The organism is Micromonospora sp. PRAS1 (assembly GCF_059553435.1).
In genome coordinates, this window is sequence record NZ_JCANNB010000025.1 from 1 (window position 1) to 57,254 (window position 57,254).

48 protein-coding genes, 5 tRNA genes and 2 pseudogenes are annotated in these 57,254 nt (G+C 71.8%); 33 read left to right on the forward strand and 22 right to left on the reverse strand.

Annotated elements, in window-relative coordinates; genetic code table 11:
* Positions 1-103: 103 nt before the first annotated feature.
* On the reverse strand, positions 104-1,396 hold the full coding sequence (locus AC507J_RS21800) for an extracellular solute-binding protein (RefSeq protein ID WP_496291029.1): 1,293 nt from the start codon (positions 1,394-1,396) through the stop codon (positions 104-106).
* A 254-nt stretch (positions 1,397-1,650) separates the two neighbouring features.
* On the opposite strand from AC507J_RS21800, the gene AC507J_RS21805 reads away from it, so the two are divergent.
* The 4 genes from AC507J_RS21805 to AC507J_RS21820 all read left to right on the forward strand — a co-directional run bounded on the left by AC507J_RS21805 (position 1,651) and on the right by AC507J_RS21820 (position 6,118).
* Positions 1,651-3,273 (forward strand): glycoside hydrolase family 43 protein, encoded by a 1,623-nt coding sequence (locus AC507J_RS21805; protein WP_496291030.1) that lies wholly within the window; start codon positions 1,651-1,653, stop codon positions 3,271-3,273.
* Positions 3,274-3,620: 347 nt separating this feature from the next.
* Positions 3,621-4,571, forward strand: a complete 951-nt coding sequence (locus AC507J_RS21810) for an endo-1,4-beta-xylanase (RefSeq protein WP_496291031.1) — start codon at positions 3,621-3,623, stop codon at positions 4,569-4,571.
* Positions 4,572-4,597: 26 nt separating this feature from the next.
* Positions 4,598-5,251 (forward strand): polysaccharide deacetylase family protein, encoded by a 654-nt coding sequence (locus AC507J_RS21815; protein WP_496291032.1) that lies wholly within the window; start codon positions 4,598-4,600, stop codon positions 5,249-5,251.
* A 138-nt stretch (positions 5,252-5,389) separates the two neighbouring features.
* Entirely contained in the window at positions 5,390-6,118 is a 729-nt protein-coding gene (locus AC507J_RS21820) for a phosphatase PAP2 family protein (protein ID WP_496291033.1), read from the forward strand.
* Here AC507J_RS21820 and AC507J_RS21825 read toward each other — a convergent pair.
* Together AC507J_RS21825 and AC507J_RS21830 are read right to left on the reverse strand one after the other, a co-directional pair.
* Positions 6,097-6,171, reverse strand: a tRNA-Val gene (locus AC507J_RS21825). The genes AC507J_RS21820 and AC507J_RS21825 overlap by 22 nt on opposite strands.
* A gap of 34 nt (positions 6,172-6,205) precedes the next feature.
* Positions 6,206-6,278, reverse strand: a tRNA-Gly gene (locus tag AC507J_RS21830).
* Positions 6,279-6,434: 156 nt separating this feature from the next.
* Here AC507J_RS21830 and AC507J_RS21835 point away from each other — a divergent pair.
* Positions 6,435-6,704, forward strand: coding sequence for a DUF6458 family protein (locus AC507J_RS21835; RefSeq protein WP_496291034.1), 270 nt, complete (start codon positions 6,435-6,437; stop codon positions 6,702-6,704).
* Between the two features lie 97 nt (positions 6,705-6,801).
* Here the strand turns inward: AC507J_RS21835 and AC507J_RS21840 are convergent.
* The 3 genes from AC507J_RS21840 to AC507J_RS21850 all read right to left on the reverse strand — a co-directional run bounded on the left by AC507J_RS21840 (position 6,802) and on the right by AC507J_RS21850 (position 7,067).
* Positions 6,802-6,876 (reverse strand) — tRNA-Val (locus AC507J_RS21840).
* A gap of 13 nt (positions 6,877-6,889) precedes the next feature.
* Positions 6,890-6,960, reverse strand: a tRNA-Cys gene (locus AC507J_RS21845).
* A 34-nt stretch (positions 6,961-6,994) separates the two neighbouring features.
* Positions 6,995-7,067 (reverse strand) — tRNA-Gly (locus AC507J_RS21850).
* Positions 7,068-7,362: 295 nt separating this feature from the next.
* On the opposite strand from AC507J_RS21850, the gene AC507J_RS21855 reads away from it, so the two are divergent.
* The gene (locus tag AC507J_RS21855; protein WP_496291035.1) at positions 7,363-7,965 is read left to right on the forward strand and encodes a TetR/AcrR family transcriptional regulator; all 603 of its coding nucleotides are present in this window, start codon (positions 7,363-7,365) and stop codon (positions 7,963-7,965) included.
* A 188-nt stretch (positions 7,966-8,153) separates the two neighbouring features.
* On the opposite strand, the gene AC507J_RS21860 is transcribed toward AC507J_RS21855, so the two are convergent.
* Positions 8,154-9,089 (reverse strand): hypothetical protein, encoded by a 936-nt coding sequence (locus tag AC507J_RS21860; RefSeq protein WP_496291036.1) that lies wholly within the window; start codon positions 9,087-9,089, stop codon positions 8,154-8,156.
* A 177-nt stretch (positions 9,090-9,266) separates the two neighbouring features.
* On the opposite strand from AC507J_RS21860, the gene AC507J_RS21865 reads away from it, so the two are divergent.
* The 4 genes from AC507J_RS21865 to AC507J_RS21880 all read left to right on the forward strand — a co-directional run bounded on the left by AC507J_RS21865 (position 9,267) and on the right by AC507J_RS21880 (position 12,939).
* Positions 9,267-9,935, forward strand: a complete 669-nt coding sequence (locus AC507J_RS21865) for a class I SAM-dependent methyltransferase (RefSeq protein ID WP_496291037.1) — start codon at positions 9,267-9,269, stop codon at positions 9,933-9,935.
* Positions 9,936-9,944: 9 nt separating this feature from the next.
* Entirely contained in the window at positions 9,945-11,138 is a 1,194-nt protein-coding gene (locus tag AC507J_RS21870; RefSeq protein ID WP_496291038.1) for a cytochrome P450, read from the forward strand.
* 107 nt (positions 11,139-11,245) lie between these two features.
* Complete coding sequence (locus tag AC507J_RS21875) at positions 11,246-12,190, forward strand: ATP-binding cassette domain-containing protein (RefSeq protein WP_496291039.1); 945 nt, start codon at positions 11,246-11,248, stop codon at positions 12,188-12,190.
* Positions 12,187-12,939 carry an ABC transporter permease gene (locus tag AC507J_RS21880; protein ID WP_496291040.1) on the forward strand — a complete coding sequence of 251 codons (753 nt, stop codon included), beginning with the start codon at positions 12,187-12,189 and terminating at the stop codon, positions 12,937-12,939. The genes AC507J_RS21875 and AC507J_RS21880 overlap by 4 nt, the downstream gene beginning before the upstream one ends.
* 19 nt (positions 12,940-12,958) lie before the next feature.
* Here the strand turns inward: AC507J_RS21880 and AC507J_RS21885 are convergent, their stop codons facing one another.
* The 4 genes from AC507J_RS21885 to AC507J_RS21900 are packed head-to-tail and all read right to left on the reverse strand — an operon-like array spanning position 12,959 to position 17,188.
* Entirely contained in the window at positions 12,959-13,636 is a 678-nt protein-coding gene (locus AC507J_RS21885) for a response regulator (protein WP_496291041.1), read from the reverse strand.
* Positions 13,633-15,288 (reverse strand): sensor histidine kinase, encoded by a 1,656-nt coding sequence (locus tag AC507J_RS21890; protein ID WP_496291042.1) that lies wholly within the window; start codon positions 15,286-15,288, stop codon positions 13,633-13,635. The genes AC507J_RS21885 and AC507J_RS21890 overlap by 4 nt, the downstream gene beginning before the upstream one ends.
* A gap of 38 nt (positions 15,289-15,326) precedes the next feature.
* Positions 15,327-16,064, reverse strand: a complete 738-nt coding sequence (gene bioD / locus AC507J_RS21895) for a dethiobiotin synthase (protein WP_496291043.1) — start codon at positions 16,062-16,064, stop codon at positions 15,327-15,329.
* Positions 16,052-17,188 (reverse strand): 8-amino-7-oxononanoate synthase, encoded by a 1,137-nt coding sequence (locus AC507J_RS21900; RefSeq protein WP_496291044.1) that lies wholly within the window; start codon positions 17,186-17,188, stop codon positions 16,052-16,054. The genes bioD and AC507J_RS21900 overlap by 13 nt, the downstream gene beginning before the upstream one ends.
* A 175-nt stretch (positions 17,189-17,363) precedes the next feature.
* Here AC507J_RS21900 and bioB point away from each other — a divergent pair, with 175 nt between their 5' ends.
* From bioB to AC507J_RS21915, 3 genes are read left to right on the forward strand one after another with little or no spacing between them, the layout of a single operon-like run.
* A complete protein-coding gene (gene bioB, locus AC507J_RS21905; protein WP_496291045.1) occupies positions 17,364-18,359 on the forward strand; it encodes a biotin synthase BioB in 996 nt (331 codons plus the stop codon).
* 5 nt (positions 18,360-18,364) lie between these two features.
* The gene (gene bsaP, locus AC507J_RS21910) at positions 18,365-18,595 is read left to right on the forward strand and encodes a biotin synthase auxiliary protein BsaP (RefSeq protein ID WP_496291046.1); all 231 of its coding nucleotides are present in this window, start codon (positions 18,365-18,367) and stop codon (positions 18,593-18,595) included.
* A 1-nt stretch (position 18,596) separates the two neighbouring features.
* On the forward strand, positions 18,597-19,103 hold the full coding sequence (locus AC507J_RS21915) for a GNAT family N-acetyltransferase (protein WP_496291047.1): 507 nt from the start codon (positions 18,597-18,599) through the stop codon (positions 19,101-19,103).
* A gap of 119 nt (positions 19,104-19,222) precedes the next feature.
* Here the strand turns inward: AC507J_RS21915 and AC507J_RS21920 are convergent, their stop codons facing one another.
* A complete protein-coding gene (locus tag AC507J_RS21920) occupies positions 19,223-22,216 on the reverse strand; it encodes a glycoside hydrolase family 9 protein (protein WP_496291048.1) in 2,994 nt (997 codons plus the stop codon).
* A gap of 428 nt (positions 22,217-22,644) precedes the next feature.
* Here AC507J_RS21920 and AC507J_RS21925 point away from each other — a divergent pair, with 428 nt between their 5' ends.
* The 3 genes from AC507J_RS21925 to AC507J_RS21935 all read left to right on the forward strand — a co-directional run bounded on the left by AC507J_RS21925 (position 22,645) and on the right by AC507J_RS21935 (position 24,704).
* The gene (locus tag AC507J_RS21925; protein ID WP_496291049.1) at positions 22,645-23,391 is read left to right on the forward strand and encodes a DUF5753 domain-containing protein; all 747 of its coding nucleotides are present in this window, start codon (positions 22,645-22,647) and stop codon (positions 23,389-23,391) included.
* On the forward strand, positions 23,379-23,573 hold the full coding sequence (locus AC507J_RS21930; protein ID WP_496291050.1) for a DUF397 domain-containing protein: 195 nt from the start codon (positions 23,379-23,381) through the stop codon (positions 23,571-23,573). The genes AC507J_RS21925 and AC507J_RS21930 overlap by 13 nt, the downstream gene beginning before the upstream one ends.
* A gap of 306 nt (positions 23,574-23,879) precedes the next feature.
* Positions 23,880-24,704 (forward strand): LPXTG cell wall anchor domain-containing protein, encoded by an 825-nt coding sequence (locus tag AC507J_RS21935; protein WP_496291051.1) that lies wholly within the window; start codon positions 23,880-23,882, stop codon positions 24,702-24,704.
* A 294-nt stretch (positions 24,705-24,998) separates the two neighbouring features.
* On the opposite strand, the gene AC507J_RS21940 is transcribed toward AC507J_RS21935, so the two are convergent.
* Together AC507J_RS21940 and AC507J_RS21945 are read right to left on the reverse strand one after the other, a co-directional pair.
* Entirely contained in the window at positions 24,999-26,216 is a 1,218-nt protein-coding gene (locus tag AC507J_RS21940) for a GNAT family N-acetyltransferase (RefSeq protein WP_496291052.1), read from the reverse strand.
* A gap of 111 nt (positions 26,217-26,327) precedes the next feature.
* A complete protein-coding gene (locus AC507J_RS21945; RefSeq protein ID WP_496291053.1) occupies positions 26,328-27,029 on the reverse strand; it encodes an ACT domain-containing protein in 702 nt (233 codons plus the stop codon).
* 373 nt (positions 27,030-27,402) lie between these two features.
* Between AC507J_RS21945 and AC507J_RS21950 the strand changes: the two are divergent.
* A pseudogene (locus AC507J_RS21950) lies at positions 27,403-28,524 on the forward strand (phosphotransferase family protein); the annotation flags it as partial.
* The gene (locus AC507J_RS21955; RefSeq protein WP_496291054.1) at positions 28,524-29,759 is read left to right on the forward strand and encodes an acyl-CoA dehydrogenase family protein; all 1,236 of its coding nucleotides are present in this window, start codon (positions 28,524-28,526) and stop codon (positions 29,757-29,759) included. The pseudogene AC507J_RS21950 and the gene AC507J_RS21955, both read left to right, overlap by 1 nt.
* Positions 29,760-29,811: 52 nt before the next feature.
* On the opposite strand, the gene AC507J_RS21960 is transcribed toward AC507J_RS21955, so the two are convergent.
* From AC507J_RS21960 to AC507J_RS21985, 6 genes are all read right to left on the reverse strand, one after another.
* Positions 29,812-30,858, reverse strand: coding sequence for a LacI family DNA-binding transcriptional regulator (locus tag AC507J_RS21960; RefSeq protein WP_496291055.1), 1,047 nt, complete (start codon positions 30,856-30,858; stop codon positions 29,812-29,814).
* A gap of 81 nt (positions 30,859-30,939) precedes the next feature.
* Positions 30,940-32,373, reverse strand: coding sequence for a GH1 family beta-glucosidase (locus tag AC507J_RS21965; protein WP_496291056.1), 1,434 nt, complete (start codon positions 32,371-32,373; stop codon positions 30,940-30,942).
* A complete protein-coding gene (locus AC507J_RS21970) occupies positions 32,370-33,212 on the reverse strand; it encodes a carbohydrate ABC transporter permease (RefSeq protein WP_496291057.1) in 843 nt (280 codons plus the stop codon). Before AC507J_RS21970 ends, AC507J_RS21965 begins: the two co-directional genes overlap by 4 nt.
* Positions 33,213-33,223: 11 nt before the next feature.
* Positions 33,224-34,189, reverse strand: a complete 966-nt coding sequence (locus tag AC507J_RS21975) for a carbohydrate ABC transporter permease (protein WP_496291058.1) — start codon at positions 34,187-34,189, stop codon at positions 33,224-33,226.
* A gap of 117 nt (positions 34,190-34,306) precedes the next feature.
* Positions 34,307-35,593, reverse strand: coding sequence for an ABC transporter substrate-binding protein (locus tag AC507J_RS21980; protein WP_496291059.1), 1,287 nt, complete (start codon positions 35,591-35,593; stop codon positions 34,307-34,309).
* Positions 35,594-35,867: 274 nt separating this feature from the next.
* Entirely contained in the window at positions 35,868-36,413 is a 546-nt protein-coding gene (locus AC507J_RS21985; RefSeq protein ID WP_496291060.1) for a plasmid pRiA4b ORF-3 family protein, read from the reverse strand.
* A gap of 150 nt (positions 36,414-36,563) precedes the next feature.
* Between AC507J_RS21985 and AC507J_RS21990 the strand changes: the two genes are divergently transcribed.
* The 3 genes from AC507J_RS21990 to AC507J_RS22000 all read left to right on the forward strand — a co-directional run bounded on the left by AC507J_RS21990 (position 36,564) and on the right by AC507J_RS22000 (position 40,129).
* Positions 36,564-37,310, forward strand: coding sequence for a pyrimidine reductase family protein (locus tag AC507J_RS21990; protein WP_496291107.1), 747 nt, complete (start codon positions 36,564-36,566; stop codon positions 37,308-37,310).
* Positions 37,311-37,416: 106 nt separating this feature from the next.
* Complete coding sequence (locus AC507J_RS21995) at positions 37,417-39,699, forward strand: hypothetical protein (protein WP_496291061.1); 2,283 nt, start codon at positions 37,417-37,419, stop codon at positions 39,697-39,699.
* Position 39,700: 1 nt separating this feature from the next.
* On the forward strand, positions 39,701-40,129 hold the full coding sequence (locus AC507J_RS22000) for a DUF7144 family membrane protein (protein ID WP_496291062.1): 429 nt from the start codon (positions 39,701-39,703) through the stop codon (positions 40,127-40,129).
* Positions 40,130-40,134: 5 nt separating this feature from the next.
* Here the strand turns inward: AC507J_RS22000 and AC507J_RS22005 are convergent, their stop codons facing one another.
* Positions 40,135-41,769, reverse strand: a complete 1,635-nt coding sequence (locus AC507J_RS22005) for a lipase family protein (protein WP_496291063.1) — start codon at positions 41,767-41,769, stop codon at positions 40,135-40,137.
* Between the two features lie 221 nt (positions 41,770-41,990).
* Between AC507J_RS22005 and AC507J_RS22010 the strand changes: the two genes are divergently transcribed.
* The 9 genes from AC507J_RS22010 to AC507J_RS22050 all read left to right on the forward strand — a co-directional run bounded on the left by AC507J_RS22010 (position 41,991) and on the right by AC507J_RS22050 (position 52,768).
* Positions 41,991-43,739: an ATP-binding protein gene (locus AC507J_RS22010; protein WP_496291064.1), complete on the forward strand. Its 1,749-nt coding sequence runs from the start codon at positions 41,991-41,993 to the stop codon at positions 43,737-43,739.
* Positions 43,740-43,856: 117 nt separating this feature from the next.
* The gene (locus AC507J_RS22015) at positions 43,857-45,005 is read left to right on the forward strand and encodes an exonuclease SbcCD subunit D (RefSeq protein WP_496291065.1); all 1,149 of its coding nucleotides are present in this window, start codon (positions 43,857-43,859) and stop codon (positions 45,003-45,005) included.
* Positions 45,005-47,479 (forward strand): AAA family ATPase, encoded by a 2,475-nt coding sequence (locus tag AC507J_RS22020; protein ID WP_496291066.1) that lies wholly within the window; start codon positions 45,005-45,007, stop codon positions 47,477-47,479. Before AC507J_RS22015 ends, AC507J_RS22020 begins: the two co-directional genes overlap by 1 nt.
* 7 nt (positions 47,480-47,486) lie before the next feature.
* Entirely contained in the window at positions 47,487-48,455 is a 969-nt protein-coding gene (locus tag AC507J_RS22025; protein WP_496291067.1) for a hypothetical protein, read from the forward strand.
* A complete protein-coding gene (locus AC507J_RS22030; RefSeq protein ID WP_496291068.1) occupies positions 48,455-49,312 on the forward strand; it encodes a spermidine synthase in 858 nt (285 codons plus the stop codon). Before AC507J_RS22025 ends, AC507J_RS22030 begins: the two co-directional genes overlap by 1 nt.
* 83 nt (positions 49,313-49,395) lie before the next feature.
* On the forward strand, positions 49,396-50,088 hold the full coding sequence (locus tag AC507J_RS22035) for a sigma-70 family RNA polymerase sigma factor (protein WP_341719754.1): 693 nt from the start codon (positions 49,396-49,398) through the stop codon (positions 50,086-50,088).
* The gene (locus AC507J_RS22040; protein ID WP_496291069.1) at positions 50,085-50,864 is read left to right on the forward strand and encodes an anti-sigma factor family protein; all 780 of its coding nucleotides are present in this window, start codon (positions 50,085-50,087) and stop codon (positions 50,862-50,864) included. The genes AC507J_RS22035 and AC507J_RS22040 overlap by 4 nt, the downstream gene beginning before the upstream one ends.
* A gap of 209 nt (positions 50,865-51,073) precedes the next feature.
* A complete protein-coding gene (locus AC507J_RS22045) occupies positions 51,074-51,745 on the forward strand; it encodes a COG4315 family predicted lipoprotein (RefSeq protein ID WP_496291070.1) in 672 nt (223 codons plus the stop codon).
* Positions 51,746-51,850: 105 nt separating this feature from the next.
* Positions 51,851-52,768, forward strand: coding sequence for a DNA-3-methyladenine glycosylase family protein (locus AC507J_RS22050; RefSeq protein WP_496291071.1), 918 nt, complete (start codon positions 51,851-51,853; stop codon positions 52,766-52,768).
* Between the two features lie 128 nt (positions 52,769-52,896).
* Here AC507J_RS22050 and AC507J_RS22055 read toward each other — a convergent pair whose 3' ends face one another.
* On the reverse strand, positions 52,897-53,109 hold the full coding sequence (locus AC507J_RS22055) for a hypothetical protein (protein WP_496291072.1): 213 nt from the start codon (positions 53,107-53,109) through the stop codon (positions 52,897-52,899).
* Between the two features lie 135 nt (positions 53,110-53,244).
* Here AC507J_RS22055 and AC507J_RS22060 point away from each other — a divergent pair, with 135 nt between their 5' ends.
* The 3 genes and pseudogenes from AC507J_RS22060 to AC507J_RS22070 all read left to right on the forward strand — a co-directional run.
* Complete coding sequence (locus AC507J_RS22060; protein WP_496291108.1) at positions 53,245-54,357, forward strand: ATP-dependent DNA ligase; 1,113 nt, start codon at positions 53,245-53,247, stop codon at positions 54,355-54,357.
* Between the two features lie 54 nt (positions 54,358-54,411).
* On the forward strand, positions 54,412-55,977 hold the full coding sequence (locus tag AC507J_RS22065) for an alpha/beta hydrolase (RefSeq protein WP_496291109.1): 1,566 nt from the start codon (positions 54,412-54,414) through the stop codon (positions 55,975-55,977).
* Between the two features lie 874 nt (positions 55,978-56,851).
* A pseudogene (locus AC507J_RS22070) lies at positions 56,852-57,052 on the forward strand (hypothetical protein); the annotation flags it as partial.
* Positions 57,053-57,254 lie beyond the last annotated feature (202 nt).

Sequence of the window (57,254 nt, forward strand, 5' to 3'; positions counted from 1 at the left end):
CGGGCGATCGCCGCGATGGTCACGGTGCGGTTGTCGTTGGCAGCCACGCGGCGCCCTCCCTCTCCTCGCGCTTGCCCTGACGCCGGCCGCGGACCGCTCATCGCTACTGGCTCCTCGCCACTGCGGTGATGTCCTTGACGATCTGGTCCGGCCGCTTCGTGCCGGCGACCAACTCCGCGACGCTGTCGTTGATCTGTTGACCGACCTTCGGCGGGAAGGCCTGGTCGAGGTAGAGCTGGAACCCGGTCGCGACGGCCAGGTTGGCCGCCACAACCTGGTTGTTCGGATCCTTGATCTGACCGACGGCAGCCAGGTTGGTGGGCAGCACGGCACCGGTCTGGGCGGCCCGGCGCTGGTTCTCGGCCCGCAACAGGGAGCGCAGGAAGTCCACTGTGGCGCTCGGCGCGCCCCGGCCCACCGCGAAGCCGTTTCCGCCACCGAGCACATCGGTGCCCTGGCCCTTGCCACCATCCACGGTCGGGAAGGTGAAGAAGCCGAGCCGGCTGCCGATGCCCCGCTTGCTTGTCGACGACGACGCCTGGATCGAGGGCGCCCACTGTCCCATCAGCTCCATGGCCGCGTCGCCGTTGCCGATCGCCGCCGCCTGCCCGTCCGGCGAGCCGTACTCCGCACCCCGGTAGCCCGGCTGGAACGGCTTGAGCTTGATCAGATCCAGGAACCGTTCACCGGCGGCCACGAAGTCCGGGGTGTCGAAGTTGCCGTCCAGGGCCGCGCGCTCCAGCGGCCCCAGGCCACCGACGCGCATGGCCAGGTAGGCCCAGTAGAAGTGCGCCGGCCACTTGTCCTTGCCCGCGAGTGCGATGGGTACGATCCCGGCGTCCTTGAGCTTGTCGACCGTGTCCAGCAGCTGCGTCCAGGTGGTCGGCGGCGAGGTGATGCCGGCGTCGGCGAAGAGGTCCCGGTTGTACCAGAAGCCGACCATGCCCAGGTCGAACGGGACACCGTAGAGACGGTCGTCCACCGTGTACGGCTGAAGCGCCGTCGGCAGCAGCTGGCCTATCCACGGCGCCACCTCGTCGGTGATGTCCCGGACCAGGCCCGCCTCCACCTGCTGGCGCAGCAGGCCGCCGCCCCAGGACTGGAACAGGTCCGGCGGCGAACCGGCCTGACTCACCTTGGCCAGCTCGGCCTTGAACGCCTCGTTCTCCCGCGGCTCGATCTCGATCGTGACGTGTTCGTGCCGGACCTCGTACAGCCGCGCCATCTCGGCCCACACCGGCAACATGGGCTCGGTGTCCTGGATGTGCCACCACTTGATCGTCTGTGGGTCGGCCGCGCCGCTGGACTCCCCACTCCCACAACCTCCCAGCAGGACGGTGCCCGCGCCGATGCCGGCCAGGCCGAGTAACGACCTGCGAGAGATGTGCGCTGTCATGGGTCATCCCTTCACAACGTTATGTACGCGGGCGGCACCGCGATCGAAGACAGACCAAGGAAAGGCGGGCCGAAACTTTCAGTTCAATGCCGGTATTTTCGATGTGATGGCCGGCACGTTACGACGCGTCGACACACGCGGTCAAGAGGGCTGTCGCAAGCGGACCGTAGCCGATAACGTGAGCGAACTTTCTCGGTGTATCGGTCGGGAGACTTCCGGAATTCCACCGGGATCAAAGCTTGAAGGAGTCGAACATGTCGACCGAGATCGCGGACGTGGCCACGACCCCGTCCATCCGCAACCCCGTGCTCACCGGCTTCCACCCGGATCCGTCCATCCTGCGCGTCGGCGACGACTACTACCTGGCCACCTCGACGTTCGAGTGGTACCCGGGCGTACGGGTGCACCATTCGAGGGACCTCGTGCACTGGCGCGCCCTGGGCGGCATCATCACCGAACGTCGCCTGCTCGACCTGCGCGGATGCGGTGACTCCAACGGGATCTGGGCCCCGGACCTCACCTGGCACGACGGGCTGTTCCACCTCGTCTACAGCGACGTGGCGAGCTTCGCCAGCGGCTACTGGGACGCGCAGAACTTCCTCACCACCGCCCCGGCCATCACCGGCCCCTGGTCGGACCCGGTACGGCTGCACTCGCATGGCTTCGACGCGGCGCTCTTCCACGACGAGGACGGCACCACCTGGCTGTTGGCGATGAGCGCCGACTGGCGACCGGGACGCAACCGCTTCGGCGGCATCGAGATCCAGCAGTACGATCCGGCCCGCCGGCAACTGGTCGGCGAGGCCCGGATCATCTTCGCCGGCACCGAGGTCGGGTTGACCGAGGCGCCGCACCTCTACCGGCACGACGGCTGGTACTGGCTGGTCACCGCCGAGGGCGGCACCAGCTGGGAGCACCAGGTCACGGTGGCCCGCTCACGGGAGCTGTTCGGACCGTACGAGGTCGACCCGGCCGGGCCGCTGCTCACCTCGGTCGGCCGACCGGACCTCTCCCTTCAGAAGGCCGGCCACGGCAGCCTGGTCCGCACCCAGAGCGGCGACTGGTACCTGGCCCACCTGGTCGGCCGTCCCTACACCCCGCTGGGCAACTGTGTGCTGGGTCGGGAGACCGCGATACAGAAGGTCGAGTGGCCGGCGGGCGACTGGCCCAGCATCCCGGGCGGCGTTCCGGCCGACCAGATCCCCGCCCCGGACCTGCCGCCGCACCCGTGGCCCGCCGAGCCGACCACCGACCACTTCGACGTACCCGAGCTGGCGGCCTGCTGGTCGACGTTGCGCCGCCCGGCCACGGACGACTGGATCGACCTGCGGTCCCGCCCGTCGCACCTGCGGATCCACGGTGGCCAGTCGCCGGTGGGCAGGCAGACGCCGAGCCTGGTGGCGCGGCGGGTCGGCGCGACGCACTGCACGCTGGAGACGGTCGTCGAGTTCACCCCCGGCAACCATCGGCACCTGGCCGGGGTGACCGGCTACTACAACACCCAGAACTGGCACTATCTCTACCTGACCCGGGCCGACGACGGTCGGGTGGTGCTGGAGCTGCTCAGCTGCGACAGTGGCCGCCGTAAGGCGTACCCCGAACTCACTGTCGACACCGGCGGTGCCGGCCGGGTGGGTCTGCGGGTGACCTTCGACGGCCCGGCGCTGCGCTTCGGGTACGACCTGGGCGAGGGCTGGCGGCAGCTACCCGTCGAGCTGGACGCCACCATCCTCTCCGACGAGCACGCGGCGATGATCGTCGACGGTGAGCCGGCCGCCTGGGGCTTCACCGGCTCGCTGCTCGGGTTGTGGGTGCAGGACATCGGCGGCGACGGCCGGTACGCCGACTTCGACCACGCCAGCTATCTCGAACACTGACGCCGGCCCGTCGGCCGGGCCGGGGCGGCCCCTGGCCGGCCCGGCCGGCCCCGGTACCGAGGCCGTCGGCAGCGCCCGGCGAAGCCGATAGTTCCGATATCGCCGCGATCGTCTTCAGCAGCGGATACAGCCGGTTGCCGAAACTCTCGATGGTTGACGGCGGAAATAGATGGTCTTAACGTTTCGGAGAAGTTACCGGCTGTCATCCGGAAACTATCGACGTCACCTCCGATCGAGCTGATCACCGTCACCCCCGGCATCGAGCCCCTCTCCCGACTCACCGGCACCTGGTCCGAACTCCGCCCGCAATGATCGACATTCCTCGATCAAACTCGGAAGGTAGGCAGATGAAGCTGAGCAGGTGGGTGTCGCTCGCCACGGTCGCCGTCGCGACCGCGGCGGCGCTGAACACCGTGCCGGCCACCGCCGGCAAGCCGTACGACCCGACCAGGCAGACCCTGGGCGCCCTCGGCCTGCGGCACGGCCTCCAGATCGGCACCGCGGTCGACCTGGCCGCCCTCAACGACGCCGGTGACCCGCAGTACCGCCGGATCACCGCTGCCGAGTTCACCTCGGTCACCGCCGAGAACGCGATGAAGTGGGAGAACCTGGAGCCCACCCGCGGCAACTACAACAGTCCGCCCACCCTGCACTACAAGGGCTTCTGGGCCCAGCACCTCGGGCCCGGCTACCTTGCCGACGCGTTCCGCTGGGCACGCGCCGCCGACCCGAAGGCGCTGCTGTTCTACAACGACTACAACATCGAGGCGTTCGGCTCGGGCAACCCGGCCGACGACAAGACGCAGTTCGTCTACGACATGGTGAAGCAGCTGCGCGCGCAGGGCGTCCCGATCGACGGCGTCGGTGCCCAGGGCCACCTCGGCACCCAGTACGGCAACTTCAGCACCTTCCAGGTGACCGAGGCGCTGAAGAAGTTCACCGCCCTCGGGCTGGCCACCGCGTTCACCGAGGTCGACGTCCGTAGCCAGTTGACCGACGGCGTCCAGGCCGGCGACCCGGAGGAGATCAACCCGAGGTTGCAGGCGTCGGCGGCGAACTTCAGCGTCCTGATGAAAGCCTGTCTCGCCGTACGCAGTTGCCTGTCGTACACCGTCTGGGGCTTCAGCGACCGGCACTCCTGGGTACCGGGCTGGTTCGACGACCCGCCCGAGGGCCTGGCCACCATCTACGACGAGAATTACCAGCCCAAGCTCGCGTACCACGAGATCAAGTCCGATCTGATCTTCGCCGGTCCGCCATACGTACTCCCCCGCGTCGCCCCCAAACCCCGCCGCTGACCAACCCCGCAACGGAAGGTACGACGATGCCGCCCAGCACCTATCCCCTGCGCGCCCAGCACTACACCGCGCCGGGGATAGGTGCGGCGGTACGCCCCGTCGAGGCGATCGGCACCGACCACGTCGTCTGCCTCACCTTCGACGACGGGCCGCACCCGGTGCACACCCCGCGCCTGCTCGACGTGCTGGCCGCGCACGATGTCCGGGCGGTCTTCTTCCTCCAGGGCGACCAGGCCGCGAGCCATCCCGCTCTGGTCCGCCGGATCGTGGCCGCCGGGCACGCGTTGGGCAACCACAGCATGCACCACGACGACATGAGCGGCTGGAGCGCCGGCCGGATCGCCTCGGATCTGCTGGAGACCAACGCGGTCATCCGGCAGGCCGTGCCGTACACCCCGGTGCCCTGGTTTCGGGCCCCGTACGGCGCCTGGGGGCAGAGCCCGACGGTGGCCACCGCCCTGGGAATGCGGCCGATGGGCTGGCGACTGGCGGTCGCCGACTGGGAGCCGCCCGGCACCGACGAGCTGGTCCGTCGCCTCACCGAGGGCGTGGCACCCGGGGCGGTGGTGCTGCTGCACGACGGCGGCGGCGACCGCAGCCAGACCGTCGACGCCGTCGACCGCGCGATCCCGGCCCTGCGGGCGTACGGCTGGCGTTTCGTCCTGCCCGACGTTTCCTGAGCCGCCAGCGGCGGCGGTACCGGGCCGGCTCGGACCGCGCCCGTCCGCCGGCGGATGGCGACTCTGACGAAGGTCGAGGGCCGGATATGACCTTCGGTTCCGGCCGGACGGATGCCACCGTAACTACCATCAGTCACCATGACATGGGTACGACGTGTGGCGGTGTCGGGTCTGACCCTCACCGCCGGAGCCGCAGCGGTGCTGCTGCTGGCGCCTGACGGGTGGGATGACCCAGCCGCGACGGTGGTGACCGAGGGCCGTTCCGCCCGCGCCTACCAGCAGATCGTCACCGCCGGGGCGGACGCGCCCGGTTGGCTGAGCGGTCTCGGCGAACATCTACCGGCCGTGGGCCTGGCAGTCCTCGCCCTGCTGCTCGCCTGGACGGGCTGGACCGGATGGCGACGACGGACGGCGACCGGTGCCGGATCGCTGCTCATCCTGCTCGGCACCGTGCTGGCCTACCTCGTCAGCGAAGCGACGAAGCTCCTCCTCGACCAGGAACGGCCCTGTCGGGCGTTCAGCCACCTCACCACCTGGGAGCAGTGCCCACCGGCCGGCGACTGGTCGTTCCCGAGCAACCACGCGACAGTCGCGGGCGCGATGGCTGCGGGGATGGTCCTGCTCGTGCCGCGTCTCGCCATGGTGGCCGTACCGGCAGCCGGTGCGGTGGCGGCGATGCGGGTGGTGGCCGGCGTGCACTACCCGCACGACGTCGTCGCGGGGCTTCTGCTCGGTACGACGGTCACCGCCGCACTGCTCGTGGCGCTGTTGCCGAGGCGGATCGATGTCGAGCGCGGTGAACTGCCGGAGAAAAGCGACGGACCTGCTTCTCCGCCGCGCCGGCCTGGTGGGCGATACTGGGTTTGAACCAGTGACCTCTTCCGTGTCAAGGAAGCGCGCTCCCACTGCGCCAATCGCCCGTGGTGGCTGCCACACCCGTGCGGGCGGGCTGCGAGCGGACGACGGGACTCGAACCCGCGACCCTCACCTTGGCAAGGTGATGCGCTACCAACTGCGCTACGTCCGCATGCCCCCCGGTGGTGCCCTGGGGACGGCCCAACTCTACCCGATGACAAGATCGCCCGATCGGCGGCCCCACGCCCGAGGGTGATTGCGCCGGTCACCGCCGGGGTACAGACCCTCCTCGACAGCACACCGCACCCCCTGCGAAAAGGAGGCTGTCATGGGTATCGGCACCAGTGTTTTCCTGCTCGCGCTCGGGGCGATCCTCGCCTTCGCCGTCAACGCGAGCATCGGTGGTCTCGACCTGGACGTGGTTGGTTGGATCCTGATGGCCGCCGGCCTGCTCGGCCTGATCATGACCACCCTCGTCTGGGGACGCCGCCGCCAGGTGGTCGCCACCACCGAGGAGCCGGTGGAGTACCGCCGGGTCGAGGAACCGGTGGAGTACCGCCGGGTCGAGGAGCGTCGGGACGTCGCGCCGCCGCTGTGAGCGGTCGCGCCCGAGCGAGCGGCGGGACAGCAACCCGCCAACATGACGCGAGAGCCCGCACCTGATCCGGTGCGGGCTCTCGCGTCCTTCATTCACCTGGTGGGCGATACTGGGTTTGAACCAGTGACCTCTTCCGTGTCAAGGAAGCGCGCTCCCACTGCGCCAATCGCCCTTGCTGTTTTACGAGGTGGGGACGGGATTTGAACCCGCGTACACGGCTTTGCAGGCCGTTGCCTCGCCTCTCGGCCACCCCACCGAGGTTGCCCCCGTCACGCGTGGCGGCAGCTCCGAGCGGACGACGGGACTCGAACCCGCGACCCTCACCTTGGCAAGGTGATGCGCTACCAACTGCGCTACGTCCGCATGCCCCCGGCTGTTCCCGGTGACGGATGAGAACTCTAGCCGAGCGACGGAAGGTTGCCAAATCGACTCCTGCCCCGGCGCGTCCGAAACGCCCTGCAGAGCTTCCTAGGAGCCTGGCCCGAAAGCCCGCGACCCTCAGTTGACCCGCCCCGACCTCGGAAACCCGCCACCCGTGGGCGATCTGTACCCCGGAAGAGCCGACTGAGGCAAGTGTCCGGCTTCTGACTGATGGTGAGCAAGGATCACCGAGTTTGGTGACGCACTGTGTCCAAAAGGATGGGCTACGGTGACGGGCGTGACGAGACGTGCGGCCGAGATCCGCCTGGATGCCCTGCTGCGCACCGCATGTGACGTGATCGTGCAGCGCGGGCTGGCCAACACCCGCACGGCGGACGTGGCGCAGGCCGCCGGCGTGAGCCAGGCCCTGGTCTTCTACCACTTCGCCACCAAGGAACGGCTGCTCGCCCAGGCGTTCGCCTACGCCGTCGAGCAGGACCTGGCCCGGCTGGACGCGGTGACCCGGTCCAGCGCCCCACCGCTCACCAAACTCCGGCGCATCCTGCGGCTATACACCCCGGCCGGACGCCCGATGTCCTGGTCGATGTGGATCGACGGCTGGGCGGAGTCGCTGCGTACGCCGGAGTTGGAGAAGGTCTCCCGCAAACTCGACCTGCGCTGGCGGCAGGACCTCACCACAGTGATCACCGACGGCGTCCGCGAGGGTGTCTTCGAGTGCCCGGACCCGGCCGGTGCCGCCTGGCGGATCAACGCCGTGATGGACGGCCTGGCGGTGCAGCTCGCGGTGCACGACCGCGTCATCTCCCGCCGCCAGCTAGCCGAATGGGTACGCCTGGTAACCGCCCGCGAACTAGCCCTAGACCCCACCCAACTCGACTAACCCCTCCCGCCCTCCCCCTCCCCTCCCTCCCCACCCTCCCCGCCGCGCCGATCTTGCACTTGTGGTCGCCTATATGTCCGCTTTCGCGGCAGATAGCCCGACCAAAAGTCCATGATCGACGGGGCGAGGGGGTGGGGTGAGGGGCGAGGGGTGAGGGGCGAGGGGGGGTGAGGGGCGAGGGTGGGGGGTTAGGGGGTTAGGTTGTCGCGGGGGATGGTGCGCCAGCGGGAGCGGCGGCCGGGTTGGCGTTCGCGGCCGGGCTGGCGTTCCCAGCGGCTGGCGGGGCCGACCACGGCGGGCGCGGTGGTGGCGCCGGCGGCGGCTGGCTCCGGGTCGCGGGTCAACTGCCGCAGCCGCAGCAGTAGCCCGACCCCGAGGAAGAGCAGCAGCCCACCGAGGAGGAAGGCGGCCTCGGTCAGGCCGATCCCGGCGCCGGTCTGCGAAACCTGGTTGCCCGCCGCACCCGCGGCCGGCGGCTCCTCCGCCCCGCCCGCGTAGCCGGCGTCGTCGGCGAGGTCGCTCTCCTCGTCCGGGTCGACCGTCGGCTCCTCGGTGGGATCCACAGTCGGCTCCTCGGTCGGCGTGGGGCTCGGCGGTGCGGTGGTCGGCCGCGCCGCCCCACCCCGGCCGACGACGTCGCGCGTCGCGGTCTGCCGGGACAGCAGTTGCAGATTCTGGTCGTACGCCTCAGCGGCCAGGCTGACCCGCCCCTGGTCGACGTCCCCGGTGAACGCGATCCGGTACTGCGCGGTCACCGTACGTCCCGGGCAGAGCGTGCCCGGGTCGAGCTGGCGGTCGGTCAACCGGGCCACGTCACCGTCGATCTGGACCTCAACCGGGAACGAACCGGTCTCCTCGATCCGGTCCACCCGCACCTGGTCCAGCCGCAGCCCCTGCACACCGAGCACCATCGACCAGCGGACCTTGATGCAGTCGGCCTGGTCGGTTCGGGCCACCACAGCGGAAATCGTCTCCACCCGCCCGCCGGCGGTGAACTGGTTCGGCAGCCCGCTGAGTTCCGTGACGAACGCCGCGTGCGCCGGTGCGGCCATGGCGACGTCCACCCCGGTGAGACATGCCAGTGCCAACCCGATCCGTAGCGTGTACCGCCACAGCCTCTTCACGATCCGCCCCTCCCGTTGGTTGCCTCCATTGGCAACGCTATGAGCGGTCTGAGCTAGCCGGTAGAGGGGCGTGTTCGCACGGACCGTGAAGCAGGATGCCCGATTTCACGCACGGTATTGAACCGCTCACGATGGACCCGCGACACGCCGAAACGGGTCACGGTGCACAATCGGCCGGTGTCCGAACTTTCCGCCGCCTTCGTCCGGCTGCACGCCCGACTAGCGCCCGTCGCCTTCGTACCCGAGGTGCGGCTGCACCAGGCCGACGAGCCGATCGGCCTCTGGGAGCTGACCGAGGGCGAGTTCCGCAGCGACCGGCCACCGCCGTTCTGGGCCTTCGCCTGGGCCGGCGGCCAGGGCCTCGCCCGGTACGTGACCGACCACCCGCAGCTGGTCGCCGGGCGTCGGGTGCTCGACCTGGCCGCCGGCTCCGGCCTGGTGGCCATCGCCGCCGCCCGGGCCGGTGCCGCCGCCGTGCGCGCGGTGGAGATCGACGAGCTGGCCGTCGCGGCGGTCGCGCTCAACGCAGAGGCCAACGGGGTACGCGTCGACGCCGAGCTCGGTGACGTGCTCGACGGCGACGCGGGCGACGCCGAGGTGGTCCTCGCCGGGGACGTCTTCTACAGCGAGGCGATGACCAACCGGGTCCTGCGCTTCCTGCTGCGCGCCGCACGCGGCGGGGCGCGGGTGCTGGTCGGCGATCCCGGACGGGCCTTCCTGCCCCGGGAGCGCTTCGACGAACTGACCGCCTACGACGTGCCGGTCACCGAGGCGCTGGAGAGCGTGCGGGTGAAGCGCACCACCGTCTGGCAGCTGCGCGTGGGTGGTGCGAAACCGGCCGACTAGCGTGACGCCGTGCTGTTCCGCAGCTGGGAGCGGGCCCCGACGGCGATCGCCGACGCCGGGGCCGGTGCCGGCGTGGCCCGGTGGCCGGATGTGGCCCGCGTCGCCGACCACGTGGGCGTCGAACACCTGCTGGTGACCCGGCACGCGCTGGTCCGCCAGGTGCTCACCGACCCGGCGACGTACCGGCCGGACAACGCCCTGGACGCGGTGACCCCGTTGCCGGTGGCCGCGCTGCGGGTACTCGCCGCGCACCGGTTCCGGCTGCCGCCGACCCTGGCCAACAACGGCGGCACCAGTCACCCGGGGATCCGGGCGCTGGTCACCGAGGCGCTGCATCCGACCCGGGTGGCCGCCCAGCGGGACTGGCTGGCCACGCTCGTCCGGCACCGGGTGGCCGACCTGGCCGCCACCCTGGACACCGGCGCACCGGTGGACCTGCACGCCGGCCTCGCCGCCGACCTGCCGCTGCTGGTCCTGGCCCGGCTGGTCGAGCTGCCGGACGCCCCGGTCGCGGCGGTGAAGGATTTCGCCCGCGCGGCCCTGGAGCTGTTCTGGGCGCCCCTGGACGCCGACCGGCAGCAGGTCCTCGCCGACGAGGTGGGTCGCTTCCACCGGGTGCTGCGGGAGTTCGCGGCCACCGGCGGTGGGCTGGCCGCGTCCCTGCGCGCCGCCGGGCATCCGCCCGACGTGGTGGTCGGCGCCCTCTTCTTCCTGCTGGTCGCCGGCCAGGAGACCACCTCGCAGTTCCTCACCCTGCTGCTGCACCGGCTCACCGGAGAGCCGGCGGTGCTCGCCGGGCTGCGCGACGGCTCGGTCGCGGTCGCCGACGTGGTGGAGGAGGGGCTGCGGCTGGAGCCGCCGATCGTCACCTGGCGGCGGGTGGCCGCCGTGGACACCACGCTGGGCGGGACGCCGGTGTCGGCGGGCACCAGCATGGTGTTGTGGCTGGCCGGGGCCGGACGGGACCCGGCCACCGTGGCGGCGCCCGACGAGTTCCGGCCGGGCCAGCGCGGGTCACGCCGGCACCTGGCCTTCGGGGCGGGCGTGCACCGCTGCGTCGGCGACCAACTCGCCCGGATGGAGGCGGCGACGGTGGTGGCCGAGGCCGCCCCGCTACTGGCCGGGGTACGCGTGCTGCGCCCACCCCGGTTCCCGGACAACCTCACCTTCCGGATGCCCGACAGCTTCCTCGTCGCCCGCTGAGCCGAGCGACCGGACGAAGGCGACGGCGGGCGGGCTGACGAAGGTAAGTGTCGGGTGGTGCCTTTCGGGCACGGCGGGACGGGCCGTCGCCGACCTACCGTCCGGACATGATTACGTTACGTGCGTTGACCAAGCGGTTCGGGGAGACCACCGCAGTCGATGAGCTGAGCGTCGACATCGCTCCCGGCCGGGTCACCGGATTCCTCGGTCCCAACGGCGCCGGCAAGTCGACCACCATGCGGCTGATCCTGGGACTGGACCGGCCCACCGCCGGTCAGGCGCTGATCGGCGGGCGCCCGTACCGCAGGCTGCGCCGGCCGCTGCACGAGATCGGCGCGCTGCTGGACGCGCGGGCCATGCATCCCGCCCGGTCCGGCCGGGCCCACCTGGCGGCGATGGCGGCCAGCAACGGCATCGGCGAACGCCGGGTCGACGAGGTGCTCGCCACCGTCGGGCTGGACGATCGGGCCGCGGCCAAACCCGCTCGCGCGCTCTCCCTCGGCATGGGCCAGCGGCTCGGCATCGCCGGTGCCCTGCTCGGCGACCCGCCGGTGCTGATGTTCGACGAACCGGTAAACGGCCTCGACCCGGACGGGGTGCGCTGGATCCGGCAACTGACCCGGTCCCTGGCCGCCGAGGGCAGGACGGTGCTGGTCTCCAGCCACCTGATGAGCGAGATGCAGCAGACCGCGGACTGGCTGGTGGTGATCGGGCGGGGCCGGCTGCTCGCCGACGCGCCGACCGCCCAGGTGATCGCCGACAGCGCGGTCGCCGTGCGGGTCCGCAGCCCGCAGCCGGCCGGGCTGGCCGCCGTCGCCGACCGGCTGGCCGTCACCGGCGCGGTGGTCGAGTCCACCGGCGCGGGCGAGCTGACCGTCACCGGCGCCAGCGCCGAACGCATCGGCGAGTTGGCGTACGAACTCGGGGTGCCGCTGCACGAGTTGGCGTCGCACGAGGCGTCCCTGGAGCGGGCCTTCATGGCGCTGACCGCCGACCGGATCGAGTACGCGGCCCAGCCGGCCGCCGCAGCGAAGGGGGGTGCGGCGGCATGACCGCGATCCGCGCCGAGTGGACGAAGCTGCGGTCGGTACGCAGCACCTGGTGGACGGTGTTCGCGGCGGTGCTGGTCATGGCCGCCACCGCTGGCCAGTTGGCGATCTACGTCGCCAACGGCAACACGAACGACGATCCGAGTGACGACGCCGGGGTGGTTCCGCTCGGCAGCGTCCTGATCGACTCGCTGGAGCTGGTCCAGTATGCCGTGCTCGCCCTCGGCCTACTGATGATCACGAGTGAGTTCACCACCGGCACCATCCGTACCACCTTGCAGTGCACGCCGTCGCGGGGCCGCGTACTGCTGGCCAAGGCGGCGGTGACCGCGACCGTGACCTTCGGTCTCGGGCTGCTGCTGGGCGCGGTCGGCGCGCTGGTCGCGAAGCCGGTGCTCGGCGAGTGGGGAGCCGCACCGGCGGCCGCCACGGTCCGCGACGTGGTCGCGCTGGCCGGCTACCTGGCGTTGATCGGGGTCCTCGCGCTCGGGCTCGGTGCCGTGCTGCGCAGCGCGGTGCTCACCCTGACGGTGCTCCTCGCGGTGCTGATGATCGTTCCGCTGTCGTTGCGTGAGCCGGACATCACCGCGCTGAACCGGGTCGCCGACGCCTTCCCGGGCGAGGCCGGACTGCACTTCCTGGCCGGCGACGGGCAACCGTATCCGGCGGCCGTCGGGCTGCTGCTGCTCGCCGGCTGGGCCGCCGTGGCGCTGCTGGCGGGTCGGGCGGCGCTGCGCAGACGCGACGCGTGAGGGCGGGGTGGGGCTGGCGCTACTCGACCGCGTCGACCAGCCCCGCCTCGTACGCGAGGATCGCCGCCTGCACCCGGTTGCGCACTTCGAGCCGGGTGAAGATGCTTGTCAGATAGGTCTTCACGGTGCCCTCGACCAGGTGCAACCGGCGGGCGATCTCGGCGTTGGACAGTCCCGCCCCGACCAGCGCCAACACCTCCCGCTCGCGGTTGGTCAGCCCGGCCAGCCGGTCCCGGGCCAGCGGCCGGCGGGCGACCCGGTCGCCGCCCAGCTCGATCACCCGGCGGGCCACCGTCGGGGAGAGGTACGCGCCGCCGTCGGCCACCGCGTGCACCCCGGCGATCAGTTCCCGCGGATCGCCGGACTTGAGCAGGAAGCCGCTGGCGCCGTGGCCGAGCGCGCGGGCCACGTGGTCGTCCTCGCCAAACGTGGTGAGCATGACGGTGGCCGTCTGCGGCACCAGCCGGCGGATCTCGGCAGCGGCGGCGAGCCCGTCCAGTTTCGGCATCCGGATGTCCAGCAGCGCCAGCCGGGGCCGGTGGGCGCGGACCAACTCGACGGCGCTCCGGCCGTCGCCGGCCTCGGCGACGACCTCGATGCGCGGATCGGTGGCCAGGATGGCCCGGACCCCGGCCCGGATCATCGCCTCGTCGTCGGCCAGCAGCACCCGGACCGGTTCCGGCGATTCGGTAGTCATTGCGTGAGCCGCTCCTTGCTGACCAGCTGCCCGTCGGTGAAGCACAGCCGCCAGGTCGGCTGCGCCAGGGGAAAGTTGCCGTCGGTGTAGTACTCGCAGTCCGGCCGCGCCCCCGCAGGGCGGTCGACCTGGCGGGGCGGCAGGCCGGTCAGCTCCTCGCGGGCCGCCCCCACCGGCAACTCTTCGAAGCTGCCCCGGTCCAGTACCGCGCCGACGGTGGCCACCGGGTAGTAGATCAGCGACAGCACCAGCGCGAGACCAGCCGGTGCCCCGAGCGCCACCAGCAGGCTGCGCCGCACCTGCCGCCGCGCCTCGCGCAGCCGCCGCTCCGCCTGCGCCGGCCGGGTCGGCCCGTCCGGATCCGAGCCGAGCGCGGGCGGGGCGACGACCGCCGGCTGGGTCACGGGCGGCTCGGTGGCAGCAGCCCAGTCACCGGCCTCGGCCACCTGACCGACAGCGGCCGAGTCACCGGCGGGAGCCGGGCGGTCGGCACCGGCCGAGTCATCGGCGGGTAGCCGGGCCTCGACGGCGAAGCCGCCCTGCGGGCGTACTCCGGTGCGCAGCGAGCCACCGGCGAGCCGGACCCGCTCGGCCAGGGCGAGCAGGCCAGAGCCGCTGGCGGGCGGTCCGGGCAACGGCCCGGCCGGCGGTGCCTCGTTCACCACCCCGATCTCCACCCGGTCCCCCCGTCGGGCCAGGCTGACGGTCACCTCGGCGCCGGGGGCGTACCGGGCGGCGTTTGTCAGCGCCTCACGGACCAGCCCGTACGCGGCGTGCGCCGGCAACTCCGGCAGTTGCGGCGGCGGGTCCGGCAACTCCAGCCGCACCGCCATGCCGGCCTCCCGGGCCCCGTCGACGAGGTCGGCGATGCTCTCCCCGGCGGGCCGGACGGCGACCGGATCGTCCTCCTCGCGGAGCACCCCGATGATCTGGTGCAGTCGCTCGGTGGCCGCCGCGACGCTGGCCCGCAACTCCCCGGCGGCGTTGCGGTGCCGGGGATCGAGGTCACCGGCGAGTTCCAACGCGGCAGCGCGCAAAGCGACCAGGCTCAACGCGTGTCCGAGCGAGTCGTGCATCTCCTGCGCGATGCGGGCCCGTTCCCGCAGCCGGATCCGTTCCGCCGCGCCGCGCCGCTCGTGCTCCCGCGCCTGCTCGTAGCGGTGGCTGGCAGCGGTCAGGGCGGCCTGCTGCCGCCGGTACCGGCCGATCAGCCAGGGGAACACCCCGGCGAAGAGGAGCACCGTGACGAGCAGGAACCAGGCCGCCATGCCGGTGCCGAGCAGCCCGATGTTGAGCAGGGTGCCGCCGGCCGCGATCACCGCGAAGGCCACGGCGACCGGCGTCGCGCTGGCGCTGCGCCGCCCGGCCAGGTAACTGAACACCGGAATGGCGAAGACGAAATTGCCGTCGAGGAGCGTACCGAGCACCACCAGGAGCAGGGCGGCCAGCGGCAGCCGCCGGCTGAGCGCGACCGCGACGCCGGTTCCGCCCAGGCCGACGAGCAGCGACACCACCCCGTCGAGGGAGGACGGCGGCATGCCGGCATACCCCAACGGCGCGGCCACCACCGCCCAGAGCAGCAGGTCACGCCACCCCTCGAAGGGTCCGCCCGGATTCGGGCGGCTCCGCCACCGGCTCCGCACGGCGGTCACGCTACCCACCCCTGGCCGGGGTCGGACACTGACGAAAGTCAGCTGATCTCGTCGGCCCAGGCGCGCCAGTCGTCGAGCACCCCGTACAGCGCCGGGGTCAGCCAGCCCGGTGCGGACCGCCGGAACACCCCCGGATCCATCGCCCCGGCACCGTCCGGCAGGGCGCCGAGCAGGTTCGGCAACAGATCGCTCAGGTTGGCCCAGTGCACCAGTTCCGGCTCGGCCGGCCAGGCGCCGATCACCACGCCGGCCGGCACCGCGCGCCGCTCCAGGGCCTCCAGGGTGAGCGCGGTGTGGTTGAGGGTGCCGAGCCCGGCGCGGGCCACCACCACCGCCGGTGCACCAAGCGACACCGCCAGGTCGGCCACCGTCCAGGGCTGGCCCGAGGGCCGCAGCCCCATCGGTACGAGCAGCCCGCCGGCCCCCTCGACCAGCACCAGATCGTGCTTGTCGGCCTCCTCCCGGATGGCGTCGACGGCGTTGTACAACTCAAGCGGCGGCAACTCGGCCACCCGGGCGGCGGCCAGCGGGGCGAGCGGATCGGGGAAGCTGGCCAGCGTACGGCCGGTCATCGGGGCGGCCAGCCGGGTGACCGCCTCGACGTCACCGGGCACCCCGGCGGCCGTACCGGTCTGGCCGGGTTTGACCACCGCCACCCGCAGCCCGGCCGCCTGCGCCACGGCCGTGATCGCCGCGGTCACCACCGTCTTGCCGACCTCGGTGTCGGTCCCGGTGACCAGCACCGGTCCGCGCCACTGATCCGTCATGGTGCGCATCCCACGATGACCTCCAGGGCATCTTCGAAGTCCGCCCGGGGCACCCCCGCGCCGATTGTCAGTCGCAGCCGCGAGCGGCTGTCCGGGGTGGAGGGCGGACGGAAGCAGCCGACCGCGACCCCCTGCTCCCGGCAGGCGGCGGCCCAGGCGGTGGCCGCCTCGGGGCCGGGCGCGGTCACCGAGACGACGGCGGCGTCGGGAACGGAGACCTCCAGCCCGGCCGCGCGTAGCCGGCCGGCCGCGAGGGCGGCCCGCTCGGCCAACTCGGCGCGCAGATCGTCGCCGGTCCGGGCCAGTCCGAGGGCGGCGTGCACCCCGGCCGCCACCGCCGGCGGCAGGGCGGTGTCGTAGATGAAGGTCCGGGCGGTCTCCACCAGGTGCCGGACGTACCCGGCCGGGCCGGCCACCACGCCGCCCGCCCCGCCGAGCGCCTTGGACAGGGTGGCGGTGACCAGCACGTCCGGCTCGCCGGCCAGCCCGGCGGCGGCCACCGCGCCGGCGCCCGCCGGGCCGGTCACGCCGAGCGCGTGCGCCTCGTCGACCAGCAGCAACGCGCCGTGCTCCCGGGCAGCGGCGTGCAGCCGGGCCAGCGGCGCCAGATCACCGTCGACGGAGAAGATCGACTCGGTCACCACCACCGCCGGGCGGCCGGGCGCGCCGGCCAGCGCCGAGGCGACCGCGTCGACGTCGGCGTGCGGGGTGACCACGGTTTCCGCACCGGAGACCCGGCAGCCGTCGATGAGCGAGGCGTGGTTGTGCGCGTCGGAGACCAGCAGCGTGCGGGGTCGGACCAGGGCGCGGACCGCCCCGAGGTTGGCCAGGTAACCGGAGGAGAAGAGCAGCGCCCGCTCCGCGCCGAGCCAGTCGGCAAGATCGTCTTCCAGTGCGTGGTGGGCGTGCGTGGAACCGCGTATCAGCCGCGACCCGGTCGCGCCCAGCCCGTACTCGGACAGAGCCTTCGTCGCGGTGGCGATCACCTCGGGATGCCCGGCCAGGCCCAGGTAGTCGTTGCCGGCCAGGTCGATCACGGCGTCGGCGGCGCCGCGCGGGTGCAGCCGGCGGGTCAGCCCCGCCTTCGCCCGCAGCTCGGCGCGGCGGTCCAGCGCCGCCAGCCAGTCCGCCACCCTCGCCTCCCGCCGTCGACGCCGCTCGCGGGGGCGAAGTTACCATCCGCCGGGCGGGCCCCGGCGGCTCCACACCGGCTCGACCGCGACTCGCCGTAACGCTGTCCCGCTGCCCGGCCCCGCGGCGGCGAGCAGGCCGTTTGTCGCCGCCCGGCGGCCTTGTAGGGTACGACCCATGCCAGAGATCCTCGACCAGGCCCGGACCCGGGTCCTGGAGAACGGCGTCGGCCTCGACGAGGCCGGTGTCCTCGCCGTGCTGAACCTGCCCGACGAGCACCTGCCCGCCGCGCTCCAACTCGCCCACGAGGTGCGGATGCGCTGGTGCGGCCCGGAGGTCGAGGTCGAGGGCATCGTCTCGCTGAAGACCGGCGGCTGCCCAGAGGACTGCCACTTCTGTTCGCAGTCCGGCCTCTTCGCCTCGCCGGTGCGCTCGGTCTGGCTGGACATCCCGTCGCTCGTCGAGGCGGCGAAGCAGACCGCCGCCACGGGCGCGACCGAGTTCTGCATCGTGGCCGCCGTACGCGGTCCGGACGCCCGGCTGATGAAGCAGCTGCGCGAGGGCGTGGCGGCGATCAAGGCCGAGGTCGACATCCAGGTCGCCGCCTCGCTGGGCATGCTCACCCAGGAGCAGGTCGACGAGCTGGTCGCCATCGGTGTGCACCGGTACAACCACAACCTGGAGACCTGCCGCTCCTACTTCCCGAACGTGGTCACCACGCACACCTGGGAGGAGCGCTGGGAGACCCTGCGGATGGTCCGCGAATCGGGCATGGAGGTCTGCTGTGGCGGCATCCTCGGCCTCGGCGAGACGGTGGAGCAGCGGGCCGAGTTCGCCGCGCAGCTGGCCGAGCTGGACCCGCACGAGGTGCCGCTCAACTTCCTCAACCCCCGCCCGGGCACGCCGCTGGGTGACCGCCCGGTGGTCGAGGGCAAGGACGCGTTGCGGGCCATCGCCGCGTTCCGGCTGGCCATGCCGCGCACCATCCTGCGGTACGCGGGCGGCCGGGAGATCACCCTGGGTGACCTGGGTACCCGGGACGGGCTGCTCGGTGGGATCAACGCGGTGATCGTCGGCAACTACCTGACCACCCTCGGGCGGCCCGCGACGGACGACCTGAAGCTGCTCGACGACCTGAAGATGCCGGTCAAGGCGCTCTCGGCGACGCTGTGACGCGAATGGGTGACGCAGTGCTGCCGGCCGGCGACCCGACCGCCGTCGGTGCCGGCGGGCAGTGGTGTGACAGGTGCGGCGAGGCCGCCGGCACCGGCACGCACGAGGGGTGCGCGGCGGCCCGGGCGCTGGAGCCGCCCCGGTACTGCGCCCACTGCCGCCGCCGAATGAAGGTGCAGGTGCTGCCGGTCGGCTGGTCGGCGGTCTGCGTCGAGCACGGCGAGGCGCGGGGCTGAGATGCTGCTGCGCGGACGGGCGGTGACCCTGCGACCGGCGACGGCCGAGGATGTGCCCGCGCTCGCCGCGATCCGCGCCGAGCCGGAGGTACGCCGCTGGTGGCGCGGCGACGACGACCTGGCCGCAGCGGTCGCCACCGACCTCGCCGACGAGAGCCTGTCGGTGTACGCGATCGAACACGGTGGCCGGGTGATCGGCGCGATCCAGTGGTACGCCGAGGAGGACCCGGACTACCGGCACGCCAGCATGGATCTCTTCCTCGACCCGGCGGTACGCGGTGCCGGGCTGGGCGGCGACGCGATCCGTACCCTGGTCCGGCACCTGATCGACGCCCACGGCCACCACCGCTTCACAATCGATCCGGCGGCGGCGAACACCGCCGCGATCCGGGCGTACGCAAAGGTCGGCTTCCGCCCGGTCGGTGTGCTGCGCCGCTACGAGCGCGGCGCCGACGGCCGCTGGCACGACGGCCTCCTGATGGACCTCCTGGCCAACGAACTGACCTGACGCCCGGCGGCCCCGCCCCCACGCCGGCCTGGACAGGAAATGACCAGGAAGTTCTGGTCAGGATCCGGGCGGAGCCCGACCAGAACTTCCTGGTCAACCGGGTCAGGACGACGACGGCCTCAGGAGATCGTGCAGGTGGAGCCGTTGAGGGTGAAGCCGGTGGGTCTGGGGTTGGTGCCGCTGTGGGTGCCGTTGAAGCCGATGCTTGTCGACGCGCCCGGTGCCAGGTTGCCGTTGTAGGAGAGGTTGGTCGCGGTCACCGCGGTGCCGGTCTGCTGGTACGTCGCCGACCAGCCCTGGCCGACGCGTTGCCCGGCGTTCGGGAAGGTGAAGGCAAGCGTCCAGCCGTTTATCGCCGTCGTGCCGGTGTTGGTGATGGTGATGTTGGCGGTGAAGCCGGTGCCCCAGTCGTTTGTGCTCCAGCCGATCCGGCACGGCGAGGTCGGCAGCGGCGCCGAGGTGGTCACGGTCACCAGATCCGACGGCGGTGAGGCGTTACCGGCCGCGTCGATGGCGACCACATGGAAGTAGTTCGTCGACTCCGGGCGCAGTCCGGTCACGGTGTAACTGGTGCCGGTGACCGTGGCGATCAGGACCGCGCCCAGCTCCGTACGGTAGATCCGGTAACCGGTGACGCCCACGTTGTCGGTCGACGGGGTCCAGGTCAACGTCGCTCCGGTCGAGGTGATCGCCGACGCCGTCAACGAACCCGGCTTACTCGGCGGGACGGTGTCGCCGTCGTCGACGGCCGGTACGGTCACGGTCAGCTTCGGCGACGTGGCCGAGGTGTTGCCGGCCTTGTCCCGAGCCAGCACGGTGATCTCGTAGGTGCGCGCCGGGGAGACGCTCAGCACAAGCGAGTTCGTGCTGGTGGGATACCAGCTGTAGGTGTCGCTGCCGACCACGTGGGTGTTGACGTGGTAGACGTCGATCCCGCTGTCCGCGTCGGTGGAGGCTGGCCAGGTCAGACTCACCGAGCGGGAGGTGACGGCGGTCGCCACCGGGGTGCCGGGGACGGTGGGTGGCGTGGTGTCCGCGCTGGAGGCCGGCTCCTCGCCCCACACCCGTACGCCGCCGACGTAGAGCGGCACCTTGCGGTTCGGCCCGGCGGTGGCCTGGTACGACGGGTCGTCGCTCGGGTCCCAGGCGACGCCCTCGGGCACGCCGACCTTGAACTGCACCTCCATCCGGTGTTGGGACTGGCCGGCGGGGGCGATGGTGTGCCCGGTGCAGTCGACCTCGACGTACCAGAGATCGCCTCGGACGTTCCGGGCCGAGCTGGGCGACGGGCAGCCCTGGGTGTAGCCCGGGGTGACCACCACCGGCGAGAGGCCGAGGCCGGGCACCCGGAAGTAGTAGCGGAACTTGGCGTCGGTGAGCGCCCGCGCCGGGAACGCCGACTTGTTGTAGATGATCGCCTTGATGCCGGTGGACCGGGTCTCGTTCTGCATCACCGTGGTCTCCACGGTCAGCTCGTCGATGTCCGGCCGCTCGGGGACCGGGAAGTTGGCCAGCGGGGTGCCGCCGTACTCCTGCGTCAGCCGGGCCAGCGCGGAGGTGAAGCCGGCGTTGTAGTCGGTGGCGACCTCGTTCATCACGTAGTCCGACCGGTTGTCGGTGTACGCGTCGTTGGGCGAGGAGGGCCCGCCGACAAGCGCGCCGTAGAGGGTGTGCCGGGTCTCGGTGGGCACGGTCATGCTGTCCCACCAGGAGCCGTGCGCGGTGCGGTGGTGCGGGTTCTTCGGCGGGTTCGCGCCGAAGCCCACCACGTAGCTGGAGTTGCGCGGGTTGTCGCCGAGCGCGTAGTTGATCTGCCGGACGGCGAAATCCTTGTAGCGGGCCTTGCGGGTCGCGTCGGTGGTCTTGTCGCTGTAGACAAGCGCGGCGAACGCGGTGTTTGCCGCGTAGCGCAGCGCACCCCAGGAGTCGAGCACGGCCATCCCGCCGGGCGAGTACCGGATCCGTTCGCCGTTGACGCCGACCGTCCAGAAGTCCAGCCACCGGTTGGCGTCGTCCACGTACTTCTGCTTGCCTGTCAGGTTGGCCAGCAGCACGTACGCCCCGAACTGCTTGTTGTCCCAGGCCACCGTCCACTTGTAGGAGCGGGTGGTGGTCTGCGGCTCGGTGCCGAGCCGGTCGTACTCGCTCTCTGCCTTGGTCAGGTACGCGGCGTCACCGGTGGCCCGGTACAGCCAGATCGCGCCCCACACCAACTCGTCCTGGTAGCCGCTCCACGACCGGTAGAAGCTTGTCGCGTCGGTGATGCACTCGTGGTACGACTTCCGCACCGTGTCGGCGAAGGTGTAGAGCTGCCGCGCGTGGGTGAGCAGCTTGTCGGCGTAGGCGGCGTCGGTGGGCCGGAACACCATCGACGACGCGGCCATCGCCGCCGCCGTCTCCCCCGCCAGGTCCGCGCCGCCGCAGCTGGCATCGATCTTGTACGCGGGCCGCGCCATCGGCATCACCTCGGCCGGCCCCCACCACTTGTGGTCGTCGTCGCCCTTGCCGACCTGTCCGTAGAGGACGTTCGGCGACGGATGCGCCTTGATGAAGTAGTCGTTGACGAACCGCAGGTTGTTCAGCAGGTGGGTGAGCTGGCCGGAGGCGGCGTACCCGGCCCGGTACTCCACCGCCCCCCAGGCCAGCATGGTGGTGCTGAACGCCATCGGGAAGCCGAACTTGACGTGGTCACCGGCGTCGTACCAGCCTCCGGTGAGGTCCAGCCCGACGTCCGAGCCGTCCCGCAGCGCCGAGTCGTCGCGCCACGAGACCCGGTTCCAGTCGGGCAGCTTGCCGGACTGCTGCGCCTCGTAGAACAGCAGCGACTTCTGCAACGCCTCGGCATAGTTGAAGGCCGGCGCGGCAGCGGTTCCTGCGGACGCCGCGGCGGACCCGCCGGTCGGGGCGTCCGATCCGGCGTTCGGCGCGGCGGCGGAAGCGTTAGCGGGTACGCCTACCGCGAGCGCGAGCCCGGTCAACAACGCCGTTCCGCTTGTCAACAGCCGACGCGACAGCTGCGCGCCGTGCGGCGGCCGGGACGGGCGCCGATTGGTTCCGGCGGAGAGTGTTCGGGGTTGTGCGGCGCCGGCGCGGCGCGGCCATCTGATGTGCATTCGACGGCTCCTGTCGAAGCGGGCAGGCAGCACAAGCCGGACGCGAGCACGGACCGGCGGGCAGAACGGCTGCCGGCGGAGGTGGTGGTGGGGGTTCATTCCGGGGACCGGGAGCGCTCCCATGGATAGCTGACAATGTAAACCGACCAGCCACGCCTTGTGAAGCCCGAGCCCGAGGCCACTCCCACCCGAGCCCTCCACCCTGATGCGCGCCCTTTGCTCTGCTTCACCGGACGCAACGGTTTCAGCGGCAGACCATTGCGTGGGTTGAAGCAGAGCAAAGGGAACGGCTGCGGCATAGGGGGTTCGGCGTGTAGGTGCCGAGTGGCGATGTCCCGCAGAAAAGCTTCTCGCAGAGAGTTGCGAAGCAGTGACTACACGTAGGAGGGTGGCGGTAGGCATAGCGGATGATCTGGGTGGGGAGAGGGATGAACCGGGCCGTACAACTAGCAATGATGGAGGCGGGCCACACCGCCGACAGCCTCGCCGCACGGGTGGGAGTGGACCCGAAGACGGCCGCACGATGGATGAACCCGGGGCTGGTGCCGCAGACCCGGCACCGGGCCCAGGTCGCCAAGCTCCTGGGCCGGGAGATGGAGGACCTCTGGCCGGGCGCGCTGCGACGCCGGGAACCGGTGTGGTTCCTGCCCTGGACCCAGATCGAGCGGGAGGCAGTCGGGCTGCGATGGTACGAGTCCTCGGTTATCCCGGGCCTGCTCCAGACCGAGGCGTACGCGCGGGCCGTGCTCGCCTGCGGGCCGCTGGTCAGCGACACCGAACGGCACGTCGCGGTGCGACTGGAGCGGCAGACGACGGTCTTCAACCGGCCCCAGCCGCCGCTGACCGTCTTCGTGATCGACGAGGCGGCGCTGCGCCGGGGCGCACCCGAGATCATGGAGCCGCAGCTCGACCACCTGGTCACGATGGCGCAGCGCGCGAACCTCATGGTGCACGTGCTGCCGCTCGCCGCCGGGCTGCATCCCGGCCAGGCCGGGCAGTTCGTGATCGCCACCATGCCGGACGGCGAGGACGTCGGCTACCTGGACGATCAGGCCGAGGGGCGGGTCACCAAGGAGGTCAGTCCACTCTGGGCGGTCTGGGATAGCGTGAGGTCGGTGGCGCTTCCGCGCGACCAGTCCATCGACTTCCTCAGGGAGCGAGCATGGCTGACCTGACCGGCGCCCAGTGGCGCAAGAGCACCCGGAGCAGTTCCAACGGCGGGGCTTGCGTTGAGGTCGCCGACAACCTGCCCGGCGTGGTCGGCGTACGCGACTCGAAGGATCCGACCGGCCCGGCGCTGACCTTCGACCCCACCGCGTGGCGGCTGTTCATCACCCGGTTCACCGCCCGGGCCTGACCCGAGCCGCAGCGGCAGCGGCAGCGGCAGCGGCAGCGGCAGCGGCAGCGGCAGCGGCAGCGGCAGCGGCAGCGGCAGCGGCAGCGGCAGCGGCAGCGGCAGCGGCAGCGGCAGCGGCAGCCACGGCGTCCGGGCCGCGTTTCGCGTTACATCGACACGCGCGCCCGGGCGCCGAAATCACCCTCCTCCACGCTTTGGCGACTGTGGGTCTGCGCAGGTCAAACCGTTCGCCCGAGATCACAGCGAGCGGTGTGAGTGCGAACATGTGCTCGCTTTCGACTCACCTTCCCCGGAGGAGCCCTCCTGATGCCACAGGGTCGCCATGTGGCGCGCGCGGTCGTGTCCGGTGCCGCCGTCACAGCAATACTCACTCTCGCCGTACCCGCCTGGGCGAGCACCGATATTTCCCTTCACTCACCGCACAAGGGTTCTACCGCGGCCGGCTTCTCGCAGGAGTGCGACGACGAGCGGTTCGCGGGACGAGCGGCCAACCAGGACGGCTGGCACTTCGTGCTCCCCGGCGGCCCGTCCGCAGGCAGCTTCGAGCAGCTCACCCTCACCTTCGACAACGGCAGCGGCACGGTCGACATCAAGGTGCCGGACGCCGGTGATGCCTACCCGGACGCGCTCTACTCGGCCGGCGGTCGGGTGATCCACGCCTACCTGTTCACCCCGGCGGGCTGGACCCTGGTCGACGGCAGCGCCACGATCAGCGGCACGGGCGACCGGTTCAACCTGAGCCACACCTGCGCCGGCACGAAGCCCACGCAGTCACCGAGCCCGAGCCCGTCGCCCTCCGAGTCGCCCACCCCGAGCCCCACCACCCCCGAATCACCCACCCCGAGCCCCACCACCCCCGAATCACCCACCCCGAGCCCCACCACCCCCGAGTCACCGAGCCCGACCACCTCCGAATCGCCGACCCCGACCACCTCCGAATCGCCGACCCCGACCCCGACGACCCCCGAATCACCGTCGGCGAGCCCGTCGAGCAGCCCGGACGGGGGCAGCGACCTGCCGGTCACCGGCGCGGGCGTGGTCACCATGGCCCTGGTCGGCGCCGGACTGATCGGCGGTGGCGCAGCCCTGCTGGCTCTCCGCCGCAGGCGCGGAGTCACCTTCACCAGCTAACCCGTCACCACCCGAGTACGGCCGCCGGCGTCCCTCCGGCGGCCGTACTCGACCATCCCCCCACCCCCACCCCACCCCCCTGTTGATCATGAGGTTGACGGCAGTAGTTGATCTTCAAAGTGCCGCTAACCTCATGGTCAACGCGAGGAGTCGGGGGTGCGGAGGGAGCGAGGCGGAGGGCAGGGTCCCCGAACCGGGGTCCCTGCCCTCCTCACCGGCCTCCGCACCGGAGGTCGGTCATCTGTTTCCTCGTCGTCGGCCGTGTGCTCTCCATCGGCGTCGCGAGGTTGGTCGTCAGCCGGTGCTCGGCACCGGGGTCGGCAGGTCGGTGCCTGCTCCCGCGACCCGCCGCTCACCCCGCAGGTCGGTGCCTGCTCCCGCGACCCGCCGCTCACCCCGCAGGTCGGTGCCTGCTCCCGCGACCCGCCGCTCACCCCGCAGGTCGGTGCCTGCTCCCGCGACCGGCCGCTCGCCCCGCAGGTCGGCGGTGAGGGGCACGGTGAGCGTCATCAGGCCGTTGTCCCGCTCGATGCGGGTCGGCCGGGACAGCCGGCGCAGCGTACGCAGCATCGGCGTGTTCTCCGCCTGGACGTGCAGCACCATTGCCGCGTAGCCGGCCGACTCGGCCTGCCGGGTCAACCGCCGCAGCAGGGTCGAGCCCAGCCCGCGCCGCTGCCAGTCGTCGCGTACCAGCAGCGCCAGCTCGGCCTCGTCGCCCTCGGCGAGGAGATTCGCCATCGCGACGACCGACTCCGCCGCCCCGTCGGAGCCGGTCGTCGCGGCGATCAGGGCCAGCCCTCGGGTCGGCTCCAGCAGCCGGCGCAGTCGGGCCGGGGAGGGCAGTGCCGCACCGCCCAGATAGCGGCGTTGGCGGGTACGCGCCGAGCAGGCCTGGTGCAGCTCGACCACGGCCGCCAGGTCGTCGGCCACCGCCGGACGCACGATCAGCTCGGCACCGTCCGGCAGGACCACGGTGACCTGTTCGGCGGTACGGCGGGCCGCGGCGGCACCCACCTCCAGCAGTGCCTGCGCCCGGGCGTACTCGGCGGGCGTGAAGCTCGGCGCGACCCGGCTCAGCAGGTAGGAGCCGCCGTTCGGGTCGGCCAGCAGCATCGTCATGCCGTCGATCCCCGACCGGCTGGCGGCCGGCACGGGTCGCCAGGTCACCTCGTCCGCGCCGAGCAGGGCCCGCAGCACCTCCCCGGTGGCGTCCGGGTCGTGCACCAGCCGGGCGGCCAGCCCGAGCACCCGGGTCGGCTGGTCGGCCAGGCCGCGCGCCTCGCTGCGCGCCACCCAGCAGTGCCGGCCCCGGCCCCGTTCCACGGCGGCGATCAGCTCCGCCTCGTCGAGGGTGTCCGGCGCGTCGACCAGGAAGTCGTCGACGGCACCGCCTTCGGTGGTGTGCACCTGCACGCTGAGAATGTTGACTCCGCGCAACGCGAGGCTCGCCGTGAGCACCGACAGGTAACCCGGTCGGTCGTCCACGGTGGCCCGGATCCGCCACAGCGTCATGGTTGCCTCCCTTCCCGTGCCACCCTCGCGGCCTGCTGTTGCGGGACGGTTGCCCCGCCGTGTCCGGCCGGGACCGGCCCTGCGGTCTGCGTCACAGTCGCTCCGGCGAGGTCACGGGTTGGCGCTTACCGGCGGGCTACCGACCAGGTCGAGCCGGTCACCAAGGATCACCGCGCTGGCCCGTACCAGCTGGGCCAGCCGGTCCACCTCGGTGGAGTGGAACGCGGCTGGGCTGAGGGTCTCGCTGTGCTCCCGGGACACCACCAGGACCAGCCCGGCCCGACCGAACGGCGCCACCGCGAAGTGACCACCGTCGGGCATGGTCATCGACCGGGCGCGCAGCGGCGTCACCTCCGGCAGCCGGGGCGGTACGGGCGTACGCCAACTGGCGTGTCCCACCGTCGCCCCACCGCCACCACTGCGGGAGGCCCAGTCGACAGGTACCACCGCAGCCACCGCCCACTCGGCGGCGAGCAGGCCCGGCACCGCGTCGACCACGGTGGCCAGCCCGTCGGCCGGGTTGGCGGCGACCTGGGCCAGCAGCTCGGCGTCCTGGCCGGTGGTGGTGGGCGCGCCGATCGCCCGCCACACGCCGTCCACCCGGACCCCGGGGATCGCCGCCAGACCGGCCAGCAGGCGTTCCACCCGCGCGGCACCCGGCCACACCACGGTGAAGTCGTCGACCGCGCGCCCGCCGAGGCGCTCCAGCACGACCACCTGCACGATGTCCGCGCCCGACACCCCGAGGGTGCGGGCCACCTGACCGAGCGTTCCCGGACGGTCCGGCAGGGTGACCCGAACGCGCAGCAACATCGCAAACCCTCCGCTCGGCGGGCCGGCACAGTGCCGGCAGGCTGACCAGCAGCCTGACACTTGACCATTTCGTCCCCGTTGCGGCGGCATGTCCCCAGGGCTAAACCTGACCTTGACAAGCCCCACGAGCTGCCATGGACTGTCCGGATGACCGATCCGGCGGACGAGACCCCGATCCCGACCGCCGGCTCCCCCGCCGGTCTGGATCTCGACCGGCTCACCGACTATCTCGCGGCGCACCGGCCCGAGATGGTCACCGGAGCGCTGCGGGCCCAGCTGATCGCCGGCGGCCGGTCCAACCTGACCTACCCGGCTCTGGACCGGCGAGCAGGAGTTGGTGCTGCGCCGGCCACCGCTCGGGCACGTACTGGCCACCGCGCACGACATGGCTCGCGAGTTCCGGGTGATCTCGGCGCTGGCCCCGACCGACGTACCGGTGCCCGGGGCGGTGCTGCTCTGCCCGGACAGCGAACCGATCGGGGCACCGTTCTACCTGATGGAGAAGGTGCCCGGCGAGGTGTTCCGCAGCCGGGCCCAGACCGATCGGCTCACCGCCGGGCAGCGGCACGGGCTGGCGATGGCGATGATGGACACCCTCGCCGCGCTGCACGCGGTCGAGCCGGCGGCGGTCGGCCTGGCCGACTTCGGCCGCCCCGAGGGTTACCTCGCCCGACAGGTCCGCCGCTGGTCCGGGCAGCTGGACCGCTCCCGCAGCCGGCCCCTGCCCGGCATCGACGAACTGCGCGACCGGCTCGCCGCCAGCGCACCCGAGGGCCGGTACGCCTGCCGCATCGTGCACGGCGACTACCGGCTGGACAACCTGCTCGCCACCGTCGACCCGGTCACCGTGACGGCGGTACTCGACTGGGAGATGGCCACCCTCGGCGATCCGCTGGCCGACCTCGGCCTGCTGCTGACCTACTGGACCGTGCTCGGCGACCCGAATCACGACGATGCCGGCAACAGCGACGGCGACGGCCTTGACCGCGACCGCAACCGCGACGGCGACGGCGACGGCGACCACGACGGCAACGGCGACGGCGACGGCGACGGCGACGGCGACGGCGACGGCGACGGCAACGGCGACCACGACGGCGACCGCAACGGCAACGGCAACGGCAACGGCGACCGCGACCGCGACCGCGACGGCGACCGCAACCGCAACCGCGACGGCGACGGCAACGGCAACGGCAACGGCCTTGACCGCGAGGACGAGGGCAACGGCGGCGGCAACCCGGTCGCGGACGCACTCGGGCCGCAGGCCGGCTTCCCCAGCGGGGCGGAGTTGATCGACAGGTACGCCGCCGGCAGCGACGTGGACGTCGGCCCGCTGCACTGGCACGTGGCGCTCGGCTGCTTCAAGCTCGCCGTCATCTGCGAGGGCATCCACTACCGGCACACCCTCGGGCAGACCGTCGGCGCGGGCTTCGACGCCATCGGCACGATGGTGGCCCCGCTTGTCGCCCACGGACTGAGCACCCTCGGGGAGGCGTGATGGACTTCGCGTACGACGAGCGCACCGAGCGGTTGCGCGCCGAGTTGACCGAGTTCCTGGCGGAGCACGTCCACCCGGCCGAGGCGGTGCACGCCGCGCAGGTCGCCGCCGCCGGTGACCCGTGGGCACGGCCACCGGTGCTGGCCGAGTTGCAGGCCGAGGCCCGTCGGCGCGGCCTGTGGAACCTCTTCCTGCCCGATCCGCGCCACGGTGCCGGGCTGACCAACCTCCAGTACGCCCCGCTCGCCGAGCTGACCGGACGCAGCCCGCACCTCGCCCCGGAGGCGCTCAACTGCGCCGCGCCGGACACCGGCAACATGGAGTTGCTGGCCGAATTCGGCTCACCCGCACAGCGCGAGCGCTGGCTGACCCCGCTGCTGGCCGGCGAGATCCGTTCGGCGTTCTGCATGACCGAGCCCGAGGTCGCCTCCTCCGACGCGACGAACATCGCCACCTCGATCCGGCGCGACGGGGACCACTATGTGATCGACGGCCGCAAGTGGTGGTCGTCCGGGGCGATGGACCCGGCCTGCGAGCTGCTCGTCGTGATGGGCCGGACCGATCCGGGCGCCGACCGGCACCGGCAGCAGAGCATGATCCTGGTTCCCCGGGACACCCCCGGGGTCACCGTCCGTCGGGGCCTGACGGTCTTCGGCTACCGCGACGCACCGCACGGCGGGCACGCCGAGATCGAGTTCTCCGGCGTACGGGTGCCGGCGGAGAACCTGGTCGGTGCCGAGGGGGCCGGTTTCGCAATCGCGCAGGCGCGGCTCGGGCCGGGCCGGATCCACCACTGCATGCGCCTGGTCGGCATGGCCGAACGGGCCCTGGAGCTGCTGTGCCGGCGGGCCACCGAGCGGATCGCCTTCGGCCGTCCCCTCGCCGAGCAGGGTGTGGTACGCGAGTGGATCGCCGAATCCCGGGTCCGCATCGAGCAGGCCCGGCTGCTGGTGCTCAAGACCGCCTGGTTGATGGACACGGTCGGCAACAAGGGCGCGCACACCGAGATCCAGGCCATCAAGATCGCTACCCCGGCGATGGCCGAGTGGGTGATCGACAAGGCGATCCAGGCGTACGGCGGGGCCGGGGTCAGCCAGGACACTCCCCTGGCGGCGCTCTGGGCCCAGGCCCGTACCCTCCGGCTGGCCGACGGACCGGACGAGGTGCACCGGGCCAGCCTCGCCAAACGCGAACTGCGCCGCTGGGCGGAGCCCGCCTCGCGTTCGTCGCGTTAACAAGGGGCCCCTGCTATACCGCAGGCGTTAAGAGGGGGCCCTTCCTTTCACCTCAGGTGGAGGCGCGCTTGACGAGCTTGGTGTCCAGGACGAGGTGCGGGTCGGGGATCTCGTCGCCGCGGATCCGGGCGACCAGCAGCCGCGCCATCTGCCGACCCATCTCGTCCACCGGCTGGAACACCGACGTCAACGGTGGGTCGGTCTGCCGGGAGATGGGCGCGTCGTCGAAGCCGATCACCGCCACGTCCTCCGGTACCCGCCGGCCCGCCTCCCGCAGCGTACGCAGTGCGCCGCAGGCCATCAGGTCGGCGGCGACGAAGACCGCGTCCAGGTCCGGGCAGCGGTCCAGCAGCTGGCGCATGGCCGTCGTGCCGCTCTCCTCGCTGAAGTCGCCGTACGCGATCAGGTCGGGATTGAGCCCGAACCCGGCGGTACGCACCGCGTCCCGGTAGCCGGAGAGCCGGGCCAGGCCGGCGCCCATGTCCTGCGGACCGGCGATGGTGGCGATGCGCCGCCGCCCCCGGCTGGCCAGAAACTCCACGGCCTGCCGCGCCCCGCCGGCGTTGTCCACGTCGACGAAGGAGGCCGGCTGGGCTTCCGGATGCAGCATCCGAGCCGGTCGCCCGCCGAGCACGGTGGGCAGGCCGCGCTCCTCCAGCAGGGTCGGCAGCGGGTCCGCGTCGTGCAGCGACAGCAGCAGTACGCCGTCGACGTGCTGGTTGGTCAGGTGGTGTTCGACCCGCTCCCGCTCCAGCGGCGACTGCGCCATGGCCAGCCAGAGCTGCAACGGCGTCTCCAGTAGCACCGAGCTGACGCCCCGGACGATGCCGGCGAAGAATGGCTCGGCGAAGAGCCGCTCACCGGACTCGCTGACCACCAGGGCCACCGAGTCGTTGCGTTGGGTGACCAGTGCCCGGGCGGCCCGGTTCGGCACGTACCCCAGTTCGGCGATGGCCTGTTGGACGGCGGCCCGGGCCTCGGGACTGACCTGGGGAGAGCCGTTGACCACGCGGGAGACCGTCCCGCGACCGACGCCGGCCCGGGCAGCGACCGCGTCGAGGGTCGGGCGCCCGAGTGACCGGGTGCGCTGCGTTGTCATCGTCTGCTCCTCCGACGTAGGCGGCCCCGGCATCTGGTTCAGCGTCGATGCCGGGCCGCCCGTTACTGGCTGGCCATCGCCTTATTGTGCGGCCAGACCGTTGCGTCGGATCACCTCCGCGTACCACCTGGCACTGGACTTGGGGATGCGGGTCTGGTTGTCGTAATCGACGTAGATCATGCCGAACCGCTTGGTGTAGCCCCATGCCCACTCGAAATTATCCATCAGCGACCAGGCAAAGTATCCCCGCAGGGGCACGCCCGCGTTTATCGCCTCGTGCGCGGCGCGCAGGTGCGCGTCGAAGTACGCCAGCCGCTCGGCGTCGTCGACCTTGCTGTCGACCACGGCGTCGACGAAGGCCGAACCGTTCTCGGTGACGTAGAGCGGCAGGTCAGTATACTCTTCGTGCACTCGGCGCAGCGTCTCCAGCAGGCCGGGCGCGTCGATTTCCCAGCCCATGTCGGTGACCGGGTAACCCCGGTTGACGAAGCGGACGTCCTCGCTGCCCGGCCAGCTGGACGGAGCCCGCCAGTAGCGCTCCGGCTTCTCGCCGGGCACCGGCGCGGCCACCACGTGCCGGCTGTAGTAGTTGACCCCGACCATGTCCATCGGCGTGGCGATGATGGCCAGGTCACCGTCCCGGACGTGCCCGAAGTCGGTCACCTTGGCCAGGTCGGCGATCAGGTCACCGGGGTACTGCCCGCGCAGCAGCGGATCGAGGAAGAACCGGTTGGCCAGCCCGTCGATGCGCCGGGCGGCGTCCGCGTCGCCGGGCGAGTCGCTGGCCGGGTCCACCGGGTAGAGGTTGACGGTAACGCCGAGCTGCGCGTCCGGCCGGGAAGCCCGCAGCGCCTGCACGGCGAGCCCGTGCCCGAGCATCAGGTGGTGCCCGGCGTGCACCGCGGCGGCCCCGTCGGAGCGGCCCGGGGCGTGTACCCCGGAGCCGTAGCCGAGGAAGGCCGAGCACCACGGCTCGTTCAGCGTGGTCCAGTACTTCACCCGGTCGCCAAGCGCGTCCGCCACCAGCTGGCTGTAGTCGGCGAACCGGGCGGCGGTGTCCCGGGCCGGCCAGCCGCCGGCGTCCTCCAGCTCCTGGGGCAGGTCCCAGTGGTAGAGGGTGAGCCAGGGCTCGATGCCGTTGGCGAGCAGTTCGTCGACCAGCCGCCGGTAGAAGTCGAGCCCCTCGGCGTTGGCCGGCCCCGACCCGCCCGGCTGCACCCGCGGCCACGAGACCGAGAACCGGTACGACTTCAACCCCAGCTCGGCCATCAGCCGCACATCGTCGGAGAGCCGGTGGTAGTGGTCGCAGGCGACGTCGCCGGTGTGCCCGGCGACCGTCCGGCCCTCGGTGTGGCTGAAGGTGTCCCAGATCGACGGGGTACGCCCGCCCTCCGCCGCCGCGCCCTCGATCTGGTAGGCGGCGGTGGCCGCCCCCCAGAGGAAGCCGGGCGGGAAGGTAAGCGGTGCACGCTCGTCGAGGACGCCGACGGCGGGCGGGGTGGCGGGGTTGCTCACGACTTGACTGCACCTTCCATGATGCCGCCGATGATCTGGCGGCCGAAGACGATGAAGACGATCACCAACGGCAGGGTGCCGACCGCGGTGGCGGCGAAGACCTGGGAGTAGTCGGTGTAGTAGGCGTACGAGAGGAAGGAGAGCGAGACCTGGAGGGTCGGGTTCTCCGGGGTGAGGATCGCGTACGGCCAGAGGAACGAGTTCCACTGCTCCATGAAGGTCAGCAGACCGAGCACGGCCGCGGCGGGACGCAGTGCGGGCAGCACGATGTTCCAGTAGATCCGGAAGGTGCTGGCCCCGTCGACCCGGCCGGCCTCGATCAGCTCGTCGGAGATCGCCTGCATGGCGTACTGCCGCATCATGAACACGCCGAAGGCGGTGACCAGGAACGGCACGGTGACCGCGTACAGGGTGTCGTACCACCCCAGGGTCTGCATCATGCTCCAGAGCGGGATGATGCCCATCTGGGTCGGGATCATCATGGTCACGATGATCGACAGCAGCAGGACGTTGCGTCCCCGGAAGCGCAGCTTGGCGAAGGCGAAGCCGGCCAGCGAGCCGGTGATCACCACCGCGACGGTGACCACCGAGGAGACGATGATCGAGTTCATCAGACCGGTGAGGAAGTTGGCCGCGTCGTTGTCGAGGACCCGGCCGAAGTTGTCCCCGAAGGCTCCGCCGGGGCTGATCGGCGGCGGCACGTCGTTGATCGCGTCCAGCGAGCGGGTGCTGATCACGACCATGTAGTACAGCGGGTAGATGGAGAGCAGCGCCGCCATCACGAGCGCGACGTAGGTAAGCGGACTGGTGCGCCACAGGCGCTGGGAAGCCGAGATCACTTGATCTCTCCTCACTTGGCCGAGCGGCGGACGAGTAGGAAGTTGACCAGCGACACCAGCACGATGATCATGAAGATCGCCCAGGCCACCGCGGCGCCGTAACCGGCGGTGCTCAGGTTGTAGATGCCCTTTTCGAACATGTACATCGCCAGGGTCTGGAACTCCCGCTGGTTACCGCCGATGACGCTGCCGTTGCCGAACAGCAGCGGCTCGGTGAAGAGCTGCATGCCGCCGATCGTGGAGAGGATGACCACGAAGATGAAGGTGGGCCTGAGCATCGGCAGGGTGATCTGCCAGAACTGCCGCCACTGGCTGGCCCCGTCGATCGCGGCGGCCTCGTACAGGTCCTTCGGGATGGCCTGCATGCCGGCGAGCAGGATCAGGGTGTTGTAACCGGTCCACCGCCAGTTGACCATGGTGGCGATCGCCGTCCAGGAACTCCACGTCTGGTTGCGCCAGTCGATCGGGTCCACTCCGACGATGCTGAGCAGCCAGTTGAACAGGCCGAAGTCGCGCTGGAACAGCATGCCGAAGACGATCGCGACCGCGGCCACCGACACCACGTTCGGGACGAAGATCGCCATCCGGAAGAAGGTCTTGGCCCGCAGCATGGTGCGGTTGAGCAGGTTCGCCAGGAAGAGCGCCAGCAGCAGCTGCGGGATTGTCGACAGCAGGAAGATGCCGAAGGTGTTGACCAGCGCGTTCCAGAAGTAGTCGTCGGAGAAGAGCGCGATGTAGTTGTCGAGCCCGATGAAGGTGTGCTCGCCGATCATGTCCCAGTCGTGCAGGGACATCCAGGCGGTACGCGCCATCGGGTACAGCTGGAAGACGCCGAAGATCAGGAAGAACGGCGCGATGTAGAGGTACGGCGAGTACTTGAGATCGAAGCGGTTGAGCAGACTTCCCCGCCGCCGGGGCGCTGTGTCGGGAGGCGGTGGTGCGGGCGACGGCGGCGCCGTCGTGGCCGAGAGGCTCATGACTTGTTTCCTTTGCCGGCAAGGCCCGGGCAGCCCGCGCGCAGGGGGCTACCCGGATGGGGACCGACCGATGGCGTCCGGGCCCCGTCCCCGAACGCCACCGGTATCAGGATTCACTCAGAAGGCACCCTGAGTCGCTGCGTCCTTGACGAACTGCTCCCAGGCCTTTTCCTTGCTGGCCTGCCCGCCCTCGAAGGCCCGCATGGCCGGCTCGTACGCGTTCTCCTTGACCGCCTGGTGCTTCGGGCCGAGGTGCACCGGCTCGATCTTGGCGACGCTCTCCCCGAAGATCTTGCCGGTCGGCGCGTTGCTGAAGTACTCGTTGGTGTAGCTCAGGAACGCCTCGTTCTTCAGCGCCTCCAGGTTGGTGGGCAGCGGGCCCTTGAGCTTGAACGCCTCCACCTGGCTGGTCGCGTTGGTCAGGAACTCGGCGAGCTTCGCCGCCTCCTCCGGGTACTTGCTCTGCTCCGGCACTGCCAGCCACGAGCCGCCCCAGTTGCCGCCGCCGCCCGGCACGGCCGCCACGTCCCACTTACCCTTGTTCTCCGCGCCGGAGTTGTCCTGAACGATGCCGAGCATCCAGGACGGGCAGAAGGTGGTCGCGAAGGTGCCCTGCTTGAAGCCGCCGTTCCACTCCGGCGACCAGGTCTGGGCCTTGGCGGAGATGTCCACCATCGAGGTCGCGGTGTCCCAGGCGTTCTTCACCCCGGGGCTGGTGCCCGCGATGATGTTGTTTTCCTTGTCGTAGAACAGATCGCCGCCGTGCTGGAACAGCACACCGTTCGAGACCGCGGTGATCGAGTCGACGAACGCCTTGCCGGTGGCCTGCTTGTACTTCTGGCCGGTCTGGTGGTAGGCGTTCCAGTCCGGCCAGAGCGCCGAAACCTGGTCACGCTCGGTCGGCAGGCCGGCCGCCTGGAACAGGTCCTTGCGGTAGCAGACGGCGAGGCTGCCGACATCGGTGGGCAGGCCGAGCAGCTTTCCGTCCGGCGTCTTGCCCAGCTCCCACTTCCAGGGCAGGTACTCCTTGGAGTGATCGGGGATCAGCGGGTTCAGGTCGACCCAGTTGCCCGGGTTGGCCTTGAACTCGTTGAGGATGCCCTCTTCCAGAGCGGTCACGTCCGCCGCGCCCTTGCCGGTGGCCAGGTAACGGACCAGCTTGGGCCGGTACTCACCGAGCTGGGCGGTCTTGCGCAGCTCGATCTTGATGCCGGTCTGCTGCTCGTACTGCTTGACGAGCTCGTCGTAACCGAACTCGCTGAAGGTGTCGACGACCAGCTTGGCGGGCTTCTCGCCAGCGGCCGGTTCGTCGTCGTCCTTACCGCAGGCCGCGAGACCGCCGACAGCGGTGATCGCGGCCAGGGTGGCTGCCGCCATGCGGGAACGCCGCGTGGTGAGGCTCATCCTGGGCCCTCTTTCGATGGTGAGGCTGATTTTTGTGGTGGGGGTGCCGCAGCGTCTGCCGGCGCCAGCTGGTCGGCCAGCGGCGGCGCCCCGGGGCGGGACTGTGATCCACACCTCTTGGGAACGCTCCCATGAGATTGCCGGGAGGTGTCGGGAGTGTCAATAGTCCACTGGGAGCGTTCCCAGATCGTTACCGCTCGACGGGTTTAATCGATGGACATCTCGCAGCCGAGCAGGTAAAGATCATCTCGGCGTTGACGGTGTCCGCAACGGATCAGCAGAGGTGACGCAGCAGCGTGGCGACCCGGCCAGCGTCGAAAGCCGCCGGATCGAAGCCCTCCGCCACCCAGTCCCGCATCGCCGCGTGCTCGGGATGCTCCGGGTCGGCCAGTGCCGTGAGCAGCAGCAGATAGCCCTGCGGCCCGCCGACGTCCTCCGGCGGGCCGGCCCGCTCGCCGTCCAGGCAGGTCGGATAGCGTTCGTCCGCCTCGGCGGTGAAGACGTCCTCCACCAGCAGGTCGTGCTCCCACCAGTCGCCGAAGTCGTACGTGTAGTGGAACCGGCTGCCCTTGCCGAGCACCGCATCCAGCCGGACGTCCAACTCGTCGTGCACGGCCAACTCGCCCTGCGGGTCGGGCTCGCCGTACTGCATGCCGTCGATCTCGAACGCGTGCAGGTGGCAGTCGCGCCAGCCGACGGCGTGCTGCACCACCCGATGCAACCGGTCCAAGGTGTACCCACCGGGCACGAGCACCCGGCGCCAGATCGTCGGCCGTACTCCCGACAGGGCGATCCTCAGCTGGAAGATCTGACGCGGCATGCTGTCCCATCCTCCCTCGGCATAGGCTGCGAGCATGATCTGCCGAGCGTGCCGGACACGGCGGCACGACGACTGCCCGGGCCGGAACTGGTGCGACTGCCAGCACCGTACCCCTCGACCCGCCCCTCCGGTTACCGGTCCGGCCAGCGAATGACCGCCGAGGCCCCGATTTCCGCGCTCTGGCCCGACCCGTCACCCACGCCCGTCGACGACGAGACGCTGATCGAGCACTACCGCCGCGCTGCCACGTCGCACCTGCGGATGAACTTCGTGACAAGCGTCGACGGCGCGGTAAGCGTGGACGGCTACTCCGCCGGCCTCTCCGGCAAACCCGACAAGCGACTCTTCGGGCTGCTGCGGATGCTCTGCGACGCGCTGCTGGTGGCGGCCGGCACGCTGCGCCAGGAGGGTTACCGGGCGCTCCGCCTCGACCCGGCGCGCCGGGCCTGGCGCCGCGACCACGGGTTGGCCGACTACCCCACGCTCGTGGTGGTCTCCGGTCGGCTGGACCTCGACCCCGCACAGGCGGCCTTCGCCGACGCGCCGGTCCGCCCGGTGGTGCTCACCCGCCACGGCCCGCCGGCCCCACCCGGATTGGCCGACGTGGCCGACATCGTGCGCTGCGGCACCGACCGGGTCGACCTCGTCGCCGGCCTGGCCGAGCTGCACCGACGCGGGCTCCACCAGGTGCTCTGCGAGGGTGGCCCGCAACTGTTCGGCGCGCTCACCGCCGACGACCTGGTGGACGAGGTCTGCCTCTCGGTCGCCCCGCTGCTCGCCGGCCCCGGCGCCGGCCGGATCACCGCCGGACACCCCGGCCCGGTACGCGGGCTGCCGCTGCGCCACGTCCTGCTCGCCGGCGACGGCACCCTGCTGCTGCGGTACGCCCGCACCTGATGGTCGACGTCACGCCCGAAGGTGACGGGTGGTCGAAACGTGCCCGGGGGCCCGGCCGGCTCACTAGCGTGAACCGGGATCGGCAGTTGCCGAAGGGCGGGGGGCGTTGGCGCACGAGGTGGTCGAGCTACGGGTGCACGGGGTCTCCGGCACCTCCGCCGAGGAGTTGCTCGACCACCCGGTGGTGAGCCGGGTCGCCGGTGACACAAACGCCGGCTTCTACCGCCCCCGGCCCGGTTTCGGAATCAGCGACCGGCCGGGCGGGCTGAAGGTGGAGGCGTACCGCTGGGGTGCGCTCACCGCCGGTGCCGCCGCCCGCACCCTCTCGCTGCTGTTCCTGCTGCCGTTCATGCTCGTCAACCTCGCCCCCTGGGCCAGGCCGGCGACCGGCGGAACCGGCGGGCTGATCGGCCCGCTGTGCCGGCTGCTGGCCGCCAGCCTGACCGCCGCCTTCGTCCTCTCCATCGTCGGGGTGACCGTCGACATCATCGGCTGGCAGTGCGCGCCCTACCGGCCCTGCCTTGCGGGGCGTGGCTACCTGGGGTGGCTGGGCGACCTGCCCCTCGGGCCGCGACTGGCGCTGCTCGCGCTGGTGCCGATCGGTGCGCTGCGGCTGCTCTGGTGGCTCGGCGAGCGCTCCGCCCGCGCCTTCGAGGCGTTCCCCGCGGCCCGTGGGCAGGACCGCACCAGCGGTGGCGAGGACCGGATCGACCTGCCCGGCTTCTGGAACGACGCGCTCGTGGTGCGTCGACTGCGCGCCATCCACCTCGCGATCGGCCTCGGCACGCTCGCCACGATGCTGCTCGGCGCACAACTCCACCTTCATCCCACGACGGTCGGGTACGTCATCTACGTCCTGGCCTGGCTTCTGCTGGCGGCCGGCGCCGTGCTGCTCTGCCTACCCGCCCGGATCCCGACCGACGTGCCCGGCCGGGGGCCGGTCGACCTGCGGGGCATCCGGGCCCTGCGGCTGGCCGCCGTCGGGCTCACCGTGCTGGCGCTGTTCTACACGGTGGTGCCGCTGGAGCCGGAACCACCACGCGGGCAGCTGCCCGGCTACGAGACCGCGGTCGCCCTACTGGTCACGATCCAGGCCGTTCTGCTGGCCATCCTGGTCGTCACCACCATGCACCAGCGGCACCGCAGCCGGGACAGCGGTTCGTCCTGGTTGAGCGGACTGGCCACCCCGGTGCTCGCCGCCGCGGCGATCGCCGCCGCGTCCGGGTTCTCCGCCGCCCTGGTCTACCGGGTGGCCGACTTCCTGGACCGGGGCGACATCCCGAACCCGGTCCGGCCGAACCGGCCCGGCGCGCCGCCGCTGGAGCCGCCGGTCACCTACCGGTGGGCGGCCCTGGCCGGGCTGGCGGCGGTGCTGGTCGTCGCCGCCACGCTCCTCTGGCGGAGCCTGGCCACCCGGCGTCGACGCCGGCGGGTCGCCGAGGAGATCGTCCGGCGGGACTTCCCCGACCCGCCACCGGAGGCGCTGTCCCGACGGACCACCGTCCGGGACGTCGTCGCCCGGTCCGCGCTCGCCGAACAACTGGGACCGGTATTCATCACGTTCCTGGTGCTGTCGTTGCTCGGGGTCACCACGGTGGCGCTGGACCTGCTCAACATCGGGCCGTCCCAGCTGAGCAGCGACCTGGCCAGGACGGACGGCAGGACGGCCACCCAACTCGCGCTGCTGACCGACATCGGGATCTACGTCATCGGGCTGATCGCGCTCGGGATCCTGGTGATCGGGCTGCTCTCCTACCGCTCGCAGGGCACCCGGCGCACGGTGGCGGTGATCTGGGACCTCGGCACCTTCTGGCCGCGTACCGTGCATCCGTTCGCACCACCCTGCTACGCGGAACGGGCGGTGCCGGAGCTGGCCAAGCGGATCATCGCGCTGAGCGGCCGGGGCGGGGTGATCCTCTCCGGGCACTCGCACGGCTCCGTCATCGCCACCGCCACCGTGCTCCAGCTGCCGCCGGAGGTGCTGCCCCGGGTGGCGCTGCTGACCCACGGCAGTCCGCTGCACCGGATCTACGCCCGGCTCTGCCCGGCCTTCCTCGGTGACTCGGTGCTGCACGAAACCGGCGACCGGATCGGCTGGCGGTGGGTGAACCTGTGGCGGGACACCGACCCGATCGGCGGCCCGCTCTTCTCCGCCCACTGGCCCGGCCAACGCCCCCGGATCCCGGGGCCGGCCGGCACCGTCGACCGACGGCTGCGCGACCCGCACGCCGTCACCGTGCCACCGGACGACACCGTGCCGCCAGCGATCGACCGGCACTGGCCGTACCACACGGACCCGACGTACGAGGCGGCCGTGCGCGAGTTGGCGGGCCGGCTCGAACCGGCTGCGGGGACCGGTTCGGCTCCGGTCGCGGCCGGAGGTGCCTGACGTGCGGACGCCATCGGCCGGCGGCGCGACGGTGACACCGGCACGGCCGAGGTTGGGCGCTGCCCTGCTGGCCGGCGCCGGCCTCATCGACGTGCTCACCGCGTACGCCAGGACGATGACCGACCCGTACGTGGTGCTGGCCGAGGATGGCATCCACCACCTCGACGTCACCGGCTGGGCCTGGCTGCACCTGGCCGTCGGCACCGCTGCGCTGCTGGCGGGGCTGGCGGTGCTCACCGGCCGGCGACGGTGGGTGCTGGGCGGCATCGGCTGCGCCGTCGCCGGGATCGCCATCGGTGTCGTCGTTCTGCCCTACCTGCCCGTCCACGCGGCCATCGCCGTGTCGCTCTACGCCGCCGCCGTCCGGCTGTTGGTGCGCCACCTCCGGGCACCGTCGGGCGGCGAAGTCACCGCCGGCACCACCCGGTAGCTCCGTCACCGGCCCCCGCAGACCCGGCCGGTACGAGCCGGATCATCCTCCCGCTTGGTCGGGCCCCAGACCGGGTTCAGCGACAGCAGCAGCGGCGGTGCCTGCCAGGCCGCGCCGATCCGTTGCAGCACGTCGTACTCGCGCTGTGGCTCGTCGACCGGATCACCGGCGATGAAGTCGACCAACCGGTTCTGGACGGTCTGCCGGCCGAGCAGGCCGCCGTGGAAGGCCGGCTGCTCGTAGACGGGTATGCCCGACTGTTCGCCGGGCGGCGTCTCCACCGCGCTGACCGTAGGCAGGAAGGCGATCATCCGCACCCCGGGAACGGGGCAGAGGGTACGGCTGCGGTAGAAGGGCGCGTCGGCCATGATCGAGCGCACGAAGGGTTCGTCCGGGTTGCTGTCGACCTCGCGGAACAGGTTCGACGCGCCGAAGAGCAGCCGCAACTCCCAGCCGGTCACCATCCCCCAGCCGGGGTGGCCGGGCGGCGGATAGTAGGCCCGCCCCGGGCGGGCCAGCGGGCTGAACAGCAGCGCGGTGTCCACGGGTGACGGCTGCGGCCGCTTCTCCAGGTAGGTACGGATGACCATCGCGCCCTCGCTCTGCCCGACCAGCGCCACCGGCCGACCGGTGCGGCGGTGCACCACGTCGACCTGAGCGGCGAGCAGCGCCGCGCTGGAGCCGAGCGTCCGGTGGGTGGCGTGCGGCCCGTACGGCCGGGGTTCACCGTCCTCGTCGAGCCCGAGATAGGAGAAGCGCGCCACCCGGGGGTCGACCGGTGGCGTGCCGTCCCAGCTCGAATCGTGCCCGGCGAGGACGATCACCGCGTGCCGGACCCGGTCGGGGAGCATCTGGGTGACCACGGGTGGTCGCCACTGCTGCTCACCGCCGACCGCCAGACCGATCACCCCCTGGGCGGCCACCGCCCCGAGCACGACGAGGACGATCACCATCGGTGCCACCGGGACCCGGGCCCAGTGGATCCGCGCGGGCAGCACTGCGGCACGTACGGTCTGCCGCCAGAGCAACCCGTTCGCCACCCCGGCGAGGCCGGCGATCGGTAGGTCGGTCCACGCCGGGGTGCTCGCGATCAGGGCACCGGCCAGGGTGAGCACGACGAAGTTCAGCGCCGGCCACCCCAGCAGCGGCAACGACGGCAGTCCTCGCCACCAGCCCGCCACCACGCCGGCACGTTGCAGGAAGGGAGCGAGCAGCAACATCGGCAGCAGCGAGGCGAGCAGGTACCAGGAGAGCGCCACCACCGAGAACGCCACCGAGAGCGCCGCCCACGGCGAGACGATCACGGCGGTCAGCGCGGCGATCGCCAGATTGCGCCAGAGCAGCCAGCGCCACGCCGGCCGGGTCGCCTCGGCCGGCCAGGCCAGGACGGTAATGCCGGTGGTGAGCAGGCCCCGCAACCCCAGCATGGCCAGCAGTCCGAGCAGGAAGGTGGCCCAGGAGTCGTGGTAGACCAGCAGCCAGCGCAGGTCGTGGTACGAGTCGTACGGCCAGACCGCCGTGGCCTGCGGCGACAATGGCCGGGCGGCGTGGAAACCGACACCGAGCAGGACCGCCGTCTCCGCGACCACCGGTGCGACGGCGAGCACCAGTAGCCAGGTCAGCCTGCGCCGCTCCGCCATTTCCCCCCGTTCTCGCCACCCACAGGATCCCCCGGGATGGGCGGCCCGCGTCGCGGTTCCACCCAGACCGACGCACGCCCCGTCGTGGGTTCGTCGCGGTACGCGGTCGCCGCGATGCCAGGACGTGGTCTCCGCCGCGTCGCGTGGCGGCCTGTCGTACTCCTCCGGCAGGATGCAGGGGGCGTGCCGCCCGCGACGACCAGCCGAGGAGAAGCTGCCCGATGAGTGACGAGGGGTTCGACGGCCCGGGCGAGGGGGTCGGTCGGGTGCTCGGCACCGCCGACGCCACTCCCCTTCAGTTCTGGACGGCGGTCTCCCCCGGCAGCTACCTCCAGCTCGACGACGTGGTGGTGACCCGCCGTGAGCTGCCCGACCGGGAGCCGGTGACCATCGCCGGCGTGGTCACCCAGGTCCGCGCCCGGCACGAGGGCGCCCAGTTCGACTCCGACGTGTTCGCCATCGCCGACGGCACGCTCCCCGCCCAGGTGCAGGAGGCCGCCGAGATCACCACCACCCGGGTCGATCCGGAGTTCTACGTGCCGCCGCAGCCCGGTGCCGTGGTGCACCGGGCCGAGGGCGACGCCCGGGCCCGGGCGCTGCACTTCGACCGGATGGAACGGCGGGTCCCGATGGGCATCGGCCGCGACGGGGTGCCGGTCTACCTCAACGCCGACTTCCTCGACGGCACCCGGGGCGCGCACGTCTCCATCTCCGGCATCTCCGGGGTGGCCACCAAGACCAGCTTCGCCACCTTTCTGCTCTACTCGGTCTTCCGGTCCGGGCAGTTGGGCGGCGACGCGGTGAACGCCAAGGCGCTGATCTTCAACGTCAAGGGGGAGGATCTCCTCTTCCTCGACCACCCGAACGCCCGGCTGGACGACGCCACCCGGGCCGCGTACGCCCGGCTCGGTCTGGTCGCGGACGCCTTTCCCGACGTGCGGGTCTACGCCCCGCCCCGGGTCGGCGACTCCTCCGGCACTCCCGACGTGCACAACCGGCTGACCGGCGTGGACAGCTTTTACTGGACGCTCACCGAGTTCTGCGAGAAGCGCCTCCTGCCGTACGTCTTCGCCGACGCCGACGACGAACGCCAGCAGTACACGATGGTGGTGCACTCGGTCGCCGCCCACCTGGCCCGTTACGCCCAGCCCGCCGACGGCGGGGTCAGCATCGACGGCACCCGGCTGGGCAGCTACGAAGACCTGGTCGACCACATCGTCGAGCAGCTCAGCGACGACGAGACCCGGGGCGACTGGGCCGGAAGCGCAGTCGGCCTGGGCACGGTCAACGCCTTCGCCCGCCGGTTGATCGGCAGCAAGAAGGACCTGTCCCGGCTGATCCGGGGTGACCTGGCCAGCCGCCGCCCGCACTCGATCAACACCGCCGAGTCGGCCCAGGTCACCGTGGTCGACCTGCACAACCTGCCGGATCGCGCGCAGCGTTTCGTGGTGGGCGTGACGCTGAAGACCGAGTTCGACAACAAGGAGAAGCAGGGCGCCAAGCCGCTGCTCTTCGTGGTGCTCGACGAGCTGAACAAGTACGCCCCCCGGGAAGGCTCCTCCCCCATCAAGGAGGTGCTGCTCGACATCGCCGAGCGGGGGCGTTCGCTCGGGGTCATCCTGATCGGCGCGCAGCAGACCGCCAGCGAGGTGGAGCGGCGCATCGTCACCAACTCGGCGATCCGGGTGGTGGGCCGGCTCGACCCGGCCGAGGCGTCCCGGCCCGAGTACGGTTTCCTGCCGCCGGCGCAGCGGCAGCGGGCGCTGCTGGCCAAGCCGGGCACCATGTTCGTCAACCAGCCCGACATTCCCGTCCCGCTCTGCCTGGATTTCCCCTTCCCGGCCTGGGCCACCCGCGTCTCCGAGGCGGGTGCGGCGCCGCCGCAGACCCTGCGCTCGCTCACCCAGTCCGCCGACCCGTTCGCGGTGGTGGCCTCCGGCGGCGGCACCGACGACGACATCCCGTTCTAGGCAGGAGGCGACTGCGAGCGTGAGCGCGAGGAGTGCAGCGAAGCGGAGCCCGGGCTGGCGTGGCCGCGAGTGGCCGGGCGGATCGTGCCCCGCAGTCGCGAACGAAAGGCTGGTCCGGTGAAGATCCTGCACACCTCGGACTGGCACGTCGGCAAGGTCCTCAAGGGGCAGTCGCGGGCCGAGGAGCACAAGCAGGTACTGGCCGGCGTCATCGAGATCGCCCGGCGGGAGCGCCCCGACCTGGTCGTCATCGCCGGTGACCTCTACGACACCGCCGCGCCGACCGCCGAGGCGACCCGGCTGGTCACCCGGGCGCTCACCGCGCTGCGGCGTACCGGCGCGGACGTGGTGGCCATCGGCGGCAACCACGACAACGGCCCGGCGTTGGACGCGCTGCGCCCGTGGGCCGAGGCCGCCGGCATCACGCTGCGCGGCGGGGTACGCGAGGATCCGGCGGAACACGTGATCGACGGCAGCACGGCCGGCGGGGAGCGGTGGCGGCTGGCCGCGCTTCCGTTCCTGTCCCAGCGGTATGCGATCCGCGCGGTGGAGATGTACGAGCTGACCGCCGCCGAGACCAACCAGACCTACGCCGACCACCTCGGCCGGATCCTGACCCGGCTGACCGAGGGCTTCGACGAGCCGGACCGGGTGCACCTGGTCACCGCGCACCTGACCGTGGTCGGTGCGGCCACCGGCGGCGGCGAGCGGGACGCGCACACCGTCATGGGTTACGCGGTGCCCGCCTCGGTCTTCCCCGGCACCGCGCACTACGTGGCGTTGGGGCACCTGCACCGCGCCCAGCGGGTGCAGGGTCCGTGCCCGATCCGTTACAGCGGCGCCCCGCTGGCCGTGGACTTCGGCGAGCAGGAGAACCTCCCGTCGGTGACAGTCGTCGAGGTCAGTGCGACCACGGCGGCGCGGGTCCGGGAGGAACCGGTCCTCGCCGCGACCGCACTGCGTACGGTCCGGGGCACGCTGGCCCAGCTCGCCGAGATCACCCCGCCGGAGGGCTGGCTGCGGGTGTACGTGCGCGAGCAGCCCCGGGCCGGGCTGCGCGAGGAGGTGCAGGAGTTGCTGCCGAGCGCGCTGGAGATCCGGATCGATCCGGAGCTGGTGCCGGCGCCCGGCAGCGGCACCCGGGTGGCCCAGCGCGCCGGCCGTTCGCCCCGGCAACTCTTCGCCGACTACCTGGACAGCCGGGGGCACGCCGACGAGGGTGTCCGGGACCTCTTCGACGAGCTGCTGGAGGAGGTCGAGCACTGATGCGGCCGATGCGACTGGACCTGGCCGGCTTCACCGTTTTCCGCGACGAGACCACGATCGACTTCACCGACGCGGACTTCTTCGCCTTGGTCGGCCCGACCGGCTCCGGTAAGTCGACGGTGCTCGACGCGATCTGCTTCGCCCTCTACGGCACGGTGCCCCGCTGGGGCGGCACCCGAGGGCTGGGCAACGCCCTGGCCCCGTCGGCGACCGAGGCGCGGGTCCGGCTGGTCTTCGAGTCGGCCGGTGCCCGCTACGTCGCCACCCGGGTGGTCCGGCGGGACGGTCGGGGCAACGTGAAGACCGCAGGCGCCGGGCTTCAGCTGATGCCTGACGGTTTCGACGTCACCAAGCTGGACACCGGGCTCAGCCCGGAGGACCTCGGCGAGGTGGTCGCCGGCACCCCGGCCGAGATGGACGCCGCGGTGCTGGCCGCGGTCGGCCTGCCGTACGAGCAGTTCACCAGCTGCGTGGTGCTGCCGCAGGGGCAGTTCGCCGACTTCCTGCACGCCCGGCCGGCCACCCGGCAGCAGATCCTGGTCAACCTGCTCGGTCTCGGCGTCTACGAGGAGGTGCAGAAGCGGGCCACCACCCGGGCCGGGCAGGCCGAGGCGAAGCTGGAGGCGGTCGACCAGTTGCTCGCCGGCCTCGCCGACACCGACGACGCCACGCTGGAGCGGGCCACCGGCCACCTCGACCGGATGCGGGAGCTGGCGGAGGCGGTGACCGCCGCCGTACCGGAGCTGGAAACGGCCCGGGCGTCGGCGCGGGAGGTGACGGCGACGCTTGCCGCGCTCGACGCCGAGCTGGCCGAACTGGCGGCGGTGCGGGCCCCGGACGGGGTGACCGAGCTGGCCCGGACGGTGGCCGACGCGCGGGCCGGGGCCGACGCGGCGACGAGCGCGGTCCTGCTCGCCGAGGAGCGCGAGGAGAAGCTGCGCGGCGAGTTGGCCGCCACCGACGACGAGAGCACGCTGCGGTTGCTGCTGCGGGCGTACGCCGACCGCGACCAGTTGGCCGGCCAGGCGGAGCAGGTGCAGGTTGTGGTGGCGACGGCCACCGCCGAGCACGAGGCGGCGGCCGGCGCGCTGGCGCAGGCTCGGGTGGCGGCCGAGCGCGCCGAGCAGGAGCTGGCGGCGGCCTTCCAGGCGCACGAGGAGGCGAAGACCGCCGACCAGGCGGCGGCGCTGCGGGCACAGCTGGCCGACGGGGATTCCTGCCCGGTCTGCGAGCAGCCGATCGCCCGGGTGCCGGCGATGCCGGCCGGTTCGGCGGTGGCCCGCGCGGTGGCCGCCGGCAAGGCCGCCCGGACCGCGAGTGAGGCGGCGAAGCGGCTGCTGGCCGAGCGCGACGGTGCCGCCCGGGAGTTGGACCGGGTGCTGCTGCGCGCCCGCGCCGAGCACGACGGGCTCCAGGCCCGGCTCGCAGAGTTGGACGACCGGCTGACCGGTGCGGCAAGCGTCGAAACGCTGCGGGCACGGCTGGCCGAGCAGGCCCGGCTGCGGCAGGCGCTGGACGAGGCGGCCGGGGCGGTACGCGCCGGCCGCGACGCCGCGCGGCGGGCCCGGGGCACGCTTGATGCCGCGCAGGAGCGGCTGCGCGCGGCGTGGCGACGCTTCGACGACACCCGGGACGGGCTGGCCCGGTTCGGGCCGCCGTCCGCCGACCGGGACGATCTCGCCGCCGCCTGGACGGCGCTTGCCGACTGGGCGGGCGCGGAGGCGGAACGTCGCCGGTCGGAGCGGGCCGGGCTGGCGGCGGGGGTCACCGAGGCCGAGGCGGCGGCGACGGCGGTGGCGGGCCGGATCGCCACGCTCTTCACCGAGGCCGGTCTGCCGGCCCCCGAGGACCCGGTGCGCGCCGCGGCGGTGGCACACGAGCGGGCCGAGGCCGACCGGCGGCGGTTGGTCGAGCGTCGCGAGCAGGCCGGCGAGTTGCGCGAGCAGCGGGCCGAGCACGAGCGCCAGGCCCAGGTGGCGCGGGCGTTGGCCGGGCACCTGCGGGCCAACAACTTCGAACGCTGGCTGCTGGCCGAGGCGCTGGACCTGCTTGTCGACGGGGCGTCGGCGATCCTGCGGGAACTCTCCGGCGGCCAGTACGACCTGGTCCACGACAAGGGTGAGTTCTTCGTCGTCGACCACCACGACGCCGGCCTGCGCCGAGGGGTACGGACCCTCTCCGGCGGCGAGACGTTCCAGGCGTCGCTGGCCCTGGCGCTGGCGCTCTCCGAGCAGTTGGCCGGGATGTCCACCACCGCAGCCAGCCTGGAGTCGATCGTCCTGGACGAGGGCTTCGGCACCCTCGACGCGGCCACCCTGGACACGGTCGCCGCCACCCTGGAGAACCTGGCCGCCCGGGGCGACCGGATGGTCGGCGTGGTCACCCACGTGCCGGCACTGGCCGAGCGCATCCCGGTGCGGTTCGAGGTACGCAAGGACGCCCGCTCGGCCCGGGTCGAACGGACCGGCCGGTGAGGATGCGGTGAGTCAGTTCTTCGTCGACACCTGGGACCCGGCCTACGGGGCGTCGTTCGAGGCGTCTGCCGGTGGCCCGGCCGCGCCGAGCAGCGCCCAGGTGGAGGCGGACCACGAGCTGCCCACCGTGGACTGGCGGGCGATCGGTCCCCGCCCCGGCGTCCGGGCCCCCGACGTGGTGCTGCTGGTCGACGGGGTGCGCCGGATCGACGCAAGCGTCTGGACGGCCGAGGAGGACGGCACCTCCTTCCCCGGCCTGGCCGCCTCGTACGCCGCCGGGGTGGTCCGCTGCGACCTGGAGCGCGGCGCCGCCCAGCTGGCCGGCGCCAAGGTCGGCCGGGGGCTCTTCACCGCCAGCCCGTCGGCGACCGACGTGGTCGCCGGCAACGTCCGCTATCCGGTGCACCGGGTCAGCGGCACCGGGGAACTGGCCAAGCTGCCGGCCGCGGTGCAGGGGCCGCTGACCGCGCTGGAGGTGGAGGTCTCCGACGCCGCCCGCAGCGACGACGACCTGTTGGTGGTGGACGGTCCGCTGCGCAACCGGCGGCAGTTGCCGCGCACCCTCGGCTACATCAAGACCCAGCACAGCCAGTACCTCGACGCCCGGCTCACCACGGTGGTCACCGGCCTCGCACCGGGTCACCGCTCGCCGGTGTTCCGCCTCGGCACCGCCTGGGGCGGCTGGTCGTGGTATCTGCGGCTGCCGGTTGCTGCGGGCGCGCCCTGGGCCGGCATCGTCCGGATGGAGTGCTCGGCCGATCTGGACATCGCCGAGGCGATCGGGCTGGCGGACCTGTCGCTTGTCACCCTGCCCCGCTTCGCCTCCACCCCGTACAAGGACCCGCGGGCCCCGCAGAACCTGATCCCGATCGCCGGGCTGGAACGCCTGCTGCGCTCCCGGCTCGGCGACGCCCGGCTGCTGCAACGTGCGTTGACCGCCGCCGCCCGCACGGCCGCCGCGCAGAGCCGCCGCTGATGGGCCGCCGGCGTGACAGCGAACGGATCGCCGAGCGGGTCGACACCGGCCTGGCCGAGCTGACCCCGGACGCGGACCGGCCCGGCTCGTGGACGCTGTCGCTGGATGGTGCGCCACAGTCGCACGTGGACCTGACCGACCCGACCCATCTGGAGTTCGAGTACGTCCGCCGGCTCGCCGCGGCGCTCGACCTGATCGCGCCCGCCGGCGTACCGCTGCGGGTGCTGCACCTGGGCGGCGGCGCGCTGACCCTGCCCCGGTACGTCGCGGTCACCCGTCCCGGCTCGACCCAGCGGGTGGTCGAGGTGGACGGTGCGCTTGTCGAGCTGGTCCGGCGGGCGCTGCCCTGGCCGGCGGAGTTCCGACTGAAGGTCCGGGTGGGTGACGCCCGCGCGGTGCTCGCCGCCACCCGGGAGGCAAGCTACGACGTGGTGGTCGCGGACGTGTTCGCCGGTGCCCGGACACCGGCCCGGCTGACCTCGGTGGAGTACGCCGCCGAGGTGGCCCGGGTGCTGCGCCCGGCCGGCTGGTACCTGGCCAACCTCGCCGACGGCCCGCCGCTGCGCTACGCCCGCGGTCAGGTCGCCACCGTCCGCGCCGCGCTGCCCCGGGCCTGCCTGGTCGCCGACGCCGGGGTGCTGCGCGGGCGCCGCTACGGCAACCTGGTGCTGGTGGCCGGCCGCCAGCAGCCGCCCGTGCCGGAGCTGGCCCGGCGGGCCGCCGGTGACTGGTTCCCGGGCCGGGTGCTGGCCGACGCCGAGCTGGACCGCTTCGTCGGAGGCGCCACGGTGGTGCGTGACGAGGCCGCCACCGACTCGACACCGCCGCCACCGGGAATTTTCTCCGTCCGGCGTTGATCCGTTTCGCTGATCCATGCGTACCACTCGGCAGCCATGCCCGTGGGGGGACGGCTTCTGTCCAGCGACATCCGGAGGTCTGCATGCATGCACTGGCGGCCGGTTGGCACGGCGACCGGGTGCGGGTGGACTGGATGTCCGCCCGGTCCCAGTCGCGGCCGACCACGTCCACCCATGGGGTCGACTCCCGCGCCGCGTCTCGCCAGAATAGCCCGGTGACGCCGCGACCCGCCCCTGGCCGCCACCAGGCTACGACCACCGAGGCCGCCCACTCCGACCAGTTGATCCGCACGCTCTACGCCGAACACGCCGGGCCGCTGCTGATGTTCGTGATGCGGTTGACCGGCGGCGACCGGCAGCGGGCCGAGGACATCGTCCAGGAGACGCTGCTGCGGGCCTGGCGCAACGCTCACCGCCTCGGCACCCAGGGGCAGGGGTCGCTGCGACCGTGGCTGGTGACGGTGGCCCGGCGCATCGCCATCGACGAGCACCGCAGCGAGCAGGCCCGCCCGGCCGAGACGTACGACCGGGATCTGACCGCGTTCGCCGAGTCGGACAGCACCGACCGGGTACTGCGCTCGATGACGGTGGCGGACGCGTTGCGGACGTTGAGCCAGTCGCACCGGGAGATCCTGGTCGCGACGTACTTTCGAGGTAGGACGGTGCCGGAGGCGGCCGAGGAACTCGGGTTGCCGCTGGGCACCGCGAAGTCACGGGTTTACTACGCGCTGCGCGCGCTGCGCACAGCTCTGCAGGAAAGGGGGGTGACGGAATGAGCCGGGTAGACCACATGGACGTCGCCGCGTACGCGCTCGGCGTGCTGGACGAACAGGACATGGAGCGGTTCGAGGAACACCTCGCCTCCTGCTGGGCGTGCGCCGCCGAGCTGGAGACGATGGTGCCGGTGGTCGGGCTGCTCTCCGACATCGACGCGGAGTCGATGACGGTGATGGAGCAGACCCAGTCCAATCCGGTCCTGCTCGACCGCACGTTGGTGGCGATGCGTACGCACCGGCGACGGCAACGGGTCCGGCAGATCCTCGCCACTGCGGCGGCGGTGGTCGTCTTCGGCGGGCTGACCGGCGTCGGCTTCGCCAGTCTGAGCGCGGAGAGCACCCCACGGCCCCTGGGCTCCGGCCAGAACACAAACGCGCCCGTGGCCCCGCCGAACCCCGGTTCGGGCAACCCGGGGCCGGGCTTCGGCGGCAACGAGCAGGAGGGCGAGCAGGTCGACGTCACCGACTCGACCACAGGCGTGGAGGGGACGTTCTTCCTCGACTCGCGGGACTTCGGCACCATGGTCGCCTTCACCCTGAGCCGGCTGCCCGGCCCACGGGAGTGCCGCCTGGTGGTGGTGCGGGAGGACTCCAGCACCGAGGTCATCTCCAGTTGGTCGGTGCCGCAGGGCGGGTACGGCACCAACAGCAACCCGACGCCGCTCACCCTGTACGCCGCCACCTCCACCAAACTGGACGACGTGAAGCAGTTCCAGGTGGAGCAGGTCGACGCCAAGGGATCGGCAAGCACCCTGCTGACGGTGCCCGCGGCCTGACCCGCGCAGCACGAAAGGCCCGCCTCCGTTGTGGAGGCGGGCCTTCCTCGTTCCTGTGATCGATGTTCCTGTGATCGATGACGGCCTACACGAAACAGGACGAGATTCGGTTCAATCGGTTCGTTGTGAAATTAGCCACCGATCGCCATTCAACCTTGACAGTCCCTCGCCACGTACTTCCCGGTGACTGTCAAGCATGAGGAGGGCACGTGGCAAAGATCAAGCGGACCGTTGTCGTCGCGAGCGCCATGGTCGCGCTCACGGCCTGCGCTCCCGCAGGCTACGAAGACGGAACGAACGCCGGCGCGGCCGAGCCGGTAGCCGTCGCCGCGGCCGAGCCCACCGTGACCGTGGACCCCGAGGCCAGCGCGACGCCGGGTGCCTCGGCATCCCCCGGCGCGGAGGCCGAGGTCGACGCCCCCCTGCCCGACGGCGTCGAACTGACCGTCAGCCTCACCGGCAAGAAGTTCGACCGGATGGGCAGCGCGGTCGTCAACCAGGACGGCTTCATCCTCTACCGCTTCGACCGCGACACCAACGACCCGCCGTCGTCGAACTGCGTCGACGAGTGCGCCGAGGTCTGGCCGCCGGCGCTTACCGACGGCAACCCGACGCTCAAGGGCGTCTCGGACGACGCCGTCGGCACCATCACCCGCGAGGACGGCACCCGCCAGATCACCCTCGACGGCTGGCCGCTCTACACCTACATCGGTGACAAGAAGGCCGGCCAGTGGAAGGGCCAGGGCGTCGGCGGCACCTGGTTCGTGGTCAACCCGGACGGCAGCAAGAACCTCGAGTGCCTGCCGAAGGGCACCCCGAAGGCGGTCGCCCCGCCGTCGAAGACCAAGTCGGACAGCTCGGACTCCGACTACTCGTACTGAGTCGACCGGCAGTTGGCCGGCCGTAGCCCGCAGGGGCCACGGCCGGCCATTGTCATGTCGGACCGGGGCAGCGGGATGATCGGGTACGCATGGCAGAGTGGGCCGGTGACCTCGACCGAGCCGGTCGCCAGCCGGAGCCTGCGCCCGCCGGAGCACTACCGGCTGGTCGCCTCGGTGCGACCGCTCACCTTCAGCCCGTACGATCCCTGCGCCCGGATCGTGGCCGGCACCCTCTGGTGGGCCACCCGCACCCCGGACGGCCCGGCCACCCTCGCCCTGCGCCCGGCCGGCGGCGAACTGCTCGCCGAGGGGTACGGCCCGGGTGGCGGCTGGGTGGTGGCGCGGGCGGATGCGATCGCCGGGCTCCGGGACGACCTGGGCGGCTTCGCCGAACTGGCAAACGGCCACCCGGTGGTGGCCGAGCTGGCGAACCGGCACCGGGGGCTGCGGATGCCCGCGACCGGGCTGGTATTCGGCCGGGTGCTGCGGGCGGTCCTGGAACAGAAGGTCACCGGCAAGGAGGCCTACCGGGCGTACGCGGCGACGGTCCGCCACTTCGGGCAGCCGGCTCCCGGGCCGATGCGACTGCTGCTGCCACCGGAGCCGGCGGCGGTGGCCGCCAGCCCGTACTGGGTCTTCCACCCGTTCGGCGTCGAGCAGCGCCGGGCCGACACGCTGCGCCGCGCCGCCGCAGTGGCCGACCGGCTGGAACGCTGCGCCGACTCCGCCGAGGCAGGCAGCCGGTTGACCGCGATCGCCGGCATCGGCCCGTGGACCGCCGCCGAGGTGGTCCGGGTGGCGTACGGCGATCCGGACGCGGTGAGCGTCGGCGACTACCACGTACCGAACACGGTCGCCTGGGCCCTGGCCGGCGAGCCGCGCGCCGACGACGCCCGGATGCTGGAGCTGTTGGAGCCGTTCCGGGGGCATCGGGGCCGGGTCTGCCGGCTGCTGGAGGCCGCCGGCATCCAGGCGCCGAAGTTCGGCCCGCGCGCCCCCATCCGCTCCTTCGCCCACTTCTGAGCCTTTCGGACGGCGCGCCATTTTCCGGCGGCGCCATTTTCCGGCGGCGCTGTTTCCGGCCGCGCTGTTTCAGCGGCGCTGTTTTCGGCGGCATTGCTTCTCGGCCGCGCGGTGCGGGCGGCGCTGGTTCAGGCGGCCTCGTGCAGGTCGGCCAGGCTGACCGGGGTACGCCGACGCAGCAGCTCCGCCAGCTCGGCCACCGAACCCACCTCGCCGAGCACGTTCTTGCCCCCGCCGAAGCGGCGGGGATAGCGGTGGACCAGCCGGTAGACGTACCGGCCCCGGATCAGCTCGACGCTGACCCGCCACCGCCCGCAACACCCGCACACCCACTCGGACACCCCGCGAAAGTAGCTCTGACCTGCGGTTTTTCGATCCGCCCGAGCGGTACGCGACGGCTCGTCGGAGGACACGCCACCCACCGGGCGGCAGTGATCTGGCTCACCGTTGTCGGTGCCGTCTGGTTGACTGTCGCCGTGGAGCTGCCGATCAATCCGCCCGTGGAGCCGATGCTGGCCCGCAGCGTCGCGTCGATCCCCACCGGCCCGGGAATGACCTACGAGCCCAAGTGGGACGGTTTCCGCTGCATCGTCTTCCGCGACGGTGACGAGGTGGAGCTGGCCAGCCGGGGCGGCAAGATGATGACCCGCTACTTCCCGGAGGTGGTCGAGCAGGCGCGCCGGCAGCTGCCCGAGCGCTGCGCGGTCGACGGTGAGCTGATCGTGATCCGCCGCGACGGGCCGGAGGGTCAGCCCCGGCTCGACTTCGAGCTGCTGGCCCAGCGCATCCACCCGGCCGCGTCCCGGGTGAAGCTGCTCGCCGAGACCACCCCGGCCGACTTCGTCGCCTTCGACCTGCTCGCCCTCGACGGCGAGAGCCTGCTCGACGCGCCCTACCCGGCCCGCCGCGCCCGGCTGGAGCAGACCCTCGCGGCGGTACGCCCACCGGTGCACGTCACCCAGATCACCACCGACGCCGGGACCGCGCGTCGCTGGTTCGACGTGTTCGAGGGCGCCGGGTTGGACGGGCTGATCGCCAAGCCCGCCGACCTGCCCTACGAGCCGGGCAAGCGGCTCATGTTCAAGGTCAAGCACGCCCGCACCGCCGACGCCGTGGTGGCCGGGTTCCGCTGGCACAAGTCCGGCCCGGTGGTCGGCTCGCTGCTGCTCGGGCTCTACGACGACGCCGGGGTGCTGCACCACGTCGGGGTGAGCGCCTCGTTCACCATGGCCCGGCGGGCCGAGCTGCTTGAGGAGTTGGCCCCCTACCGGGACGCCGGAGCGGAGCACCCGTGGGTGCACGGCGACCACGAGCGCGGCCAGCGCATCCCCGGTGGGGTCAGCCGGTGGACCGGCACCAAGAACCTGGAGTGGGAGCCGGTCCGCCCGGAGCTGGTGGTGGAGGTGGCGTACGACGCGATGGAGGGCGACCGGTTCCGGCACACCGCGCGGTTCGTCCGCTGGCGACCCGACCGCGACCCGCGCTCCTGCCGCTACGACCAGTTGGAGCGGCCGGTCCGGTTCGACGTGGACCAGGTCCTGCGGGGCGATCCGGCGGTCCCGGTCGGGTCCGCGCCCGACTCCGCGTAGCCTGGCGGTCGACCCGATCACGGAGGCTCACTCGTGACCCGTACTTCCGACCGGATCCGTCGCTTCCGGCTGACCGTGGCCGGCCTGACCGCCGCCGTGGTGGTGACCGCCGGTTGCACGCTGCCGGCGTTCGCGCCGCGCGGCGGTGATGTCGAGCCCGAGGCCGCCGCGCCGGGCACCGCCCCGACCTGGCAGTCCTGTTCGGAGGTGCCCCGGGAGGTGGTCGGGCGTACCGCGCCGGGCATGCGCTACGAGTGTGCCCGCATCCAGGTCCCCCGGGACTGGGCCGGCGGCAGCGGCGCCACGGCGGGTCCCGGCGCCGACGAGACCTTCGAGATCGCCCTGATCCGGATCCGCTCCTCCGAGCAGCGCGACCGGATCGGCTCGCTGCTGATCAACCCGGGCGGTCCGGGCGGGTCGGGGGTGGACACCGCCATCTACCTCACCTTCGGCGAGCAGTTCGGTGGCCTGCCCGACGCCGTGCTGGAGCGGTTCGACATCGTCGGCTTCGACCCGCGCGGGGTGGCTCGCTCCAGCCCGGTGGAGTGCATCCCCGATGCCGACCTCGACGCCGCCTTCGGCTACGACCCCGATCCGGAGAGCCAGCAGTCGTTCGACGACTTCGTCGCGCTCAACCGGCGGATCGGCCAGGGCTGCGGTGACAAGTACGGCGACCAGTTGCCGCTCTACGGCACCGAGCAGGCCGCCCGGGACATCGACGCGATCCGCGCGGCGGTCGGCGACGAGAAGCTCAGCTACCTGGGCTACTCCTACGGCACGCTGCTCGGCGCCACGTACGCCCAACTCTTCCCGCAGCGGGTGCGGGCGCTGGTGCTCGATGGCGCGGTCGACCCCCGGCAGAGCCTGATCGAGGGCTCCGAGAGCCAGGCCAGGGGCTTCGAGCGGGCCTTCGGCAACTTCACCCGGTGGTGTGCGGCCAACGCCAACCGCTGCCCGATCGCGCCGGACGCCCGAGCCGCGGTCACCTCCGCGATCGACAAGGCGAAGGTCTCCCCGGTCCGCTCGGCCGACGGCCGCGAAGCCACCGCCGGCTGGGTCTTCTACGCGGTCATCTCCTCGCTCTACACGGAATCCGGTTGGCAGCAGCTGGCCCGGGCCATCAACCAGCTGGAGGAAGGCGACCCCGACGGCGTCTTCGGCCTCGCCGACGCGTACGCCGAGCGCGACGACAACGGCCACTACAGCAACCTCTTCGACGCCAACCTGGCGATCAACTGCGCCGACGAGGAGGAGCGGCCGAGCCTGGAACGGATCCGCCAGTTGCAGTCGCAGTGGCGCGGGCAGTACCCGTTGTTCGGCCCGGCCCTCGCCACCGGCCTGGTCTCCTGCACGGAGTGGCCCGGCGGCAGCGACCCCTACCCGAAGGGGCGCGCCGACGGTGCCCCGCCGATCCTGGTGGTCGGCACCACCGGCGACCCGGCCACGCCGTACGAGCAGACCCCGGCCCTGGCCGAGATGCTCGGCGTCGGCCGGGTGCTCACCTGGGAGGGCGAGGGCCATACCGCCTATCCGCAGACACCCTGCATCACGCAGGCCGTCAACGCCTACCTGATCGACCTCACCGTCCCTGCCGAAGGCACCCGCTGCCCCGCCCGCTGACCAGCCCGTACGAGATTGTGATGAGGTTCCGGCGTGGCGCCCGATCTCACCGACGCACAGTGGGCCGGCCTCGGGGCGTTCATGCCTATGCGGCCGGGTCGGGGGTGCTCGCCGCTATGGGAAACTGCAGATCATCGATGGGACCCGGTGGCGGGTTAACAAGCAGCACCGCAGCGTCCGGGCCCAGGTCGAACACGCCCTGGCCCCTATGAAGGTGCTTCAAGATCCTGCGCCGACACATTGAGCGACATCGCTTCGGGCATCGCCACCCTCCACAACATTATCCTCGCCGGATAACACCAACACCGTTACCAGGCAAGGGCGCGTGGTTCCGGGATCGACGCCGCACCGCGCAGCACGCCACCGCACGTCCTCCCCACCGCTCCGCCCCCTGACATCCATCGGTTCGTCTACATGTCCCTCTATCTCCGACGGCAACCGTGACGGCAACCCGAAACAGCCACCAGGAACCGCAGGGCACTTCCGTCACGCTTCGCGTTCAGGGCGGGACAGGCCAGCCGGCCACCAAGCCCCGCGAAGCTCCCATCCCTGGACCATGGATATTGATCAATTATTTCCCGCCGCCGGTCTCGGTCGCGGTGGACTCTCTTCTCTCTCCGTGCCTGCCACAATCGGCAGTTCGAAACCATCTAGTTGACCTGAGGCTATCGATTCGAGCGCCTGGATGAGCTCCTCTATGTTCGGCAATGAACATCCGACGCGAATAAAGAACTCAGAACGCGAAGATGTAGTCGTAGCCTCTGCCAGCACAGCGGCCAAGCGACCAAGCTCGTCTCGATCTAAAGTTAGAACTACCTGCTCAGCAGCATACTCTGCTCGCATGCTAGCCCGCTTTCCGCCGCGCAAATGCCTCACCGCCGCCGCCTGGCAAGCCACCGAAGAACTCGCCACCCTCCAACAAACACACACCGACCTCGCCGACGACCTCGCCGACGACCTCGCCGACGACCTCGCCGCCTACGAAGCCAACCTCGGACGAGCCGCCGCCAGCGAAGCGCCCGAGCCCGCCGAGCCGCCGACACCGAAGAAGGCACGCCGCAACCCCAAAGCATAGCCCAGCAGCCCGCCACCGACGGAACCACTGGGCCAAAACTGCTTCACCAGATCAAGACGGCCCGGCTACGCCGGGCCGCGCACACGCGCTACAGCCGTTCCGGCCCCGCGCGCACGTACCCACGCAACAAGTCACTCTGAATCCAGCAAGGCATCCCAAGTACAGACACATGGGTGGTGCAGACCATGGCAATCCCTTCACC

Bases quoted from the DNA above. Each gene is read 5' to 3' on its own strand.
- bsaP (WP_496291046.1), top strand. From the start codon at position 18,365: ATGGGTGACGCAGTGCTGCCGGCCGGCGACCCGACCGCCGTCGGTGCC.
- AC507J_RS22030 (WP_496291068.1), top strand. From the start codon at position 48,455: ATGGGCCGCCGGCGTGACAGCGAACGGATCGCCGAGCGGGTCGACACC.
- AC507J_RS21990 (WP_496291107.1), top strand. From the start codon at position 36,564: ATGACCGCCGAGGCCCCGATTTCCGCGCTCTGGCCCGACCCGTCACCC.
- bioB (WP_496291045.1), top strand. From the start codon at position 17,364: ATGCCAGAGATCCTCGACCAGGCCCGGACCCGGGTCCTGGAGAACGGC.
- bioD (WP_496291043.1), bottom strand. From the start codon at position 16,064: ATGCGCACCATGACGGATCAGTGGCGCGGACCGGTGCTGGTCACCGGG.
- AC507J_RS21835 (WP_496291034.1), top strand. From the start codon at position 6,435: ATGGGTATCGGCACCAGTGTTTTCCTGCTCGCGCTCGGGGCGATCCTC.
- AC507J_RS21935 (WP_496291051.1), top strand. From the start codon at position 23,880: ATGCCACAGGGTCGCCATGTGGCGCGCGCGGTCGTGTCCGGTGCCGCC.
- AC507J_RS21980 (WP_496291059.1), bottom strand. From the start codon at position 35,593: ATGAGCCTCACCACGCGGCGTTCCCGCATGGCGGCAGCCACCCTGGCC.
- AC507J_RS21955 (WP_496291054.1), top strand. From the start codon at position 28,524: ATGGACTTCGCGTACGACGAGCGCACCGAGCGGTTGCGCGCCGAGTTG.
- AC507J_RS21975 (WP_496291058.1), bottom strand. From the start codon at position 34,189: ATGAGCCTCTCGGCCACGACGGCGCCGCCGTCGCCCGCACCACCGCCT.
- AC507J_RS22040 (WP_496291069.1), top strand. From the start codon at position 50,085: ATGAGCCGGGTAGACCACATGGACGTCGCCGCGTACGCGCTCGGCGTG.
- AC507J_RS21800 (WP_496291029.1), bottom strand. From the start codon at position 1,396: ATGACAGCGCACATCTCTCGCAGGTCGTTACTCGGCCTGGCCGGCATC.
- AC507J_RS21960 (WP_496291055.1), bottom strand. From the start codon at position 30,858: ATGACAACGCAGCGCACCCGGTCACTCGGGCGCCCGACCCTCGACGCG.
- AC507J_RS22035 (WP_341719754.1), top strand. From the start codon at position 49,396: ATGCATGCACTGGCGGCCGGTTGGCACGGCGACCGGGTGCGGGTGGAC.
- AC507J_RS21925 (WP_496291049.1), top strand. From the start codon at position 22,645: ATGAACCGGGCCGTACAACTAGCAATGATGGAGGCGGGCCACACCGCC.
- AC507J_RS21875 (WP_496291039.1), top strand. From the start codon at position 11,246: ATGATTACGTTACGTGCGTTGACCAAGCGGTTCGGGGAGACCACCGCA.
- AC507J_RS21810 (WP_496291031.1), top strand. From the start codon at position 3,621: ATGAAGCTGAGCAGGTGGGTGTCGCTCGCCACGGTCGCCGTCGCGACC.
- AC507J_RS21915 (WP_496291047.1), top strand. From the start codon at position 18,597: ATGCTGCTGCGCGGACGGGCGGTGACCCTGCGACCGGCGACGGCCGAG.
- AC507J_RS21820 (WP_496291033.1), top strand. From the start codon at position 5,390: ATGACATGGGTACGACGTGTGGCGGTGTCGGGTCTGACCCTCACCGCC.
- AC507J_RS22010 (WP_496291064.1), top strand. From the start codon at position 41,991: ATGAGTGACGAGGGGTTCGACGGCCCGGGCGAGGGGGTCGGTCGGGTG.
- AC507J_RS22020 (WP_496291066.1), top strand. From the start codon at position 45,005: ATGCGGCCGATGCGACTGGACCTGGCCGGCTTCACCGTTTTCCGCGAC.
- AC507J_RS21815 (WP_496291032.1), top strand. From the start codon at position 4,598: ATGCCGCCCAGCACCTATCCCCTGCGCGCCCAGCACTACACCGCGCCG.
- AC507J_RS21920 (WP_496291048.1), bottom strand. From the start codon at position 22,216: ATGCACATCAGATGGCCGCGCCGCGCCGGCGCCGCACAACCCCGAACA.
- AC507J_RS21930 (WP_496291050.1), top strand. From the start codon at position 23,379: ATGGCTGACCTGACCGGCGCCCAGTGGCGCAAGAGCACCCGGAGCAGT.
- AC507J_RS21805 (WP_496291030.1), top strand. From the start codon at position 1,651: ATGTCGACCGAGATCGCGGACGTGGCCACGACCCCGTCCATCCGCAAC.
- AC507J_RS21945 (WP_496291053.1), bottom strand. From the start codon at position 27,029: ATGTTGCTGCGCGTTCGGGTCACCCTGCCGGACCGTCCGGGAACGCTC.
- AC507J_RS21885 (WP_496291041.1), bottom strand. From the start codon at position 13,636: ATGACTACCGAATCGCCGGAACCGGTCCGGGTGCTGCTGGCCGACGAC.
- AC507J_RS21880 (WP_496291040.1), top strand. From the start codon at position 12,187: ATGACCGCGATCCGCGCCGAGTGGACGAAGCTGCGGTCGGTACGCAGC.
- AC507J_RS21985 (WP_496291060.1), bottom strand. From the start codon at position 36,413: ATGCCGCGTCAGATCTTCCAGCTGAGGATCGCCCTGTCGGGAGTACGG.
- AC507J_RS21940 (WP_496291052.1), bottom strand. From the start codon at position 26,216: ATGACGCTGTGGCGGATCCGGGCCACCGTGGACGACCGACCGGGTTAC.
- AC507J_RS22005 (WP_496291063.1), bottom strand. From the start codon at position 41,769: ATGGCGGAGCGGCGCAGGCTGACCTGGCTACTGGTGCTCGCCGTCGCA.